The organism is Novosphingobium sp. BL-S-32 (genome assembly GCF_056857055.1).
This window is the reverse complement of record NZ_CM166477.1, coordinates 1,650,439-1,707,496: the sequence shown is the minus strand read 5'-3', so window position 1 is coordinate 1,707,496 and position 57,058 is coordinate 1,650,439. Positions and strand designations below refer to the sequence as shown.

At 64.7% G+C, this 57,058-nt stretch carries 53 protein-coding genes and 1 riboswitch (1 of these 54 cut by a window edge); of the genes, 18 read left to right on the top strand and 35 right to left on the bottom strand.

Going from position 1 to position 57,058, the window contains the following annotated elements; translation table 11 throughout:
• From AC1VVK_RS23925 to AC1VVK_RS23905, 5 genes are all read left to right on the top strand, one after another.
• Positions 1-586 carry the 3' portion of a LysR family transcriptional regulator gene (locus AC1VVK_RS23925; RefSeq protein WP_482905661.1) on the top strand. The gene continues 359 nt to the left of window position 1, outside the view, so 586 of the gene's 945 nt are visible here — the last part of the coding sequence; the start codon falls outside the window, past its left edge; the stop codon is at positions 584-586.
• Between the two features lie 213 nt (positions 587-799).
• Positions 800-4,219: a response regulator gene (locus AC1VVK_RS23920; protein ID WP_482905660.1), complete on the top strand. Its 3,420-nt coding sequence runs from the start codon at positions 800-802 to the stop codon at positions 4,217-4,219.
• Positions 4,220-5,044: a CheR family methyltransferase gene (locus AC1VVK_RS23915; RefSeq protein WP_132391248.1), complete on the top strand. Its 825-nt coding sequence runs from the start codon at positions 4,220-4,222 to the stop codon at positions 5,042-5,044.
• Positions 5,041-5,646, top strand: coding sequence for a chemotaxis protein CheB (locus tag AC1VVK_RS23910; protein WP_482905659.1), 606 nt, complete (start codon positions 5,041-5,043; stop codon positions 5,644-5,646). Before AC1VVK_RS23915 ends, AC1VVK_RS23910 begins: the two co-directional genes overlap by 4 nt.
• A complete protein-coding gene (locus AC1VVK_RS23905) occupies positions 5,643-6,782 on the top strand; it encodes a hybrid sensor histidine kinase/response regulator (protein ID WP_482905658.1) in 1,140 nt (379 codons plus the stop codon). The genes AC1VVK_RS23910 and AC1VVK_RS23905 overlap by 4 nt, the downstream gene beginning before the upstream one ends.
• On the opposite strand, the gene AC1VVK_RS23900 is transcribed toward AC1VVK_RS23905, so the two are convergent.
• Positions 6,779-7,033 carry a hypothetical protein gene (locus AC1VVK_RS23900; RefSeq protein WP_132391242.1) on the bottom strand — a complete coding sequence of 85 codons (255 nt, stop codon included), beginning with the start codon at positions 7,031-7,033 and terminating at the stop codon, positions 6,779-6,781. The two genes, AC1VVK_RS23905 and AC1VVK_RS23900, sit on opposite strands and share 4 nt — an antisense overlap.
• 229 nt (positions 7,034-7,262) lie before the next feature.
• On the opposite strand from AC1VVK_RS23900, the gene AC1VVK_RS23895 reads away from it, so the two are divergent.
• The gene (locus AC1VVK_RS23895) at positions 7,263-7,622 is read left to right on the top strand and encodes a hypothetical protein (RefSeq protein ID WP_482905657.1); all 360 of its coding nucleotides are present in this window, start codon (positions 7,263-7,265) and stop codon (positions 7,620-7,622) included.
• A 185-nt stretch (positions 7,623-7,807) separates the two neighbouring features.
• On the opposite strand, the gene AC1VVK_RS23890 is transcribed toward AC1VVK_RS23895, so the two are convergent.
• Both AC1VVK_RS23890 and AC1VVK_RS23885 read right to left on the bottom strand, forming a co-directional pair.
• Positions 7,808-9,328, bottom strand: a complete 1,521-nt coding sequence (locus AC1VVK_RS23890) for a CehA/McbA family metallohydrolase (protein WP_482905656.1) — start codon at positions 9,326-9,328, stop codon at positions 7,808-7,810.
• On the bottom strand, positions 9,328-11,802 hold the full coding sequence (locus tag AC1VVK_RS23885; protein WP_482905655.1) for a TonB-dependent receptor: 2,475 nt from the start codon (positions 11,800-11,802) through the stop codon (positions 9,328-9,330). Before AC1VVK_RS23885 ends, AC1VVK_RS23890 begins: the two co-directional genes overlap by 1 nt.
• Before the next feature lie 257 nt (positions 11,803-12,059).
• Here AC1VVK_RS23885 and AC1VVK_RS23880 point away from each other — a divergent pair, with 257 nt between their 5' ends.
• The 3 genes from AC1VVK_RS23880 to AC1VVK_RS23870 all read left to right on the top strand — a co-directional run bounded on the left by AC1VVK_RS23880 (position 12,060) and on the right by AC1VVK_RS23870 (position 16,511).
• Positions 12,060-12,659 carry an RNA polymerase sigma factor gene (locus AC1VVK_RS23880; RefSeq protein ID WP_482905654.1) on the top strand — a complete coding sequence of 200 codons (600 nt, stop codon included), beginning with the start codon at positions 12,060-12,062 and terminating at the stop codon, positions 12,657-12,659.
• The gene (locus tag AC1VVK_RS23875; RefSeq protein WP_482905653.1) at positions 12,605-13,615 is read left to right on the top strand and encodes a FecR family protein; all 1,011 of its coding nucleotides are present in this window, start codon (positions 12,605-12,607) and stop codon (positions 13,613-13,615) included. The genes AC1VVK_RS23880 and AC1VVK_RS23875 overlap by 55 nt, the downstream gene beginning before the upstream one ends.
• An 82-nt stretch (positions 13,616-13,697) precedes the next feature.
• On the top strand, positions 13,698-16,511 hold the full coding sequence (locus tag AC1VVK_RS23870; RefSeq protein ID WP_482905652.1) for a TonB-dependent receptor: 2,814 nt from the start codon (positions 13,698-13,700) through the stop codon (positions 16,509-16,511).
• Between the two features lie 34 nt (positions 16,512-16,545).
• On the opposite strand, the gene AC1VVK_RS23865 is transcribed toward AC1VVK_RS23870, so the two are convergent.
• The 4 genes from AC1VVK_RS23865 to AC1VVK_RS23850 form a co-directional block, all read right to left on the bottom strand.
• The gene (locus tag AC1VVK_RS23865) at positions 16,546-17,193 is read right to left on the bottom strand and encodes a glutathione S-transferase family protein (RefSeq protein ID WP_482905651.1); all 648 of its coding nucleotides are present in this window, start codon (positions 17,191-17,193) and stop codon (positions 16,546-16,548) included.
• Between the two features lie 114 nt (positions 17,194-17,307).
• A complete protein-coding gene (locus AC1VVK_RS23860; protein WP_482905650.1) occupies positions 17,308-18,315 on the bottom strand; it encodes an aldo/keto reductase in 1,008 nt (335 codons plus the stop codon).
• 18 nt (positions 18,316-18,333) lie between these two features.
• Positions 18,334-18,630, bottom strand: a complete 297-nt coding sequence (locus AC1VVK_RS23855; protein WP_482905649.1) for a putative quinol monooxygenase — start codon at positions 18,628-18,630, stop codon at positions 18,334-18,336.
• A 71-nt stretch (positions 18,631-18,701) separates the two neighbouring features.
• A complete protein-coding gene (locus AC1VVK_RS23850) occupies positions 18,702-19,493 on the bottom strand; it encodes a type 1 glutamine amidotransferase domain-containing protein (protein ID WP_482905648.1) in 792 nt (263 codons plus the stop codon).
• 120 nt (positions 19,494-19,613) lie between these two features.
• On the opposite strand from AC1VVK_RS23850, the gene AC1VVK_RS23845 reads away from it, so the two are divergent.
• Positions 19,614-20,516 carry a LysR family transcriptional regulator gene (locus AC1VVK_RS23845; protein ID WP_482905647.1) on the top strand — a complete coding sequence of 301 codons (903 nt, stop codon included), beginning with the start codon at positions 19,614-19,616 and terminating at the stop codon, positions 20,514-20,516.
• Positions 20,517-20,535: 19 nt separating this feature from the next.
• On the opposite strand, the gene AC1VVK_RS23840 is transcribed toward AC1VVK_RS23845, so the two are convergent.
• A complete protein-coding gene (locus AC1VVK_RS23840; protein ID WP_482905646.1) occupies positions 20,536-21,021 on the bottom strand; it encodes a GbsR/MarR family transcriptional regulator in 486 nt (161 codons plus the stop codon).
• A 78-nt stretch (positions 21,022-21,099) separates the two neighbouring features.
• Here AC1VVK_RS23840 and AC1VVK_RS23835 point away from each other — a divergent pair, with 78 nt between their 5' ends.
• Positions 21,100-22,278: a sulfotransferase family protein gene (locus AC1VVK_RS23835; protein ID WP_482905645.1), complete on the top strand. Its 1,179-nt coding sequence runs from the start codon at positions 21,100-21,102 to the stop codon at positions 22,276-22,278.
• A complete protein-coding gene (locus AC1VVK_RS23830; RefSeq protein WP_482905644.1) occupies positions 22,275-23,309 on the top strand; it encodes a hypothetical protein in 1,035 nt (344 codons plus the stop codon). The genes AC1VVK_RS23835 and AC1VVK_RS23830 overlap by 4 nt, the downstream gene beginning before the upstream one ends.
• 72 nt (positions 23,310-23,381) lie before the next feature.
• On the opposite strand, the gene AC1VVK_RS23825 is transcribed toward AC1VVK_RS23830, so the two are convergent.
• From AC1VVK_RS23825 to cbiE, 6 genes are all read right to left on the bottom strand, one after another.
• Positions 23,382-24,623: a threonine synthase gene (locus tag AC1VVK_RS23825; RefSeq protein ID WP_482905643.1), complete on the bottom strand. Its 1,242-nt coding sequence runs from the start codon at positions 24,621-24,623 to the stop codon at positions 23,382-23,384.
• A gap of 227 nt (positions 24,624-24,850) precedes the next feature.
• Positions 24,851-26,134, bottom strand: coding sequence for a hypothetical protein (locus AC1VVK_RS23820; protein ID WP_482905642.1), 1,284 nt, complete (start codon positions 26,132-26,134; stop codon positions 24,851-24,853).
• Between the two features lie 53 nt (positions 26,135-26,187).
• Positions 26,188-26,943 carry a precorrin-6A synthase (deacetylating) gene (cobF, locus tag AC1VVK_RS23815; RefSeq protein ID WP_482905641.1) on the bottom strand — a complete coding sequence of 252 codons (756 nt, stop codon included), beginning with the start codon at positions 26,941-26,943 and terminating at the stop codon, positions 26,188-26,190.
• Between the two features lie 13 nt (positions 26,944-26,956).
• The gene (gene cobM, locus AC1VVK_RS23810) at positions 26,957-27,742 is read right to left on the bottom strand and encodes a precorrin-4 C(11)-methyltransferase (protein ID WP_482905640.1); all 786 of its coding nucleotides are present in this window, start codon (positions 27,740-27,742) and stop codon (positions 26,957-26,959) included.
• Positions 27,739-28,107, bottom strand: coding sequence for a cobalamin biosynthesis protein (locus AC1VVK_RS23805; RefSeq protein ID WP_482905639.1), 369 nt, complete (start codon positions 28,105-28,107; stop codon positions 27,739-27,741). The genes cobM and AC1VVK_RS23805 overlap by 4 nt, the downstream gene beginning before the upstream one ends.
• Complete coding sequence (gene cbiE, locus AC1VVK_RS23800; RefSeq protein ID WP_482906766.1) at positions 28,104-29,303, bottom strand: precorrin-6y C5,15-methyltransferase (decarboxylating) subunit CbiE; 1,200 nt, start codon at positions 29,301-29,303, stop codon at positions 28,104-28,106. Before cbiE ends, AC1VVK_RS23805 begins: the two co-directional genes overlap by 4 nt.
• Between cbiE and AC1VVK_RS23795 the strand changes: the two genes are divergently transcribed.
• The gene (locus AC1VVK_RS23795) at positions 29,302-30,072 is read left to right on the top strand and encodes a cobalt-precorrin-6A reductase (protein WP_482905638.1); all 771 of its coding nucleotides are present in this window, start codon (positions 29,302-29,304) and stop codon (positions 30,070-30,072) included. The two genes, cbiE and AC1VVK_RS23795, sit on opposite strands and share 2 nt — an antisense overlap.
• Here the strand turns inward: AC1VVK_RS23795 and cobJ are convergent.
• The 18 genes from cobJ to AC1VVK_RS23705 form a co-directional block, all read right to left on the bottom strand.
• Entirely contained in the window at positions 30,036-30,797 is a 762-nt protein-coding gene (cobJ, locus tag AC1VVK_RS23790) for a precorrin-3B C(17)-methyltransferase (protein WP_482905637.1), read from the bottom strand. The two genes, AC1VVK_RS23795 and cobJ, sit on opposite strands and share 37 nt — an antisense overlap.
• Positions 30,794-31,522 (bottom strand): precorrin-2 C(20)-methyltransferase, encoded by a 729-nt coding sequence (cobI, locus tag AC1VVK_RS23785; protein ID WP_482905636.1) that lies wholly within the window; start codon positions 31,520-31,522, stop codon positions 30,794-30,796. Before cobI ends, cobJ begins: the two co-directional genes overlap by 4 nt.
• Positions 31,519-32,148 (bottom strand): precorrin-8X methylmutase, encoded by a 630-nt coding sequence (locus AC1VVK_RS23780; RefSeq protein WP_482905635.1) that lies wholly within the window; start codon positions 32,146-32,148, stop codon positions 31,519-31,521. Before AC1VVK_RS23780 ends, cobI begins: the two co-directional genes overlap by 4 nt.
• A complete protein-coding gene (locus AC1VVK_RS23775) occupies positions 32,148-33,299 on the bottom strand; it encodes a cobalamin biosynthesis protein CobG (protein ID WP_482905634.1) in 1,152 nt (383 codons plus the stop codon). The genes AC1VVK_RS23780 and AC1VVK_RS23775 overlap by 1 nt, the downstream gene beginning before the upstream one ends.
• Before the next feature lie 178 nt (positions 33,300-33,477).
• Positions 33,478-33,699: riboswitch (cobalamin riboswitch) on the bottom strand.
• 92 nt (positions 33,700-33,791) lie between these two features.
• A complete protein-coding gene (locus tag AC1VVK_RS23770; protein WP_482905633.1) occupies positions 33,792-35,189 on the bottom strand; it encodes an efflux transporter outer membrane subunit in 1,398 nt (465 codons plus the stop codon).
• Positions 35,189-36,322, bottom strand: coding sequence for an HlyD family secretion protein (locus AC1VVK_RS23765; protein WP_482905632.1), 1,134 nt, complete (start codon positions 36,320-36,322; stop codon positions 35,189-35,191). Before AC1VVK_RS23765 ends, AC1VVK_RS23770 begins: the two co-directional genes overlap by 1 nt.
• A gap of 17 nt (positions 36,323-36,339) precedes the next feature.
• Positions 36,340-38,031 (bottom strand): efflux MFS transporter permease, encoded by a 1,692-nt coding sequence (locus AC1VVK_RS23760; RefSeq protein WP_482905631.1) that lies wholly within the window; start codon positions 38,029-38,031, stop codon positions 36,340-36,342.
• Positions 38,032-38,141: 110 nt separating this feature from the next.
• The gene (locus AC1VVK_RS23755) at positions 38,142-38,354 is read right to left on the bottom strand and encodes a hypothetical protein (RefSeq protein WP_482905630.1); all 213 of its coding nucleotides are present in this window, start codon (positions 38,352-38,354) and stop codon (positions 38,142-38,144) included.
• Positions 38,355-38,356: 2 nt separating this feature from the next.
• On the bottom strand, positions 38,357-39,097 hold the full coding sequence (locus AC1VVK_RS23750; protein ID WP_482905629.1) for a DUF899 domain-containing protein: 741 nt from the start codon (positions 39,095-39,097) through the stop codon (positions 38,357-38,359).
• Positions 39,087-39,572 carry an SRPBCC family protein gene (locus AC1VVK_RS23745; RefSeq protein ID WP_482905628.1) on the bottom strand — a complete coding sequence of 162 codons (486 nt, stop codon included), beginning with the start codon at positions 39,570-39,572 and terminating at the stop codon, positions 39,087-39,089. The genes AC1VVK_RS23750 and AC1VVK_RS23745 overlap by 11 nt, the downstream gene beginning before the upstream one ends.
• On the bottom strand, positions 39,569-39,931 hold the full coding sequence (locus AC1VVK_RS23740) for an ArsR/SmtB family transcription factor (RefSeq protein ID WP_482905627.1): 363 nt from the start codon (positions 39,929-39,931) through the stop codon (positions 39,569-39,571). The genes AC1VVK_RS23745 and AC1VVK_RS23740 overlap by 4 nt, the downstream gene beginning before the upstream one ends.
• Positions 39,932-40,039: 108 nt before the next feature.
• Entirely contained in the window at positions 40,040-41,422 is a 1,383-nt protein-coding gene (locus tag AC1VVK_RS23735) for a transporter (protein WP_482905626.1), read from the bottom strand.
• 25 nt (positions 41,423-41,447) lie between these two features.
• Positions 41,448-42,200, bottom strand: a complete 753-nt coding sequence (locus AC1VVK_RS23730; protein WP_482905625.1) for a hypothetical protein — start codon at positions 42,198-42,200, stop codon at positions 41,448-41,450.
• Between the two features lie 9 nt (positions 42,201-42,209).
• Positions 42,210-42,890: a C39 family peptidase gene (locus AC1VVK_RS23725; RefSeq protein WP_482906765.1), complete on the bottom strand. Its 681-nt coding sequence runs from the start codon at positions 42,888-42,890 to the stop codon at positions 42,210-42,212.
• 55 nt (positions 42,891-42,945) lie between these two features.
• Entirely contained in the window at positions 42,946-43,392 is a 447-nt protein-coding gene (locus AC1VVK_RS23720) for a hypothetical protein (protein ID WP_482905624.1), read from the bottom strand.
• A 76-nt stretch (positions 43,393-43,468) separates the two neighbouring features.
• Complete coding sequence (locus AC1VVK_RS23715; RefSeq protein WP_482905623.1) at positions 43,469-44,461, bottom strand: hypothetical protein; 993 nt, start codon at positions 44,459-44,461, stop codon at positions 43,469-43,471.
• Positions 44,462-44,563: 102 nt separating this feature from the next.
• Positions 44,564-45,697: a helix-turn-helix transcriptional regulator gene (locus AC1VVK_RS23710; protein WP_482905622.1), complete on the bottom strand. Its 1,134-nt coding sequence runs from the start codon at positions 45,695-45,697 to the stop codon at positions 44,564-44,566.
• A gap of 581 nt (positions 45,698-46,278) precedes the next feature.
• A complete protein-coding gene (locus AC1VVK_RS23705; protein ID WP_482905621.1) occupies positions 46,279-46,923 on the bottom strand; it encodes a 2'-5' RNA ligase family protein in 645 nt (214 codons plus the stop codon).
• Between the two features lie 334 nt (positions 46,924-47,257).
• Between AC1VVK_RS23705 and AC1VVK_RS23700 the strand changes: the two genes are divergently transcribed.
• On the top strand, positions 47,258-47,503 hold the full coding sequence (locus tag AC1VVK_RS23700; RefSeq protein WP_482905620.1) for a hypothetical protein: 246 nt from the start codon (positions 47,258-47,260) through the stop codon (positions 47,501-47,503).
• A 16-nt stretch (positions 47,504-47,519) separates the two neighbouring features.
• Here the strand turns inward: AC1VVK_RS23700 and AC1VVK_RS23695 are convergent, their stop codons facing one another.
• Positions 47,520-48,728, bottom strand: a complete 1,209-nt coding sequence (locus AC1VVK_RS23695) for an MFS transporter (RefSeq protein WP_132391171.1) — start codon at positions 48,726-48,728, stop codon at positions 47,520-47,522.
• 99 nt (positions 48,729-48,827) lie between these two features.
• Between AC1VVK_RS23695 and AC1VVK_RS23690 the strand changes: the two genes are divergently transcribed.
• Together AC1VVK_RS23690 and AC1VVK_RS23685 are read left to right on the top strand one after the other, a co-directional pair.
• Positions 48,828-49,622 (top strand): AraC family transcriptional regulator, encoded by a 795-nt coding sequence (locus AC1VVK_RS23690; protein WP_482905619.1) that lies wholly within the window; start codon positions 48,828-48,830, stop codon positions 49,620-49,622.
• A 175-nt stretch (positions 49,623-49,797) separates the two neighbouring features.
• The gene (locus tag AC1VVK_RS23685) at positions 49,798-51,102 is read left to right on the top strand and encodes a dicarboxylate/amino acid:cation symporter (protein WP_482905618.1); all 1,305 of its coding nucleotides are present in this window, start codon (positions 49,798-49,800) and stop codon (positions 51,100-51,102) included.
• Between the two features lie 4 nt (positions 51,103-51,106).
• On the opposite strand, the gene AC1VVK_RS23680 is transcribed toward AC1VVK_RS23685, so the two are convergent.
• Both AC1VVK_RS23680 and uxaC read right to left on the bottom strand, forming a co-directional pair.
• Positions 51,107-52,162 carry a LacI family DNA-binding transcriptional regulator gene (locus tag AC1VVK_RS23680; protein WP_482905617.1) on the bottom strand — a complete coding sequence of 352 codons (1,056 nt, stop codon included), beginning with the start codon at positions 52,160-52,162 and terminating at the stop codon, positions 51,107-51,109.
• A 7-nt stretch (positions 52,163-52,169) separates the two neighbouring features.
• Complete coding sequence (uxaC, locus tag AC1VVK_RS23675) at positions 52,170-53,651, bottom strand: glucuronate isomerase (protein ID WP_482905616.1); 1,482 nt, start codon at positions 53,649-53,651, stop codon at positions 52,170-52,172.
• Positions 53,652-53,749: 98 nt separating this feature from the next.
• Here uxaC and AC1VVK_RS23670 point away from each other — a divergent pair, with 98 nt between their 5' ends.
• Positions 53,750-55,234: a UxaA family hydrolase gene (locus AC1VVK_RS23670; protein ID WP_482906764.1), complete on the top strand. Its 1,485-nt coding sequence runs from the start codon at positions 53,750-53,752 to the stop codon at positions 55,232-55,234.
• A 198-nt stretch (positions 55,235-55,432) separates the two neighbouring features.
• The gene (locus tag AC1VVK_RS23665; RefSeq protein ID WP_482905615.1) at positions 55,433-57,049 is read left to right on the top strand and encodes a glycoside hydrolase family 43 protein; all 1,617 of its coding nucleotides are present in this window, start codon (positions 55,433-55,435) and stop codon (positions 57,047-57,049) included.
• Positions 57,050-57,058: the final 9 nt, after the last annotated feature.

Genomic DNA, 57,058 nt, shown 5'->3' with positions numbered 1-57,058 from the left:
TCCGGGGGTCACGTTCCGCGCCATGCCCATTCGCACGGACTTGCTTGGCCTGCTGGAGGACAGCACGGTCGACCTTGCGCTGGGGGCCTTCACGCGCCTGCCCGCGCGCATCGCGTCCCGGACCCTGCTTCGGGAGGAACTGGTCTGGATCGCCGCGCAGTCAAATCCGCTGGTTGCCGCCGGGCTCACCCATGCGGAACTCCTCGCCTTGCCGCACATCGGCTTTGACCCGGTCCGCACTTTCGCACCTGCCCGTTCGGCCGGGGACGACAGTCTGGAGACGCCCTACCTTCCCGAGCAGACAATTCCTGCCGAAATCCACGGCTCGGACCTGACGCCTGCGATTGTCTACGATGTTTTCACGGCGGTTGCCGTGGTGGCGCGATCCGATCTCATCGCGCTCGTCCCGCGCCAGCTTGCTCTATCCGAACAGAAGCGCGCGGGGATCGCCATTCTGGAATCGGCCGAACCGGGCATCGCCATCGAGATGAGCATGATCGCACGTTCGCAATCCACATCGGATGCGGGTCTGGAGTGGCTGAAAACCCTTGTCGAGCAACTGGCCTGCGAACTGCGAGGCGGCTGACGAAACTGTAGCCCGCCGCCCGATGCCGCCGGGGAGGGTTGCAGTTTCGCGGCGCCCGGGAAACAATGTCGGACTTCATGCGTTTGGTGTCGCATGGTCCGCGCTCAGGCGGACGATTTTGATTTGTCGGACGAATGGCCGCTGCTCGCGGCCAATTTTCTGTGATTTCGGGGGTTGGGGAAAATGTCGCCTTCACAGGCGCCCGAGAGGGTGATGCCAAAATCCGGGCCAAAATCCGGTCTTGATGGCCGGGTGTGGCTGGGCCTTGTGGCCGTGGTGCTGTTTTTTCTCATCAGCGGCACGGTGGCCTTCCGTAATATCGAAATGCTGCGCGACGATACCGGCAAGATCGCGCATTCGCACGATGTCATCGCCTCGCTCGACGAACTCCTTTCCGTCATTCAGGATGCCGAAACCGGCCAGCGCGGCTATCTGCTGACGGGTAACGAGGAGTATCTCGCGCCCTATACGGCGGCGGTTACCCGGCTCGGTTCCAAGTTCGATGCCATCGGTGCGCTCACCCGGGACAACCCTTCGCAGCAGGCAAGACTGGCGACGCTTCGCCGTCACATGGACGCGAAGCTGGCGGAGCTGGGGCAGACCATCGACTTGCGCCGCAAGCAGGGCCGCGACGCGGCGCTCGCCGTGGTCTCCACCGATCGCGGCAAGATCGAGATGGATGCGATCCGTGCCCAGCTGGGTGAGATGCAGCAGGAAGAACTGCGGCTGCGCCAGCTCAGGCTCGACGAAATGGACGGCGCCTACAAGAGCGCCTGGACCAGCGGCGTTCTCTCGACCGTGCTGGGCATTGCCCTGACACTGGTGATCGCGTTCCTGCTTCGCCGCGCGACGATTGCGCGGGACCGGCAGCAATGGCTTCAGGCGGGGCAGGCCCAGCTTGCCGCGGCCATGCTGGGGGACCCTTCGACCGGGCAACTGGGCGAGAACATTCTCTCGTTCCTCAGCAAGTTCCTCGATGCACAGGGCGGCGCCATTTATGCGGGAGACGGCGCGCGCTACCAGCGGGTGGCGACGCTGGGCGTGCCTGCCGAGGCGGGCGTGCTGGAGAGTTTCACGATCAAGGACGGACTACTCGGCCGTGCCGTAGCCGAGCGCGAACATACGGTGCTGAGTGATATCCCCGACGGCTATTTGACCATCGGATCGGGGCTGGGCCACGACAAGCCGCGCCATCTGGTGATCTCGCCGGTCTGTGCGGACGAGGCGGTGCATGGGGTGATCGAACTTGGCTTCCTGGGCCCTGTCGATGACCTGGCCGTGGCGTTTCTGTCGGAGGCTTCGGCGCCGATCGGCGTCGCCTTGCGCTCCGCAAGGTTCCGCACCGAACTGCGCAACTTGCTGGAGGAAACGCAGCGCCAGTCGGAAACGCTGCAGGTCCAGAGCGAGGAACTGCGCGTCTCCAACGAGGAACTGGAAGAGCAGGGCCGCGCGCTCAAGGAATCGCAGGTCCGGCTCGAACAGCAGCAAGTGGAGCTGGAACAGACCAATGCCCAGCTGGAAGAGCAGGCGCAGCAGTTGGAAAGCCAGCGCGACGACCTTGCCCGGTCCAACACGGCGGTCGAACAGAAGGCCAGCGAACTGGAGCGGGCCAGCCGCTACAAGTCCGATTTCCTCGCGAACATGTCGCACGAGCTGCGGACGCCGCTGAATTCGCTGCTGATCCTGTCCAAGCTGCTGGGCGACAATCCGGCGGGCAATCTCACCGAAGAACAGGTGAAATACGCCGTTACCATCCAGTCCTCGGGCAATGACCTGCTGGCGCTGATCAACGATATCCTCGACCTTTCGAAGATCGAGGCCGGTCACGTCCAGGTCCGGCCCGAGACTGTCGCGCTCGATCGGCTGGTGACCGACATGCGGCAGCTGTTCGAGCCGGTGGCGAGTGAGCGCGGGCTGGAATTTGGCATTGCCGTTTCCCCCGATTGTCCCGACACGATCGATACCGATCGCCAGCGGCTGGACCAGATCCTCAAGAATCTGCTGTCCAACGCGTTCAAGTTCACCGAAGCGGGACGGGTCGATCTTTCGATCGCACGCGGCGGCGCGGATCGGCTCGCCATTTCGGTGCGTGACACCGGCATCGGCATCGCCGAGGACCAGCAGCGCGAAGTCTTCGAAGCCTTCCGTCAGGCGGATGGCACGATCAGTCGCCAATATGGCGGGACGGGGCTGGGCCTGTCGATTTCACGGGAATTGGCGCGGCTGCTCGGCGGGGCAATCGAACTGGAGAGCAAGCCCGGCGAAGGCAGCCGTTTCACGCTGTCCATCCCGCTGTCGCTCGACCCGACGGCCGCGCCGCGCAGCGAGGGGCTGGCAATCGCCGCGGGCACGCCTGCGGTTCGCCGCGTGGAACCGCAAGTCCCCAAGGCCCCGGCGCGACTGCCGCGCCGGGTGGAGGACGACCGCGAGCGGCTTGGCGCCGCCGATCGGATCCTGCTGGTGGTCGAGGACGACGGAAGCTTCGCCGGTATCGTGCGCGACCTGTCGCGCGAACTGGGTTTCCAGTGTCTGGTCGCGGGGACCGCAGGCGAAGCGCTCGAACTGGCGCGCCAGTTCAAGCCCAATGCCGTGGTGCTCGATCTGGGCTTGCCCGATCAATCGGGGCTGGTCCTGCTGGATCACCTCAAGAGCGACGGGGCCACGCGGCACATCCCGGTCCACGTCGTATCCGCGAGCGACCATGCCCAGACCGCGCTGTCGCTTGGGGCGATCGGCTATCTGGTCAAGCCGGTGAAGCGCGACGAGCTGGTCGAAGTGCTCAAGGCGCTGGCGGCCAAGATGGCGCAGAGCGTGCGCCGGGTCCTCATCGTTGAGGACGATCAGGTGCAGCGCGACGCCGTCGCCAGCCTGCTCGCCACGGCGGGCGTGGAGACGGTGGGCGTGGGCACGGCGGCGGAATGTCTGGAGCGGCTTGAACGCGAGACTTTCGATTGCATGGTGCTCGACCTGAACTTGCCCGATGCCTCGGGCTTCGCGCTGCTGGAGACGCTGAAAAAGGAAGGCCGCCACGGCGTCCTGCCGGTGATCGTCTATACCGGGCACGACCTGTCGCCCGACGACGAACAGCGGCTGCGGCGCTATTCGGATTCGATCATCATCAAGGGCGCGCGTTCGCCGGAACGGCTGCTCGACGAGGTGACGCTGTTCCTCCACCAGGTGGTGACCGAACTGCCGCCCGAACAGCAGCGCATGATCCAGCAGGCGCGCAGCCGCGACGCCATTCTCGAAGGACGGCGGATCCTGCTGGTCGAGGACGATGTGCGCAACGTCTACTCGCTGACCAACATCCTCGAACCGCGCGGCGCGATCATTGAGGTTGCCAGGAACGGACGGGACGCGATCGACAAGCTGGAGAAATCGGCCGCTGACGGCGGCACGGCCATCGACCTCGTGCTCATGGACGTGATGATGCCGGTGATGGACGGGCTGACGGCGACGCGGGAGATCCGGACCGATCCGCGCTGGAAGAAGCTGCCGATCATCACGCTGACGGCCAAGGCCATGCCGGACGACCAGCAGCGCTGCATCGAGGCGGGCGCGAACGACTACATGGCCAAGCCGCTCGATGTCGACAAACTGCTGTCACTCGTCCGCGTCTGGATGCCGCGCTAAATGTCGGACGCGGTCGAGGATATCGAGATCCGGTTGCTGCTGGAAGCGCTGTTCCAGCGCTACCACTACGACTTCCGCAAATACTCGCAGGCATCGCTGCGCCGCCGCCTGCGTCAGGCGCGCGGGCAGCTTGGGTTCGAGACGTTTTCGGGTCTTCAGGAAGCCCTGCTGCACGATCCGGCCATGCTGCCCCGGCTGCTGAGCTTTCTGACGGTCCAGGTCAGCGAGATGTTTCGCGACCCGTCGTACTTCAAGGCGATCCGCGAGAAAGTGGTGCCGCATTTGCGCACCTACCCCTCGCTCAAAGTCTGGATCGCCGGGTGCAGCGCGGGGGAGGAACTGCACTCGTTCGCGATCCTGTTCCGTGAGGAAGGGCTGGAGGAACGGACGCTATTCTACGCGACCGATATCAGTCAGGACGCGCTCGACATGGCTTCGCGCGGGATCTACTCGCTCGACCGGATCAGGACCTTCACCGAAAACCATCGTGCCTCGGGCGGCCGGTCGTCGCTCTCGGACTATTACAGCACGGCCTATGGCAACGCCGTTTTCGACAAGAGCCTGCGGGACCGTGTGGTATTCTCGGACCACAGTCTGGTCACCGATGCCGTATTCTCGGAGATGCACCTGATTTCCTGTCGCAATGTCCTGATCTATTTCGACCGCGAGTTGCAGGACCGGGCCATTGGCCTTTTCCGGGATTCGTTGATCCGCGGCGGCTTCATGGGTCTGGGCGCCAAGGAAAGCATGCGCTTTTCGGCCCATGCCGACGCCTTCAGCGACTTCGTGCGCGAGGAAAAAATCTACAGAAAGCGCGAGGTATGACGGCCGATATTCCCATCCCTTGTCCCCCCATTCCCCGCGCAGTTGTGATCGGCGCCTCGGCCGGCGCCATTCAGGCGCTTTCGGAGGTCCTGCCCGCGCTGCCGTCGACGTTCCCGCTGCCGATCCTGATCGTGGTCCATATCCCGGCGGACGGCGGCAACATGCTGGCGCCGCTGTTCGCCGGCAAATGCCGGATCGCCGTGCGCGAGGCTGAGGACAAGGAGCCAGTGCTGGGCGGCACCGCCTATTTCGCGCCGCCGGATTACCACTTGCTGGTGGAGGCCGGGGGCACGCTGTCGCTGTCTAGCGACGAGGCGGTCCTCCATTCGCGTCCGGCGATTGACGTGCTGTTCGAAAGCGCGGCGGACGCTTATGGCGGTGCGCTTGTCGGGATCGTCCTTACCGGCGCGAACCAGGACGGAGCCGCCGGACTTCGCGCCATTGCCCAAGCGGGAGGCATCCTGCTCGTGGAAGACCCCTCGATTGCCTATGCGGATGCGATGCCGCTGGCGGCGCTGTCCGAATGTCCCGAGGCGCGCGTGCTGTCGCTGGCCGGGATCGCGGACTTTCTCCTGGAAGTCGGGAAGGGTGAGGGCGCATGACTCCCCCGGTTAAATTTCTGCTGGTCGACGATCTCGATGAGAACCTCATCGCGCTTGCGGCCTTGCTGAAGCGCGACGGACTGGTCCTGCTGACCGCCCGTTCGGCGGACGAGGCGCTTGAATTGCTGCTCGAACACGAAGTGGCGCTGGCGTTTCTCGATGTGCAGATGCCCGAAGTCGACGGTTTCGAACTTGCCGAATTCATGCGCGGCAGCGAGCGTACGCGGCATATTCCGATCATCTTCGTCACGGCCGGAAGCGCCGACAAACAGCGCCGTTTCCGTGGCTATGAGGCAGGCGCGGTCGATTTCATCCAGAAGCCGATCGAGGCGGACATCCTGCGCAGCAAGGCCAATGTCTTCTTCGAACTCCACCGCCAGCGCCAGCTGGTGGCGGCGCAGCGCGACGAATTGAAAGCCGCCTCGCAGGCGCTTCAGGAAGTGGATCGGCGCAAGGACGAGTTCCTGGCGGTGCTGGGGCACGAATTGCGCAACCCGCTGGCGGCGCTCAGTTCCGGCTTGCAACTCCTGCAGCGCCGCTCGGCGGACGAGAGCGTGACGATCCGCGAGAGCATGGAGCTTCAGATATTCCACCTCTCGCGCCTTATCGAGGATCTCCTCGACACCGCGCGTATCAGCGAGGGCAAGATCTCGCTGCAAAAGGAGCGCATCGAACTCCAGACCATCCTGCGTTCTGCCATCCAGGGGTGCCGGAACAATCTGGAAAGTGCCGGGCACAAGTTCACGACCGACATTCCGGCCGAGCCGGTCTGGCTTGAGGCCGACCACACCCGTTTGGCGCAAGTCGTTGCGAACCTGCTCAACAATGCCGCGAAATATACGCCGAACGGCGGCGAGATTTCGCTACGCGCCCGCTCGGCGGCAGATCACGTGGAGATCGAGGTCGCCGATAACGGCGTGGGCATTCCGGCCGACATGCAGTCGCGGATTTTCCAGATCTTCGTGCAGGTTCCCGATCACCGGCAACACGCGGCGGGCGGGCTTGGGGTCGGCCTCGCCCTGGTGCATCAGCTGCTTGCCCTGCACGGAGGAACGATCACCGTGGCCAGCGGCGGCGTGGGCAAGGGCAGCGTGTTCACCGTCCGGATACCGAGGCGGGCGGACCTTCTCCCCTAGCAATAGCGGGGATCGTCCAGCCCCATCATCCACGCGGGGCACTTGTTTTCGATGTCGCCGCGGAAGGCCTCGCTGTTGAAGGACATGAAGTCGAAAGCGGCATCCCGCGCGGTCATGGATGCCGGAATGCGATAGCTGGCCGCGACGGCATCGCCGCAGGTTGCCGTCCAGCCGGTGATGTCTCTTTCGCGCTGGATCCAGAGTTGCACGAGCCAGAGAAAGTCCTGTCGCTTGTCCTGCATCGTGGGCATCGCTCGATTCCTTCAAGGTAGTCGCTACCCTTCGCCGCGCGACAATTTCTTCGCGCCGCTTCCGGTATTTACACCTCATAGAATCGAAAAATCGTCACTTGGCGGAGAGCGCTGAAATATTGGCTCCTTTTCGGTTCAATCTGATTCCGGGCCGGCTGCGCATTGCGGACTTCGTTTCTGTCCTTTTCCTGTGGGTTTGGGCTATGGCCGCCAAAGTTTGGAGAATGTGATGAGCGATCCGGCAAAGGCATGGGATGGGGAACAGGTGCGCAAATGGCTGGCGCGCCGGTTCGAGGCTGCGAAACTGGATCAAGCCGCAGCGGACAGGCGCGGGTATGAGGCGCAGGACGATTACGACAAGGCAGCGGCAGAGGAATGGGTCTGTCGGAGCCTGAAGGATGCGGACTGCACAAACGATCAGGCCGCATTCGCCAAGCGTCTGAAGGAACTGATCGGTCAGGACGAGTACCGGGTGACGGGCATCTATGACGACGCCCGGTTCGAGCGGCATGTGCGCGGTCAGCTCAGGAAGCTGGCGAAGATGACCAAGGCCAACGAGGGGTTCGAGAAGACGCTGCGCTATCAGTGAGCCCGGCGGTGTGAACGGCGTCCCGACTTCGTCGCCCCCGCGAAGGCGGGGGCCCCGCTTCTTTGCAACCTCTCGTTTCGCGACAAAAAAGCGGGATCCCCGCCTTCGCGGGGATGACGGGATTTGGGTTGGATGGCGAGCGGGGGGACATTTTGCCGTGACGGCTGATTTGTCCCCCATCCCTCCTAGCGGACAGGAGTGATATAGACCGGATTGCCGAGCAGGATCAGTCTGCCCGAGCCATCGCGGACTTCCGTGCGGATCCAGTGTCGTTTGCCGTCGCTGCGCCACGTCATTGCGCCGTCCGTGCTATCGATCCCGCGCGTGAGATCGGGGGCCGCCACGCCGTCGACCAGCAGCGCCAGTGTCCCTTGCGTGACGCCTGCCACTTGCGGCGTGAGGCTGACGTCGGCGCCTGCCGCCACTTCAAGCGTTCCGCCCATGTGGATTGTCTTGCCTTGCGCACTGGCGGCAAGATCGAGCATGCGCCTGCCCGTGCCCTCGATGTCGATGAAGACGCGGCCGGAACGGATGCCCGCCAGGAAAGCGGGGACGGAAAGCTCGCTCATGTAAACGACTGTCGTCGGCGTGCCGACCGGGTTGGGCAGCTTGTCCGCTGGCGGTGCGTCATGGTTGTCGCTGCCGCCGATGCCGGTGATATGCGCGCCGGTGGCAAGGAGGCGGTCCCACAGGCCGATGCCCTGATTGGGACTGTCCGGCCGACCCGTTTCCGCCATCGTCCCCCCGTTGACCACTTCCACCGCGCCGATTGCGCTGGGCGGGACGTCGGGAACCCGCCAGCCGCAGCCCATGCAGTTCTCTCCGCTTGGCGATCCGGCGTGATTGAGCGAGACGATGCCGCCCGCCCGGTTCGCCGCCTCTATCCACTTGCGCGCCTCGGCCCAGCTCGGTGCGGTCATCCGCCAGTCCAGCAGGCCGGTGATGCCGAAGACATTGGCATGGCCGTAGAACGTCGTGATCTCGCGGCCGGGGACGAGCAGTAACTGGTCGAAGGCGGGCTGGAGTTCGCGCAGGGCGTCATATTGCGCGGTGGTGTTGTGGTCGGTCACCGCAATGAAATCGAGGCCTCGCGCGGAAGCGGCTTCCAGCGTGCGGTAGACCGGGCAAGGCACCCGCTTGCCGCTCTGGGCGCTGCATTTGCCGTCGCTGTTGCCGGTGTGCATGTGCAAGTCGCCGCGATACCAGCCGGGCCTGTTGCTCAGCGGCGCGTCGGCGAACGAGGTCACGGCAGGGCCGCGTTCGACGAAGATCTCGGCTTTCCACGGCGCCTGCGCGCCGACGCGCAAGTTCGGCACGCCCAGCAGGAGATGCCAATTGCCTGCAGGAAGCGGGCCGGGGAGGTAACCCGGCGTCGCGTCGGCCTCGGCCAGCGTCATGCCGCTGCGCGCACCGCCGCTCCAGCCGCGCAGGCGCTGGGGGTCGATCAGCCCCATGTCGATGGCGGCCTTCTGATCCCTGCCTTCGTAGCTGAAGCGGATTGTCAGCCGCGTCACTCCGGCGGGCAGGGTGAAAGGTATCTCGCGGTAATGCTCGTGGTCGGCGCGCGTCATCGTGCCGGTCAGCGTTGCGAAAGGCCGGACGGCCGCGTCTGCGCTGGCCTCATCGGGAGCCGCCATGGCCGGAACCGCTGCTCCCATGACGAGGAGCAGCGGCAGGACGGAGCGAGCAAGGGCTCTCAAGGCCATCAGAACTTGTAGAGGACCGAGGCGCGGAAGTTGCGGCCCAGCAGCGGACGGGCGATGAACACGCTCGCCCCGGCCTCGCCGTTCTGGACTTCGCCCGCGCGCGGATTGCCCTCGGTCAGGCCCAGCGAATTGTTCACGTTGTCGACATAGCCGTAGACAGTCAGGCGGTCGTTCACGGCGAAGCTCGCGCTGAGGTTGATGGTGGTATAGGCGGGCAGCTTCACCGAATTGGCGGTATCGACATAGCGCGCGCCTTCGTATTCCACCGACCCCTGAAGGCGCAGGCGGTTATCCAGCAAGTTGAAGCCCGGCACGACCCGAAGGCTGGTGATGGGCACGCGGATCAGGCGCTTGCCGTCGAAGTCGTTCAGTGCGCCGGTGTTGTCGGTATACGTCAGGCCCTTGTAGCGCGGATCCTGAAGCGTCGCCGTGCCGGAGATGTCGAACCACGAGGTGGGGCGCAGCGTGCCTTCGAGTTCGAGGCCGAAGGTCTGGGTATCGGCATAGAGCGTCTGGCTCGTCGTCGAGCCGTTGAGGTCGAAGATGTAGTTGGTGAAGCTGACGTTGTTGTACCGCGTCCAGAAGCCGGTCGCGTAGAATTCGACCAGCGGGCTGGCATACTTGAAGCCGGCTTCGCCAAGGCTCATCGTCTGGATATAGGGGGTGGCGGTGGCGTTGGTGACGTAGTTGCCAAGGCTAGGCAGGCGGTTGGCGTAAGTATAGCGCGCGAAGACGCCGGAACGGTCGTTGAACTGGTAGTTCACGCCCGCCGTCCACGTGGCATGGCTGAAAGTGTCGTCGTAATTGGCATAGACGCCGCTGCCGGTCAGGATGTTCGATGTGGCGAACGTGCCGAGGTTCACGGTGCTCTTCAGCCCGACGGTCCCCCGGGTATTCATCGTTTCCCACCGCACGCCGGCGTCGATGCGCAGGGCAGGCGTGATCTGCCACTCGTCGGTGAGGTAAAGCGCGTTGGTGGTCTGCTGGCCATGCGCGTCTTCCCACTCGTATCCGTAGCGATAGATGCCGTTGTCGGTGATCGGCGAGATCACCTTGCCGCTGCTGTCGAGCCCGACGAGGTCGAGCAGGCGGGCGTTGTCCTGCACGTCGAGCAGCGCGGTCGAGGAATAGCGGCTGAAGCTCTCGTCAAGGTGCGCGTAATAGTAGCCGAAGGTCACGTTGTGGGTCGTTCCGCCCATGTCGAACTTGTGGGCGATGCGCGTGTCGCTCATGAATTCCTTCACCGGCATGGTGATCCCGCGCAGGCCGCCGACGATGACGAGGCCGTTGCCGTTCTGGTTCGCGGTGTCGAACATCTCGCCGCTGGTGGTGTAGCGCAGCCCCAGCGCGCTTGCGCCCGGCACCAGCGACAGCAGCGACGACGAGGAGTCGAGCAGGCTCTGCGCGGTCTGGATGGAATTGGGATAGACGCCGTTGCGCTGGGTCCAGGTGTCGTTGTAGCGCATCGCCTCGCTGACGCGCCAGCCGTCGGCCGGTTCGAAATCGAACTTGCCCGAGATCTGCGTGCGCTTGACGTGGGTGCCTTCGGTATTGTCGAAAGTATAAGTGCTGCCGTCGCCCTGGATCATCTTGATCAGCTGCGTTTCGGGACCGGCAACAGTACCGGTGTGGCCGCTGAAACCGTTCACCGCGACAATATTGCCGTCGTTGTCGTAAGTCATCGGAATGCCGGTGTAGAAGATGACCTTGTCATCCATCCGCTTGACGTCGAGGCTGAAGTGGCCGTTGCTCCAGTCGCGCGAGAGCGTGGCGCGGATCTGGCCGCCCTGATTGCCGGTAAAGCCCGGATCGCGCACGCCGTCCTCGGCCCGGTAGAAGCCGCCGGCGGCCAGTTTCCAGCCGTCGCCGATCGGCGTGCCGACCCAGAAATCCGCGCGGTAGAGGCTGTCCGCTCCCACCGACAGTTTCACCAGACCTTCGGGCGTATCGCCCACCTGGCGCGGAATGTAGTTCACGGCACCGGCCGGAGCGTTTGAATAGAACAGCGCCGAGGGACCGCCGCGCACCACTTCGACGCGGTCGATCGTTTCATCGAGGCGGAACGCTTGGTCGGCATTGAGATAGCCCAGCGCCGGATCGTGCTGGACCGGCATGCCGTCTTCCAGCAGCTGGATAGAGCCGAAGCCATCCACCGGCACGCCGCGTGCGCGCACGTTGCCGCTGGCCTCGCCGCCCGAAGCCTCGACCCAGAAACCGGGGACGGACTTGAGCGATTCCGTGACGCTGGTGGGCGCCTGGAGGCGAAGCTTTTCCTCGTCGATATTGGTGACCGAATAGCTGGTCTGCGCCTTGGTCAGTTCGCCGGTACCGGCGCGGCCGGTGACAATGATTTCGTTGTAGCCGCTCTTGTCTGCATCGGCAGCAGGGGCGGGCGCGGGAGCGGCGTCCTGCGCGCGGGCAGGGGCGGCAATCGCCAGGGCAACGAGAGAAGATGTCAGCAGCAACGATCGCATGGAATTACCCCTTAACTCACTGAAACGGCGCCATTCGAAAGAAGCAGAATGGGCCCTTGCACGCGTTTGCCCCGCCGCTTCGCAGGTTCGGGCGAAGTGGTTCGCGGCATTCGAGGGGAGGACGTGGAAGGACTGGCTTTCCGCTAGCGGCGGCAAAAAAATATTTCGTCCGGGCGGGGAGCCGAGTGTCAGCCAGATGTCATATCGCCCAGCTACCCGGACCCCCACGGAGCGCATGAGGGAGTGAACGGGAAGCTATGGCGTGGCTGCGCGACATCGACGTGTGGTTCGCCGATCACGTCTTCTTCCATCGAGATCGTCACCGTCGCTACGCGGCCAGCATCGTGCGCAATGCCGACGATGCGGAAGAACTGGTGCAGGAGGCCTATGCCCGCCTGTTCGCGCTGGATAACTGGCGTTCCATCGCCAATCCCCACGCCTTCACCATCCGCATCATCCGCAATCTGGCAATCGAGAAGGCACGCCGGGCCGACGTGGTGCGGATCGGCGATGCGGCCTTGCTGCACCGGGCAGAGATCGCGGATGAGCAACCGACGCCCGATGTCGTGGCCGCAGATCGCTCCGAGCTTGACCGCGTTGTCTCCGCCATGCAGGAACTGCCGCCGCGCATGCGTGAGGCGCTCTATCTGCGCAGGGTCGAAGGTTTGCCCCCGCCTCAGGTAGCGGAAAAGATGAACATATCCGTCTCCACAGTGGAGACGCACTTGGTCAAGGGCCTGCGGTTGCTGATTCGTCGCCTCGCGGGGCGAGACGGGCAAAACGGGGCGGAGAATTCGATTCAATGCGAGGCGACGGACAAGACGAATACTATAAGGAATCGTCGCGAGACGACCTGATCGATCAGGCTGCCGCCTGGCTTGTCGCGCTTGACTGCGGCACGGCTGACGAGACGGCCTTCGAAGTCTGGCGCAATGCCGATCCCCGTCATGCCTCCGCCTTCGCACAAGCAGCCGCAACCTGGCGCCGCACGGCCGATCCCCGCGTTCCGGGGCTTCTGGAAACCTCCGGGCAGCCGGAGTTGGCGGCGGAACATGCTTACTATGAGGCGGGATCGCGCGGCGCCGCATCCTCGGCGATGTCGCGCCGCACGGCGCTGAGCGCGGGATTGGCTGCGATGCTTGCGGCGGGCGGGGTCACGGCCTGGCTCGCGGTTCCCCAGCGCGCCTACGCCGAAACCATGGTGGGCGAGCGCCGCCAAATCATGCTGCCCGACGGCAGCACGGCCACCCTCAACACCAATTCGCGGATCGGCTGGCACTTTGGGAACGAACGGTCGATCTGGCTTGAGCGCGGGGAAGCGCTGTTCGATGTCCGGGCAGGCGATAGCGCGCTGCGCCTTCACAGCGATGCGATCGGAGCCGAACTGACGCCCGGCCGGTTCGGCCTGCGACTTGAGCCCGATACGGCGCGCCTGATGGTGCTGGCGGGCAGTGCGAAAGTGCAGTCCTACACCATCGGCAGCGGCCACGTGGCCGTGGCACGCGGAAGCGGACTGTCGATCGAGCCGCTGGATCCGCAGGTCGCCGCCGATGCCACGGCATGGGAGGGCGGCCGGATCGTGTTCAACGGCATGACGCTGGGTCAGGCCGTTGCCGAATACAATCGCTACCTGCCCTATTCGATCGTGGTGGCTGAGCCCGCCATTGCATCGACGCGGCTGGGCGGCGAATTCCGGATCAGCCAGCCTGACGATTTCCTGCGTTCACTGGAAGACGGCTTCGGCATCCAGCACCGTTGGCACGACGGCAAGATCCAGCTCATCTCCGCTCCCACGCCGACTGGCGGTGGATGACATGAAGCTGTCGCAAGGCCGTTGCACCAGCATGCCCGAATAACACGCGAATCGGGGCGCCAAACAGGCGAACGTGCAGGTCATGTACAAGCGAGCAATGCGCCTGCTGGCGGCGGCCCCTTGCGCCGTGACGGCGCTTGCGTGCACGGCCCAGCCGCTTGCGGCGCGGGAGCAGGAGGCCGTGCAGGGGCCGACGCAAGTACGGACTTTCGACATCCCCGCCGGAAATCTTGCCAGCGCGCTGGATGAATTCGGCCATCAGGCCGGGGTGCAGATTCTTTATCCCTATGCTCAGGCGGCGCGTCTGCACAGTCCGGGCCTTCACGGGCGCATGCGGGCACGCGCCGCGCTGGATGCGCTGCTGCGCGGACAGCCACTGGCCGTGGCGCGGTTCGAGGCGAGTCTTGTCGTGTTGCGCCCCGCTCCGGTCAGCAAGACGGCACCTCCTCCCGCGCCGCCCCGGATCACGCCTCCAGCCCCTCGTCCTGCGGCGCCGCCGCCGCCAGTCACGCCGCCGGAGGATATCGTGGTCACTGGCCGCGCCGTGAATGCGCCGCTGCTGCGGTCCGAGCTGAGCTATGCGCTGACAGATATCGACCACGGCACTGTCATGCGCGAAGGCGCGATCTCCACGGCGGCCTTGTTCCAGCAGATCCCCGGTTTCTGGGTAGAGGCCAGCGGCGGCGAGGCCAGCAACAATGTGCGTGCACGGGGCATACCGACCGACGGCTATTCTTCCGTCGCCATTTTCGAAGACGGGCTGCCGGTCCAGTACGATGGCGGGCTGGGCTATCTCAATACCGATCAGGTCTTCCGCACCGATGCCAGCGTGGAGCGGGCCGAGGCCGTGCGAGGCGGTCCATCGGCTGTCTTCGTGCCCAATGCGCCGGGTGGAAGCGTCAATTTCCTCACCCGCAATCCTCTTAAGCATCCCGGTGTGGACCTATCCCTGACCGGCGGAAGCTTTGGCTATGCCCGTATCGATGGCTATGCGGGCGTGCGACTGGGATCCAACCTCGGCCTCGGGCTCGGCGGTTTCTATCGAACCGACGCGGGCCCGCGCGATCCGGGCTACAACGCGGACCGGGGCGGGCAATTGCGGGCATCGCTCGCCTACGACGACGGTCGCCTGAAAATCGATGCCAACGTCAAGCATCTGGACGACAGGGTTATCCTTTACCTCCCGGTGCCGCTGCAATTCGGCGCCAACGGGCGGGTGGAGGCGATCCACGGTTTCGATCCGCTGCGTGATACGCTGGCAGGGCCGGACAATGTCCACGTCGCATTCCTGACCCCGCAGGGTCCGCAGGATTTCGACCTGTCACAGGGCACGACCAGCCGGATCACCTTCTATTCGCTCAGTGCGCGCATCGCCCTTGGCCGTAGTAGTGCGATCGAACTGCGGACGCGGCAGCGGACCGGTACGACGCGGCGCAGCGGCCTCTTTCCCATCGGTCGCCCCACCACGGCAGAGGATTACATCGCCAGCGCCATGGACAGACTGCGCGCGGCGTGGCCCGGCACGACCGCAGCCAGGATCCAATATACCGACGACGGCGCCGCTTTCACCAGTTCGAGCAACGGCAATGGACTGGTCGTGGGCGCGAACCTGATGGCGGTGCAGATGCCGCTGCGCGAAGGCGTGGCGGATGCGCGCTTCACGACCGCCTTCGAACTGGCCGGACACCACGATCTGGCGGTCGGCGCGACATTCGATGCCATGGACATGAAGTTCGACCGGCAGACGGGTACGGTTCTGCTGGACGTGCGCGGGCAGGCGCGGAGGCTTGACGTGCTGGCGCTGGATTCTGCCGGACAAGTTCTTGGCGCGCTGACCGACAACGGCTTCGTGCGCTATGGCTCGCTCTACAATTCCGCGACGCTGAATTCGCAGAACGTGGCGATTTACGGGGCGGACGAGTGGAAGCTCGCGCCGGACTGGCGGCTCGATTTCGGAGCACGGTGGGAACATGTGCGGATCGGCGGCGGGACGGAGGAAACGACCGCCGTGGACCTCGGCGATCCGGCAACGCTGGCAGACGACGCCGTGCTGACCGGAACCGGGGTGATTGACCCGGTGGGCAAATCCTATTCGGGTCTGAGCTGGACACTCGCGGCGAACTATCGGCCCGCACCCGGCGTCGGCACGTTCGCACGCTTTACCCGCACCCTGCGCCTGCCCGCGCCGACCGATTTCACGGACAATCCCCAAGGCACCGATCTCGCACCGGTGCCGATCACGATGGCCGAAGCCGGTTTGACGCTGGAGCGCCGGAGCTGGAACCTTACGGCAGTGGCATTCCGTTCCCACTTCGCGAGATTGCCGTTCACGGATTATCGCTTCGATACGGCGAGCAATGCCTACATCGAGCAGACCTCGATAGCCGATACGACCACCTGGGGGCTGGAACTGAGCGGTCAGGCCCGCATTGCCGGGCCGCTGCGCCTCGATTGGCAGGCAACGTTGCAGGATCCGCGCTATCACAACTTTCGCTACACGCAGCTGGACGAAAACGGCGATGGCTCGCCGGAAGATGCGGATGGCCATCAACTGATCCGCGTGCCGCGCCTGTCGCTTCGTGCCAGCCCGAGCCTGGACCTTTTTGGCGGCAAGCTGACTCTTGCGATGGATTTCCTGCGGTTTTCGCAGCGTTTTTCGGACGTGGTCAACACCCAGCGGCTGCCGGCCTACTCCATGATAAACGCCCGGATCCGCGCGGCGCTGTCCAATCGTTTCGAACTGAGCGTGCAGCTCAGCAACCTCACGAATTCACTCGGCCTGACAGAAGGAAACCCGCGAGTTGGCTCGTTCGATGCGGGCGGAAGCACGGGATATTTCCTTGCCCGGCCCGAATTCGCCCGCGCGGCGCGCATGACGCTGGCATGGCGCTATTAGGCCGTAAACTCCTAAGCGGCGCCATTGGGGCGCCTCAGCCGTCGTTCGCACGCATCTGGTCGGCGGCGGCAAAATGCGCGATCTGATCGGCTTTCGCTTTCAGGAAAGCGGGACGGCTGACGATGCGGTCGACATAGGCCTTCGTCGCGGGACGATCGCCATGCGCGCGGACATCGGGCACGCGCAATACGTCCGCCATGATAAGGTCGGCGACGGTGAAGCGACCTGCCGCCAACCAGTCCCGTTCGCTCAATTCCCGCTCGATATGGGCAAGTCTGCGCTCCAGCCACGGCGTCAGGCGGTTTTCGGTTTCGCCCGATATCTTCAGGAACCACCACGGCACGCTGACCATCTCGATCGAATTGAGCGCGGCGATGACCCACTGAAGCGTCTCGCCTTCACCGACGGGATCGCGCGGCATCAATGTGTCGCTTTGACGTGCCAGATGCAGCAGGCAGGCACCACTCTCGAACAGCCGGACATCGCCATCGGTCAGGAACGGCACTTGTCCGAAGGGCTGTCGGTCCAGATGATTGATTTCGCGATTTTCGAAAGGGACGGTGCAAACTTCGTAAGGCAGGCCCGCTTCCTCGGCCGCCCATCGGAGACGCAGATCGCGCACGAAGCCGCGCGGACCGTTGGGTACCCAGTCGAATGTCCAGATTACAAGCTTGTCGGGCACAGCGCGGACCCCTTGATGACGGTTGCACCGGTGTAACGCCGCTGCCTTTCCAAAGTTCGGCCAGATTCCTGAGGAAGCCCGGTGACGGCACGTCACCGGGCTTCGATATAAGAATTAGGCTGGGAGCGGCGCGGCCGGATCTACCAGCGCGGCGGCGCGCAGTTCCTGCCAGAAGTCGGCCGGGACGACCTCTTCCAGCGCGGCGCGATCCTCGGCAATGCGGCCGGGCCGGCTCGCGCCGGGGATCACGGCCGCGACCGCCGGATTGGCGAGCGAGAACTGGAGCCCCGCCGCCTTCATGCTGATGCCGTAGCGGTCGGCAATCGCCTTGATCCGGGCGACTTTGTCGAGGATAGCGGGCGTCGCCGGCGCATATTCGAAATTGGGACCGCCCACGAGCGCGCCCGAGCTGTAAGGGCCGCCCACCACGATCCCCAAACCGCGCTCCGCCACCATCGGCATCACCCGCTGCAGCGCCTGACCGTGATCGAGCAGCGTATAGCGGCCTGCGAGCAGGAAAGCGTCGGGGCGAGGTTCGTTCAGACCGAGCAGCAGCTCGATCGGTTCGACTTTGTTGACGCCCAGACCCCAGGCCTTGATCGTGCCTTCGTCACGCAGCCGGTCGAGCGCCTTGAATGCACCGTTTCGCGCTTCCTCGAACTTCTCCAGCCAGGCATCGCCCCAGAAATCCTGGGCAAGGTCGTGGACGAAGGCGATCTCGATATGGTCGGTGCGCAGGCGCTTGAGGCTGCCCTCGATCGAGCGGAGGGTGGCGTCATAGGAATAGTCGTTGACGACGCGGTTGGCGCGGCCATGCGCGAATACCCCGGCCTTTTCGCCCTGTTCGCGCGCGCTGATATCTTCCAGCTCGTCAAGAATGATGCGGCCGACCTTGGTGCTGATCACGTACTGGTCGCGCGGCTTGCCTGCGAGCGCTTCACCCAAGCGCAATTCGGCGAGCCCGGCGCCATAGAGCGGCGCGTTGTCGTAATAGCGAATGCCGTCGTTCCAGGCGGCTTCGACCGTGGCGAGCGCTTCGTCCTCGGGAATGTCGCGGAACATGTTGCCCAGCGGGGCGGCGCCGAAGCCGAGCTTGCCGGGAAGAATGTCTTTCAGGGCCATCGTCGGGATTCCTTTGTGTCAGGAGACTGTCAGGGGATCGAGCGTCCATGCCGCGCGCTCGGCGAGATCGTTGATTTGCGAGAGATAGTTCTGGAAATGCGGGCTGGCGCGGTGCGATTCAACCGCCGCCTGATTGGCATAGAGTTCGTCGAGCAGAAGCCGGTTGGGCTGGGCCTGATCGACCCAGAGATCGTAGCGAAGATTGCCGGGTTCGGCGCGGCTCGGCGCGATCATGCCATCCAGCAGCGCGCGCAGTGCTTCCGCTTTGCCGGGTCTGGCGACAAGGGTCGCCACGATCTTGACGGTATCGGTCATCGGTCTTGTTCCTGTGCTTTCCAGCCATCCGGCAGGGCGCGTGCGAAGCGCCCCGCCGGTCATGCGCGTCCTCATGCATTCGCCCGATCAAGCGCTGCGATCAAGGCCTCCGCAATGGGGTGATCCGAGCTGGGGTTCTGCCCGGTAATCAACTCGCGGTCGACGACGACGTGGGGCGCAAAGTCGATGTCGGTCACGATGACCTCGCCGCCGGCATCGTGCAGCGCCTGCGGCATGTCGAAGTACATCTTGGCGTGGAGGATCTGCTCCTCGACATATTTCTCCTCCGATGCGGAGAAGATCGTCATCCGATAGCCGGCATAGGGCCAGTCGGCCGCGATGTCCTTGGCCTTGGCGTCATCACCGGCAATCAGCGCGGCGCGGAAGGCCGGGGCATTCTGCATCGCCGAGACGAGGGTGATCGGGCCGTGGCAGAGCAGCGCGGTCGGCTTGGCGGCGGCATGAAAATGGCGCAGGATCGCGCCGGCATCGGCATCCTGCATCAGATCGACGACGGGCGCCTGACCGCCGGGCACGAACACGCCGGCAAACTGGTCAAGGCCATCGTCGATGACCGCGCGCAGGGTGCTGACCTGGTTCATCGACGGATCGTTCGCATAGAATGCCTTCGCGCGTTCGTAGGCGGCAACATCGTTCCCGAAATGCGCCGGTGCATCGGACGCGGGATCGATGGTTGGCTTGGCGCCGGTCGGCGTCGCCAGCACGACCTCGTAACCGGCCGCAATCAGCGCCATCGCGGGCACGACGGTTTCATTGAGATATTGTCCGGTCGGACCAAAACCGCCCTGAACTTCGATCTGCGTGGCATTGGAGCCGAGCACGAGCACTTTACCCTTGGTCATCTGAACCTCCTTCGGATCGCAGTCGGGCGGTGATCCGCCGACAACCGGAAAATGGCCTATGAGCACTCATTCCAGAACTTTATTTCTTGGATTTAAGATATATCGATGAGATAATATCTGATGCGGTACGATCTCAACCTGTTGCCCATATTCGTCGCACTGATGGAGGAGCGCAGCGTCACCCGTGCCGCCGAGCGACTGGGCATGACCCAGCCCGCACTCTCCAACGCGCTCGGGCGGCTGCGCCTGATGTTACAGGACCAGCTCTTCGTGCGCGAGCGCTACGGCATCCAGCCAACCCCGATTGCGCTCGAACTGGCGCCGGGGATCGCGGATGCGCTCGCGCGGCTTGACGACGCGGTACTTGGCCAGCAGGATTTCGATCCTGCGAGTGCCGAGCGGCTCTTCACCATCGCCCCGAACGGCTATGTGGAGTTCGCGCTGATGCCCGCCATCGTCGCGAAGCTGGCCGCGGAAGCGCCGGGCATCAGGCTGCGTCTCACGCCCTACGGCAACGACCTGACCGAGACCGGCGTGGTTTCCGGAACGACGGCGATGGTGGTGGGGCGCATTGTCGATCCGCCGGACAATCTGGTGGTGCAGCACCTCATGGACGAGCACCTGGAATGCGTGCTGCGCGCCGACCATCCCGAGATCGGCGACACCATCTCGCGCGAGCAGTTCGAACGCCTGCGCCACGTCAATGTCATGCCGCCGGGCCGCATCCGTGCCGGCGTGTTTCAGGCGCTGGCGCAGCAGCAGCTGAAGCGCGATGTGGCCATCTCCGTCACCAATTTCTTCGCGGTGGCCGAGATGGTTGCCGTTACCGACTATTGCACCACATTGCCTCGGCTGATCTGCCGCCGGCTTGAACATGATCCCCGGCTGAAGGTGCTTCCGGCCCCGACCGATCTCGGCACTTTCCCGGTCGAGATGGCGTGGCATGTGCGCTACCGCCACGATCCCGCGCATCGCTGGCTGCGTGCGCTGGTTGCGGATGTCGTGCGGCAGGTGGGCGCCTGAACCGGACCAGTTCAGGCGATCATTGCAATTCTGCGTCCGGACCGTGCGCGATAAATTCGTCGGACAACTCGCTTATGCGACCGAGGATCGTCGCTTCCATCTTGCGGTTGAACGAGCCCAGATAGCGCAATCGGCGCAGCGTTTCGCCTTCCGATATCCCGCGCGCGCGTTCTTCGATCAGTCGCCCCAGATCGCCCATCAACGCGGCCTGCGCGGCGATAAAACCCGAATAGGAAGTGGAGGCGCCGTAGCGGATGCGCTTGCTGCCGGGCTCGCTGTGACGACGGGCGAGGCCGAACTGCTCAAGCGCGCGGGCCGCGACACTGGCGCTGCTCTTGGCCATGCCGAGCGTCGCCGTGACCGCGTCCAGCGACGCCGGCTCGTCGCAGAGCAGCAGGTAGGCATAGAGGTGGGCCACGCTCGGCTGCATCCCCCATGGCACCAGCAAGGCCGCGAGGTCCTCGACGAAGCGGCGCTGATCCCGCGAGAGTTCGGTCTTTGACATATTCGGCATTTACCGAATATAGATGCCAGACAGACTCGTGGCAAGGCGAAGCGAGCGATCATCGAATGGGAGCAGGATATGCTTGAAGCCATATCTATCATTGCCAAAGCCGAGGCCTCGGTGGGCATTGCCGACAGCGACCGAGGCGTCCGGGAAAATCTCCAGCGTCTTGTCGCATCGCTCCAAGCCAATTTCCCCATGTCGGCCGAAGGCGAGGCCAAAGTCCGTGCCATGCTGCTGCGCGATTCCGTCAACCGGCTGGAGAGCCTGAAATGGGTGCGCGACTATCCGGAAATCGCCGAGGAAGTGATCGAGGCGCCGGTGTTCCTCATGGGCCTGCCGCGATCGGGCACGACCTATTTCCAATATCTGTTCGACCGCGATCCTCGTTTTCGCCTGATCCGCACGTGGGAATCGAGCATGCCTTCGCCGCCGCCGGGGTTCAATCCGGCCTCGGTGGAGAAACGACGCGCGGCATGGCGGGAACTGCAAAAGGCCCATGGCCGGCCGGAGGCCTTTGCCGCGCTGCATCTCTACGATGATGGCGGTTCCGACGAATGTCATGCCTTCCTGGAACAAAGCTATGGCGCGGCGGGATTGCACAATCTCTATCGCGTGCCCGACTATTTCGACTGGCTGATGGACGGGCTCGATCTGGTCGAGACCTATCGCGTTCACAAACGCCAGCTTCAGTGCCTGCAATGGCGCTCCGAAGCCCGGCCATGGGCGCTGAAGTACCCGAACCATGTCATCGCCATGGACGCGATACTGGCAGTCTATCCGGATGCGCGCTTCGTGATGACGCATCGCGACCCGGCGCAAGTGGTCGCCTCCATCGCCAAGATGAGCTGGAACTTGCGCTCCAGTCGCGCGGCGGCGCCTGTCGACAGGCAGGAGGTCGGCCGCGACATGCTGCACTTTATCGAGCGGCATATCGACCGGATCATGAAGTTCGACCGGGGACCGCATGGCGACCGGGTCGTGCATGTCGATTACTATGCGCTGATTGCGGACCCGGTGGCGGAAATGCGCCGCATCCATGCCGGTCTTGGCATCGACACGCCCGACGATGTCGCCAAGGCGGTAAGGGACTGGCACGCCGCCAATCCCAAGAACGCGCGCGGCGCCAACGACTATAGCCTCGCGCAATATGGCCTGGACGCCGACGACGTCCGGTCGCGTTTCGATGGCTATGTCGGCCGCTTCGCCATTCCGGGCGAGAGCGAGGGCCTGGCCCGCATCGGCGCGGCGGCATGAGCATGGGCTGGGAAACGCTGAACGCGGCGGTCGAGGATGCTCGAGCCCTGATCGCGGCAGAGGCGCCCGACGCCGAAGTCGCCGCCGAGGGTGAGGCCTATGTCACGCGGATGGTGGCGGCCGGACTGGGCGGCGCGTTGCTCGGACATCTGTTCAGGGAAGGGGGACTGACGCGCGCGCTGCCGGTCCATGGCGGGCCCAATCCCGACTATATCATGCTCCACAGCGGGATCGATGCGGCCGGTCGTTACCGCATCGAAGGGCGACTGAACGGGTCGGAACGCGTCGGCATCGGCGTCTATACGATCGGGCCGAACGGAGCGCCTTTGATCGCCGGCTATACTGCCTTCGATAGCGGGAACTGCACCGCAGATGGAGCTTTCGCCCTGACTTTGGCAGCCGATGCCGGTGGTTCAGGCGGTCTCGCCATTCCGCTCGGCGCGCGGATCCTGATGGTGCGCATCCTGCACCGCGGCACCAGCGATCCCGCCCATATCACTCTGACCGGCGGTCACGCCGCCGCCGGGCTGACGCTTATGGGGGGCAGCAATGACGGCGCGCTGGTCCATGTCGCGAAGTTGCTCCGCGCGAATGTGCGCGAATATCTGAAATGGATGGCCGCGGCGCGCGATCTGCCCAACCGCCTCGACAGCGCGCCGCCCGCGCTTGCGGAAACGGTGCAAGGCGATGCCGATACCCGGTATCTCCTGGGCGGATTCGATCTGGCCGAAGGTGAATGGCTGGAGGTCGTGATGCCGCCCGGCATCTCCGGCTATTGGTCGCTCCATGGTTACAATTTCTGGTACGAGCATCTCCAGACGCCGGGTGTTCATGACGGCAATGCCGTTCCCGACGACGACGGCCATGTTCGCATCGCGGTCGGTCCCGCCGTACCCGCAGGGGCAAGCAATCGCATCGATACGGTGGGCCGCCGCAAGGGGGCATTCGTGTGCAGGATTGTCGGAAATCTCGGCTCAATTGGCCTGCCGGAAACGCGGCTGCATCGCTCGGACGGCACCGTCTTGCCGTGAAAAGGGGCCGCCGATTGTTGTTCGAAGGCTCCCCATTGAAACCCGCAGGTCCGCGTTCTGTAAGAGCTCCGCTTACAGTTGCGTCAGGTCGATTGTCCCGTTGCGATCGAGCCAGTTGTCCGCCGGCGGCAGGGGATACTTCAAGCCGGACGCGCAATTGAATAGGATGGTGCGTTCCTCGGCGTCCACGATCCCGTCGCGGACGGCCTGATTGTATGCAGCCAGCACCGCGCCGCCTTCCGGACAGAGCAGCAATCCGTCCTTCCGCGCCGCATCGTCAACCGCTGCGAGGATGGCCGGATCGCCGACGGCCAATGCCCGGCCGCCCGACTCCCGCACCGCACGCAGGATCAGGAAATCGCCGACTGCCTTGGGCACGCGGATACCTGCCGCAACGGTTGCCGCGTCTTCCCAGCGTTCGGCAAATTCCACGCCGGCATCGAATGCGCGAACGATCGGTGCGCAACCTGCCGCCTGCACCGCATACATGCGCGGCCGCTTGGAGCCGATCCATCCAAGGCGCTCCAGCTCGTCGAAGGCTTTCCACATACCGATCAGCCCGGTGCCGCCGCCGGTGGGGTAGAAGATCGCATCCGGCAGTTCCCATTCGAGCTGGGCGGCGAGTTCGAGGCCCATCGTCTTCTTGCCCTCGATGCGATAGGGCTCCTTCAGCGTCGAGAAATCGAACCAGAGCCCTTCGGCGGCACCCTTGCCGACGATCGCGCCGCACTCATCGATCTGGCCGTTCACGCGCCATACCCGCGCGCCCTGCTGGGCGATTTCGCGGACGTTCACTTCGGGCGTTTCCTCGGGGCAGAGCACGACCGTTTCGATGCCGCAGCGAGAGGCGTAGGCGGCCAGCGCCGCGCCGGCATTGCCGTTCGTGGGCATCGCGATGCGCGTCACGCCCAGTTCGCGCGCCATCGTCACGGCCATGACCAGACCGCGTGCCTTGAACGAGCCGGTCGGCAGTCGCCCCTCATCCTTGACGAGGACATTGCGCCCGCCCGAGTGCGGGATCGGTATGAGCGGCGTCTCGATCTCGCCCAGAGAAACGATGCTTTGCGTCTTGCGTACGGGAAGCAGCTCGCGCCAGCGCCACAAGTCGGTTTCGCGTGCCTCGATCGTCTGGCGCTGGATCGACTGCTTCAGCCCGTCCAGATCGTAGCGCACGAGCAGCGGCCGCCCGGCCCGCGACAGGCCGTGAAGCTGGTCTGCCTCATAGCGCTCGCCCGTGAGCGAGCATTCCAGATGGGTGACGAAAGTCTGGCGGTCTTCGTTCAGATTGTGGTTCACAAAGCGATTGGGGTTCATAAGGCCTCGATGTGGAACGCTGGCACGCGCGGCCGCCGAAGTCGGTAACGCGACGGCAGTGAGCGGCGGTGAAAGCGGGAGAATAAAGGGAGTTCGTCAGGCGGCAACTAGGGATTGACCGCCTGGTTCTTGACACTGATGCCATCGAGCACGCCGTTGAACAGGAACTTGAAAGTGGCGAACGGCTGGCCATTTCCTGCCTGGTCGGGGCGGCTTCCGCGTGAGCCTCAACCCGCCCGCAGATGCCGACCGAGATCGCGGCGCGCCCACATATTCAAAAGCGATATGGTGATCTTCAACTGCACGCGCGCGGTTTCATTCGTCGTGAAGATCGGGTCGTAGCGGTCGGCGGCGGCTCCGGGATCGGGGACTTCGCGCAGGATGGCCGGCGGGGCGGTCGTCATATGCAGTGCCGACATCATCACGTGCATTTCCAGATGCCGCGTCAGCTCGCTTTGATCGAGAATGGGGCCTCCGGCGCGCGCATATTCGGCGATGAACAGCGCCAGCAATTCGTCAAGATACCGATCGTGCGTTTCGGGTTCGGCGGCGCCGATGCAGCCCCAGATCGATGACGCCACGGACATCTGCCCGACGCTGCCCCAATCGATCAGGCCGGAGCGGAGCGCGCCACCCGGCTCCCGCCAGAACCACGCGTTGTCGATGTTCGCGTTCATGTGGCAGAGCGCGATCATATCGGGCTGCGAATAGAGGAACCGCCAGATGTCCTCCTGCTGCTCGGCCGCCAGCAGCGCGTCGGCGCAGAAGCCGTTGAGGAACGCGCGATCGGCGATGTGTGGCGGCACAAGATGCGGATATTGTAGCATGAACTCCGCCAGCCGGTTGATCCGCTTGGCAAGCAGCGGCGCCTCGAAGCGGGGCCTGCGCGCGATCAGCATGTCCAGATCGAGCGGGAAATGGCGCGCCACGGCGTCGCCAAGCCGGCCCGATTTGTGCGAGCCTGACAGCCGCGCCAGATTGGCGACCAGCGCGCTGTAATGCGCGAGCGGCTCGAGCAGGATCTGGTCCATGCATTTGGGATAATGCGGCTCGACGGCACCCTGGCCGTAAGGAATGCGCTCGGTGATGATGATCCCGGTGAGCGTCTCCTGCTGGATGTCCGCATAGAAGCATTTCGGGACGGTGACCGGGAAATCCGGATCTCGGGACAAGTTCGCGAGCCGCACTTCCGGCGGCATGTGGTGGCGGCCGCTGTCGCGTACCTTGTCCTGAAAATTGCGTGAGAACTTCACGAACAGATCGCGCGGCAGGTCCGCGGCGTCATGTTCATAAACCACCGACAGAAGCGCCTTGATACCGGTCCCGCCCAGCATCCACTCGTCGAGGCGCGTGATATCCGTAACGCTGTTATCCTTGCCGAGCACACCGCTTGCGCGGAAGGCTCGCGTCAGAAATGCGGGCCCACCGGATTTCAGCGCTTCAGGGTGTGCGGGAAAGTCCAGGCCGAAGATATCGCCCCGCGTCCAGTCCATGATGGTCATCTCGGTCATGGAACAGGGCTAGCGCGGGATGCGACGTGCGCGCAAGCGAGGCCGCTCCGAAATCATGCTGTCTGGCGCCGCATCAGATAGACATCCATGATCCAGCCGTTCCGCTGCCGCAAGCGAGGTTTGGCGTCGGCGATTGCGGGCCCGGCCTCGCTTAGCGGACCGGATATCAGCGCCTCGTTCGCCATGCCCAGATAGGCCCCCCACCAGATCTGGATGTCCCGATCCGCCAGAGCCTCGAACGCGCAGCCCTGGTCCAGCATGACCACCAGCGTCTCGGCGCCCTCCGGCCAGCCATGCGCGCGCAGAAACCGCCCCGTGGTGATGGTTACCGGCCGGGCGAGTCCATTCAGTGGGATCCGGTGTGCGGCGGTCAGCGCCTGAATGCTGGTGATGCCCGGTACCACCTGGACGGCGATCTCCAGTCCGCCCAGCCGCAGCCGCTCCGCGATGCGCAGCGTGCTGTCGTAGAGCGACGGATCCCCCCAGACGAGCAGCGCCAGCTTGCCGCCATGGGGGAGGTGCACGGCGATCTGCTGCATCCACGCATCGGCAATCGCGTCGTGCCATGCGTTGACCGCATCCACATAGTCGCCGCCACTATCGCGTGTGGGCAGATCGAATTCGGCCATGCGCGTCTGTCCGGTCAGGACGGCGTCGCAGATGCTCTTGCGCAAGTCGAGCAGGTCGGACTTGTCGCTGCCCTTGCGCGGTAGCAGGATCAGGTCGGCCTCGTTCATCGCCCGTGCCGCCTGCCGGGTCAGGTGGTCGGGATTGCCGGTGCCGATGCCGATAAGGCTCAATTCGATCATGGGCGGCGCGGCCTTATTCGCTCGAATTCGCGTATTGCGAGTCCGCGTTTTGCGGCCGGAAGCGGCGATCGTAACCTTTCGCGTACAGGCTGCTTTCGCCGAAACCCTCGGCATCGAGGACGCGGCCCACGAGGATGATCGCGGTGCGTTCCATGCTCCCGGCCACCGCCGCGCCGATCGTACCGAGCGTGGCCTGTACGATCCGCTGGTCCGGCCAGCTTGCCCGCCAGACCACGGCAACTGGGCAGTCGGCGCCGTAAAACGGGGTGAGGTCTCTCGTCACCTGGTCGAGGTTGTGGATCGAGAGGTGGATGGCGAGCGTCGCGCCGGTGGCAGCGAAATTGGCGAGGCTTTCCGCTGGAGGCATCGTGCTCGCCCGGCCCGGCGTGCGGGTCAGCACCAGCGACTGCGCCAGCGCCGGCAGCGTCAGTTCCGTTTCAAGGGCAGCAGCAGCAGCGGCGAAGGCCGGCACACCGGGAGTCACCGTGAAAAGAATATCCAGCGCGCGAAGCCGGCGCAGTTGCTCCCCCATTGCGGACCACACCGACAAGTCGCCCGAATGCAGCCGCGCCACGTCGTGTCCGGCCGCATGGGCGGCGGATATCTCCGCAACGATGGCATCGAGGTCCATGGAGGCGGTGTTGACGATCCGCGCGCCTGGCGGGCAGTGGCCGAGCACGGCCTGCGGGATCAGCGATCCGGCATAGAGGCACACCGGGCTCGCGGCGATCAGGTCTCGGCCGCGCAGGGTGAGAAGATCGGGTGCACCGGGCCCGGCACCGATGAAGTGAACTGTCATAGCAATGCTCCTTGGGCGATGGCGCAGGTCGCCATGCGATCGCGTGAAATCTGGCGCCGGGTGAGGAGGCGGGGCTGACGCGCCCGCAACGCGGCAAGCGCGCAGGCCTCCGCCACACTGCCAAGGCCTCGGGCCACCTGTGAGGCCGCGGAGGCGGTCATCGTGTGCACGCCCGCAAGGTGCTCGGGAGTGATGGCAATCACCGGCAGGGACAACAGGTTCGCCAGTTCGGCCAGCCCGTCGGCTTTGTCGGCAAGGGTGGCCAAGTGCGTAACCGGCGGCGCATGTTCGCGCGCCAACTGGAACGCCGAGCACAGCGCGAGGACATTCGCCCCGGATCGGAAACCGAAACCGGCAACGATCACAGCGTCACGCTCCACTGAACGACCGGATAGCGCGACCGCCAGCCCCGCCGACTGCCAAGCGGCACGGCATCAGCGAGTTCGATGCGCACCAGATCGCCGCCCCGCCGCCCGTGCCATTCTGCCAGCAGGGCTTCGGATTCGAGCGTCACCGCATTGGCCACGAGCCGCGTTCCGGCGAGCAGGCGCGCCGACAGGGTTTCGAGCAGCGGCCCTGACAATCCGCCGCCGATGAACACGGCGGAAGGCGGCGGACCTTGCGGAAGCGTCTCCGGGGCGCGGCCAAGGACGAGTTGCAGCCGGTCGACACCAAGCGCGAGCGCGTTGGCCTTTGCCCGCTCGGCGCGCAGGATGTCTGCTTCCACGGCGATGGCCTGGTTGGCCGGATGGGCCAGCAGCCATTCGATCGACACCGATCCCGATCCCGCGCCGATATCCCAGAGGACTTCGCCCGGTCTTGGGGCCAGCGCGGCCAGTGTCAGCGCGCGCAGGGGGCTCTTGGTGATCTGGCCATCGTGATCGAACAGAGCGTCGGGCAGGCCGCTGGTGGAGGGCATGGCGCTGGCCTCTCCCCGAACCTCGACGCCCACCGCGACCGGGTGGGCGATGTCGGTGAAGTCCCAGTTTTCGGCCTGTCCGGTCCGAACCCGTTCGCGCGGGCCGCCAAGAGCTTCCAGAGCATGAATGGTGGAGGCCCCGAAGCCGAGTTCGCTCAGATAGGCGGCGAGCCGCACCACCGCCGCGCCATCGCGCAGCAAAACCAATACGCGCCCGCCGGACGCCAGATGCGGCCGCAGCCGTTGCAGCGGCGCCGCGTGAAGGCCAAGGCAGGGCGTGCTTTCGATCGCCCACCCAAGCCGCGCGGCGGCTAGCCCGAACGTGGACGGTGCGGGATGCGCTACCCATTCGCCCGGCTGGAGATGACGCGTCACGCTGGTTCCGGCGCCGAACCAGAATGGATCGCCCGAGGCCAGCATCACGACCTTGCGCCCCCGATTGGCGAGCAGTTGCTCCACGCCGTCCGCGAACGGCACTGGCCATTCGATGCAGGCAGCGTTAGGCGTACCGAGCAGGGCAAGATGGCGGGCCGCGCCCATCACGAGGTCGGCTTGGTCCAGCGCGGTCCGGCTCGCCGCGCAAAGCCCGTCGATGCCATCCTCGCCGATGCCGACGATGGTCAACCAGGGGGACGAGTTCATGTCAGCCAAGCCGAACGTCCTCCTGCTGGGCGGCACGACCGAGGCGAACACGCTCGCGCGCGCACTGGCCGAGCATGACATTGACGCCACCTACAGCTACGCGGGTCGCACCGAGAGCCCGCGACCGCAGCCGATTGCCGTACGCGTCGGCGGGTTCGGCGGCGTGGAGGGGCTGGCGGCCTATCTGCGCCGGAATCGCATCACCCATCTTGTCGACGCCACGCATCCTTTCGCGGCGACCATGAGCGCCAACGCAGTGACGGCGGCCGCTCTCACAGGTGTCGCCCATGCCGCCTTCACCCGCCCTGCGTGGCAGCCCGAAATTGCGGACCGCTGGACTCGCGTGGCGGATATCGCAGCGGCCGTCGATGCCCTTGCCGGACCGCCCCGACGGGTGATGCTGGCGCTCGGCCGGATGCACGTCGACGCTTTCGCCGACCGGCCGCAACATCACTACCTGCTGCGCTTCGTCGATGCGCCGGATTCGCCGCCGAAGCTGCCCGACTTCAGCCTCGTGGTGGACCGGGGGCCGTTTGGCGTCGAGGCGGACCTCGAGTTGTTGCGGCACCATGCCATCGACCTCGTCGTCTGCAAGAATGCGGGGGGTACCGGCGCCAGCGCAAAGCTGATCGCGGCGCGGCAATTGGGCTTGCCAGTACTGATGATCGACCGCCCGGTCCTGCAGCACAGGCTCGAATTGCACGGGTCGCAGGATGTCCTTCGGTGGCTCGGTCACGAGGCATCCTCCGGCACTGAGCGCGGGGTGTAGAGGATCGGCGCGCCGGGTCGTTCGATGATCCGGGTGCGGCTGGATCCGACGATGACCATCGTGCGCATATCCGCCATTTCCGCCCGCGCCTCGCGAAGCGGGACGATCCGGAGGACTTCTTCCGGCGTGGACACCGCGCGGGCGAAGAGGACCAGCCGGTCATCTCCGCAGGCTTCGCGCAGAACCGTAAGCGCCTTGGCGAACCCCTCCGGCCGCGCGCGTGAGCGGGGATTGTAGAACGCCATCGCAAAGTCGGCCTCGGCCGCGAGCCGCAGCCTTTTCTCGATCACCGGCCAGGGCTTGAGGTTGTCGGACAGATTGATCGCGCAGAAATCATGACCGAGCGGCGCTCCGGCGCGGGCTGCTGCCGCCAGCATCGCGGTGATGCCGGGCAGCACCCGGATATCGAGTTTGCGCCAGTGCGCCGGGCCGTCCTCCAGCGCCTCGAACACGGCGGCAGCCATCGCGAAGACTCCCGGATCGCCCGAGGACGCGACCAGCACCCGGCGACCCTGCGCGGCAAGGTCCAGCGCCATGGCCGCCCGCTCAAGCTCCACGCGGTTGTCGGATGGGTGAAGCACCAGCCCTTCACGCGGCGCAACCCGCGCCACATAGGGACCGTAGCCCACTACATCGGTCGCCTCGGCCAGCGCCTGCGTGGCTTCGGGCGTGACGAGCGCCTCGTCCCCGGGCCCAAGGCCCGCGACCGCGATCCATCCGCTCACGGTCTGCGTCCCTGACCGTGGATGAGCAGGATCGAGAAATAGGGCGCGACGTTCTCGGCATCGACAAGCCGGGTCACCCGCTGCTCGGGCATGGCCGCATATTCTACCAGCCACGCCGCATCCTCGCGTCCGGCGGCAGCCACCGCGCGGCGCAGCTTCGGCAGATTGCGGCCGATCTTCATCACCACTAGCGCATCGGTATCGTGGATACGGCGCGCCAATTCCGTTTCGGGCAGCGTCGCCATCGCGACGGTCAGCACATCGTCTCCCCAGGTGATCGGCAGCCCGGTCGCGTTCCAGGCGCCAGCCATGCCGGTGATGCCAGGCACGACTTCCACCGGCACCCGCCCGGAGAGCCGGCTGTGCAGGTGCATGAACGAGCCGTAGAAAAACGGATCCCCCTCGCAAAGCACGACGACGTCCTCGCCGCCGCGCGCAGCCTCCGCCAGCCGTTCCGTGCAATCCGCATAGAAAGCCTGAAGGCAGGCATTGTAAGCGGGATCGTCGAGCGGAATTTCTGTCGTGACCGGGTATTCCATCGCGATTTCGACCGCATCGGTCCGCAGCAGGCTGTCGACGGTACTCCGCGCCCGACCCGCGCGTCCCTTTTTGCGGAAATAGGCGATTTGCCGCGTGCCGCGCACGAGCCGGTCGGCGCGCACGCTCAGCAGGTCCGCCGCACCGGGGCCGAGGCCGACGCCGTGGATGGTTCCTGACGCGCTCATTCCGCGCGGCTCGCCAGTGCGTTGACGGCCGCCACGGTAATGGCGCTCCCACCAAGCCGTCCCTCGACGATGCAGCAGGGAACCGGTGCGGTCAGCCACAAGGCATGCTTGGACTCGGCCGCGCCGACGAAGCCCACCGGGCAACCGATGATGGCCGCCGGGCGGGGGCAGTCGGGGTCCTCAAGCATGTTGAGCAAGTGAAACAGCGCGGTCGGCGCGTTGCCGATGGCGACGATCGCGCCGCCGAGATGTGGCCGCCACAGTTCCAGCGCCGCCGCCGAGCGGGTGTTGCCGATCCGGTGCGCAAGGTCCGGCACTTCGGCATCGCCGAGGGTGCAGATGACCCCGTTGTAAGCTGGCAGGCGGGCGCGGGTAATGCCTTCGGACACCATCCGTGCATCGCAGAGCACGGGCGCTCCCGCAGCCAGCGCGGCGCGCGCGGCGACTGCAAAGCCGGCGGAAAAGCGGATGTGCGCGGCCAGTTCGACCATGCCTGCCGCGTGTATCATGCGGACGGCAACGGGCTCCTCCTCGGCGGAGAAGCGGGCAAGGTCGGCTTCCGCGCGTATGGTGGCAAAGGACTGGCGGTAGATCGCCGCGCCGTCCTTTTCATAATCGTAAGGCATCAAGCGACTCCAAAATGGGCGAGGAGGTCTGCGGCATTCAGACCCGAGCGAAGGGGCGGAGAACCGGCGCACGCGCTGAAGGAAAGGTCGTAGGCACCCTCGCGCCCGGTCACGACCACATCGGCGGCACCGGGATGGGCGCAGCCCTTGGCACAACCCGAAACGTGCAGGTGCCCGGCGACATGCGGCGCAAGGCGGGCGGCGAGCGTCCGGGTCTCGACACTGGCTTGCGGGCAGTCGGGCGCGCCGGGGCAGGCATCGGCGCGCAGCAGCGAATGGTGGGGATCGATCGACAGGCCTTCGTGCTCGATCGGCCCGCCCCCCTCAGTCAGAAGGATGCGCCAGGGCGACGTACGAATGCCCGCCACGCCGGAGTCTTGCGCCAATCGCAGGAAGGCTTGCGCGCTCACGCGCCCGAACGGCAGGCCATAGGCGGTGCCCATCGCGTGACGGCCGGGGACGGGCAGGGGCGCGGCGAGCCCGGGGGCGGCGGTTCCTGTCGCCCAGTCCGGCAAGGGCGCGGAATGGCGTGCCATGCGGCCCGCACTTGCTCCGCCGCTTGCCATGAACCAGCGCGTCAGATCGATCAGCGCGGTGACTTCCCGGCCCGGCGCCAGTCCTATGCCGGTAGAGCGTCCATCGGCGCGCAGCAGGAGCATGCCGTCGCGCCCGCGCTCGATCCGGAAATCGCCGGGTTCGGCGGACAGCATCGGCACAGGTCCGGCGTCGATGACGAAACCGGCCTTGCCCGGTAGTACGGGCAATTCGTCGAGGCGCTCGTCCAGTTCGCGAGCGATGCGATGGGTATCCTCGCCGGGGCGCCCTGCGGGCGAGACGAGGATATTGCGCCGGGCTTCGCGTGTTGCGTCCGCATCCACGAGGCCGGTCTCCAGCAACCGGTCGAGCAGGCGCGGCCATTCGGCCTCGCTCACACCGCGAATTTGCAGGTTCGCGCGGCGTGTAAGGTCAAGCGCACCCGACCCATGCGCGAGCGCCGCTTCGCCCAGAGCCACGGCCTGAGCGGGCATCAGGCGGCCGAGACGCGGCTTTACGCGGACCAGCAGCCCGTCTCCCGCCATCATCGGGCGCCAGGCATCGGGGCACCATCCCCTTACCGTGCCGCCGCTTCGATCCCCTTCCAGCGGACCCAAAATCGCTCTCCGCGCGCCGGGCGAACGAAGGCGGGGCATACCGACATGGCCGGCCGACGCGCGGCGATGGGCAGGCGCGAACTACGCCCACCACCACGCGACCGTGCAGCCCCAGCCACACAGCTTCGTCGCCCAGACGGAGAAGAACCGTGCCATGACCATCCCCTGGGTCAGGGCAAGAGCGACCAGTGCGCCGGCAGGTCTCCTGGCTCGCGGGTCACAGCTTGATACACGCCTTCCCAGACCGGCAACGCGCCGGTCCAGTGGCTGCCCTTAAAAGGGCGTGTGCATCGCGCTATCCGCTTACAGTTGCAGGGACAGCCGCGGATTTGGGGGCTACACCCCCGCACCGCATTCCCGATTAAGCCCCTTCGGGGGCACCGGCACGATCATGTCCGGCAACAGGCACGCCTGTCACCTTGCCGCCGCTCTATCGAATTGGCTCTGCCAAGCCAATAGCCGATCCATAGTCGTCGCGAGCGCGATCACGCGCTACGGCGAGGCTTCCAGCCCTGCGACCGCATCGCGGCTCCAGCCGCCGCCCATCGCCAGATAGAGCGATACCCGTGCCTGCAACGCCGCCGTCCGCGCCTGCACGAGGTTGAGTTCCACGTTGAGCAGGCCGCGCTGGGCAACCAGCTGTTCAAGATAGGGCGAATAGCCCTCGCGGCGGCGGTTGGTGGCAAGGCGCAGGCCTTCGGCGTCTGCCGTGCGCTGGGCGGCCAGGATGGTCATGAGTTCGTCCGCTTCCCGGGCCGAGCCAAGCGCGTCCTCCACCTCGCGAAAGGCGGTGAGCGCGGCCTTGCGGTAGGCCAGCGCGGCATTGTCCCGCTGGGCGGCGGCGCTTTCGGCCCCGGCGCGCAGCCGTCCGCCTTCGAAGATCGGCGCAAGGATGCTGCCACCCAGAGACCACACTCCGATCGGATCACCCACCAGCAGCGAGGACCATACCAAGGCGCCGGAGCCGGTGAGTTGAAGCTGCGGCAGGAAACGCTTGCGGGCAGCGGCGAGCGACTTGTCGGCGGCAGCCAGTTGCAGCTCGGCCTGCGCCACGTCCGGTCGGCGCGCCAAGAGCTGGGACGGCAGGCCTTCCGGGATCACCGGCTCTGTCAGCAGGGCGAGCGAAGTGGCGCGCGCGACGCCGCCGGGCACGTTCCCTGCGAGCAGGCGCAAGGCATTTTCCTGCCGCGCCGTGGCTTCGCGCAAGGAGGGGATCAGTTGGGCGGTGGCCTGATACTCGGCCTGTGCCTGCGCAAGGTCCAGACGCGGCGAATAGCCCGCGCCGACCCGGCGCTCTGCCAGTTGCAGTTCCCGGCGCCGCGCGTCCAGCGTCTGTTGGGCAATGGCAAGCTGCGCGTCGAGGCCGAGCAAGGCGATATAGCCGTTTGCCGCCGTCGCCGCGACCGAGAGGCGGATTGAATCCCGCGCTGCCTGGCTGGCCAGCCACCCCGCGCGCGCCGCTGCCTGCTGGTCTGCCAGACGCCCGAAAATGTCTGCTTCCCACGCCGCCTGCACGCCCGGCTGCGCGATCTGCTGCACCTCTGCAACCCCGAAGGCATCGATGCTGCGCGAATCCGATGCCGAGGCTGCCGCGTCGACCGTGGGCAGCAACTGCGCATGGGCCAGCCGTTCCTGCGCGCGCGCGTCGCGGATGCGGGCGGCGGCCTGCGCGATGTCGATGTTGCGCGCCAGAGCCGCTTCGACGAGTGCGGTAAGCTGCGGGTCGCCGAAGGCCTGCCACCATGCGCGGTCGAGCGGCGCAGTCGGCCCTGCGTCGGTTCGCCACTCTGCGGGCGGGACCACGGGCTCCACGGGCGCGAGGGCTACAGGCGGTCCCGCGCAACCGGCAGTCAGCGCCAGCAGGCTTGCGACGATGGCAAGGCGCCGCATCAATCCCTCGTCGACACGGTGATCTCCACCGACATGCCCGGCCGCAGCCGCTGCGTGAGGGCCTGCCCGGGATCGATCTTGATCCGCACCGGAATGCGCTGCGCCACTTTCACGAAGTTGCCGGTGGCGTTGTCCGCCCGGAGCACCGCGAATTCGGAGCCGGTGGCGGGCGCGATATCCTGCACATGGCCCGTCAGCCGCGCGCCGCCCAGCGCGTCCACGCGAAAATGGGCCCGCTGGCCCACGCGCATGTCCCGCGTCTGCGCCTCCTTGAAGTTGGCGATGATCCACATGTCGTCCGGCACCAGGAACATGAGCTGCGTGGCCGCCGAGACATAGGCGCCGTTACGCACGCCGATTTCCGAAAGGCGCCCGTCCACCGGCGCGCGGATCACCGAATTGTCGAGGTCTATCTGTGCCAGATGGAGCTGCGCCTGCGCCGCTTCCACCGCCGCCTGAAGACCGCCCCGGCCGACGATCACCGATCGCACGTCCTGACCGCCGATCGCGCGCGAGGCGCCGGCCTGTCGCACCGCCGCTTCTGCGGCGAGCAGGGTGGCCAATGTCTGGTCGCGCTCCCGCTCCGAGATCGAGCCGTCCGCCACCAGTGCATCGGCCCGCTTCATGTCGGCCCGCGCCCGAACGAGCTGCGCTTTGGCGCTGGCGATCCCGGCTTCCTGCCCCAGCAGCGCCGCCTCGCGCGAGCGCTGGCTCTGTTCGGAATTGGACAGCGCTGCGATCTGCCCGGCAAGGTTGGCCTTCGCCTGCTCGACCCGCGCCTGATAGATGCGCCGGTCGATCGTCGCCAGCACCTCTCCCGCCTTCACATGCTGGAAATCGCGCACCGGAACCGAGGTGACATAGCCGTTCACTTGCGGGCTGATGACCGTCACTTTGCCGCGAACATTGGCATTGTCGGTCCGCTGCGACCATCCCGCGAAGGGCGGCAGGTCCCAGGCATACAGGATGGAAAGCACGCCCAGCACCGCCAGCACGACGATCGCGGCCACGGTCCAGCGGCTCTTGACCGGGGGGCTCCAGCCCGCCGGGGGATTGATCTGGGTATCGACGCCGCTCGCGCCGTTCCCAGCAGTATCGGCCCCAGCCGTATCGCGTTCTCCACTGCCTTCCACGCCAGCCCTCTGCTTTCTCAATCCCGATCCGCCGGAGGTCCACCCGCGGCCGCTGCCGCCTGCGCAGCGCTGCGCGCCTGCATTTCGCGCTGGAGCAGGATGATCGGCGATTCCTCCCTGCGTCGCCGGATGCCCAGACGAATGGTGATGCCCCACACGACCGCCGCCACCGCCAGCCAGCCGGAGAGCAGGAAGACGTCGTTGTAGGCGAGGATATTCGCCTCTCGCGCCACTTGCTGCGACAGCAGCGCCACCCCTTCCGCCGAACGCAGCACCGGATCTCCCACCACGCTGGAAAACGCGCCTCCCCCCGCGCGCAGGCGATCCGCCACTTGCGGGTTGGTCATGACGATGCTCTGCACCAGCTCGTGCGAATGGTACTTCTCGCGCAGGGTCTGGAACGTGCCCAGCAGCGCGGTTCCGACAAGGCCGCCCACGCTCTGGCTCATGCCGAACAGCACGACGAAGCTCACCATGTTCTTGCCGCCGCCCAGCAGCGCCCGCGCAAAACCGATAGCCACCGTCTCGGCCAGGAACAGCATCGCGGCGAAGCCGATCAGCGCCTGGCTGAAATAGAGGTTCGCCGGGCGCGTAAGATTGGTGGAATTGGCGTCCATGAAGGAGCCGATTGCAATCAGCACCACCGCCAGGTTGATCAGGCGCCCGGGATGCGCGGGGTTGAACATGGCCAGAGCGAACAACAGCCCGGCGATGGAGGCCAGCACGATCAGGCCGTTCAGGATCACCATCTGGTCGTTGATCATGCCTACCGTGTTGAGCAGGCCCACCGAACCGAATGTCTGTTCGGACAGCAGGATGCGGACGGTGGCCGCCACCGCGAACAGGCGCAGCATCTCCCGCGTGCCGATCCAGCGCGTGTTGATCAGCGGGTTGCTGCGGAAATGCTCGTGGATGAAACCGGCGGAGATCAGCGCCACGCTGGCCGCCAGCGACCAGCCCATCCACGCCCGCTCTGTCCACCATTCGATGCGCCCTTCGGACAGGACCGCGATCAGCAGCCAGAGGCCGGGCGCGAGCATCGTGAACGCCACGAAATCGAGCCGCTCGAACGCCTTGATCCGCTCACTGGGCGGCAGCGGCAGCGTCATGATCGCCGCCAGCGTGACCAGCGCCAGCCCCAGTTCGAAACGGTAGAGCATGTGCCAGTCGCCCGAAATCAGCAGGCCGGGGGACATCATGCGCGCCAGCGGCGTCGTGAGCTGCGATACCGAAAGGCCGATCATCGCCCCCATGCTGCGCTTGGCCGGAGACATGCCCTGCGTAAGATAGAGCGTGGTCAGGGTGGAGAGCCCGGCACCCGCAAGCCCGCTGACCGCGCGAACCGCCACCGAACTCCAGAACCCGTGGACCAGCAGGTGCAGCATGGTGGTAACGGCGTAGACCACCATGATGTGGCGGATGAAGGTCTGCAATCCGAACTGCTGGCGGAACTTCACCAGCAGCAGGTTCGCGGTGACGTTGGTCATCAGGTAGGCGGCGGTGAGCCAGGCGCTTTCGTTGGTATCCAGCCCCAGCGTGCCTTGCGCGAAGGCAAGGTTGACGGTGACCAGCGCATTGGCCAGCCCGCCGGTGATGCCGACAAGGATGCCGATCAGGAAATAGAGGCGACGGCGGATATCCGGATGATCGGGATTGGCGGGTGAGCCGGCCAGCGTGGGGCGCTCATGTGGTTTGAACTCATAGTCCATCCCGTTCCTTGCCCATTACCCCAGCGGCTGTGACGCGAATCCGCGGCTCCGTGCTGAATCGAAGACTGGCCTGCTTCGCCCGCAAAGACAAGCAGCTAGGCCCAGGTGCGTCATCCACAGATCGATTGCATCGCCTGCATGAGAACGCTTTGCCTGCCTTGCCCATTCTCCCGCGTTTGCGCGGCGGCGGCCAGCACGGCAGCGGGGAGGGCCAAGAGCATCGCGCCGCTGCCGATCAGCATCCATCGGGGATAGCCGCGCAGCCGCCGCCAGAATCCGGCGACGGCTGCCGCGATAAGTGCCACGAGGCCGCAGCACAGCATTGTCAGGCGCCTGCTGGGGCGGTCACTCGGGTACGGCCGTCATCGGGGTAACTGTCATGCCGGCGCACCCAGTCGCCAAGATTGCCGCCGTCGTGCTCGTTGCGTCCCTTGGGCACCATGTCCAGCCAGCCATAGGCGGCCACTACGGTCTCGTTCCCGCGCGCATAGCTGGAATAGGTGTGGTAGATCGCGCCATCCTCGTCGCGGAAAAACACGCTGGCGCCCGGAAGGTCGCTGATTTCAGGATCGGGTTGTTGCTGGAAATTGTAGAACACGCCGTTCCGCCGCTCTTCATCGGCGAACGAGACGTGGAAGTCGTGATTGAAGTCATTGCCGCCCGATGAGACCCAGGTGAACTGCCAGCCCATCCGCTGGCGATAGGCCTCCAGCTTCCCGATCGGTGCGCGGGACACGGCGACCCAGCTGACATCGTTATGCTCGAAATGTTGACGCGCGCCGTCGATCTGGTCAGACAGGAACGAGCAACCGGCGCAGCCTTCTTCCCATCCGGGCGCGAACATGAAGTGGTAGACGATCAACTGGCTGCGCCCGTCGAACAAGTCGGCCAGCGAGACAGGACCGTCCGGCCCTTCGAAGACATAGTCTTTCTCTATTCTCACCCAAGGCAGCGCCCGGCGTTTTGCCGCCAGGCGGTCACGTTCATGCGTCCAGGCTTTCTCTTCGGCGAGCAGAGCGCGCGAGGCTTCGATCCATTCGGCCTGAGAAACGATTTCATGCTTCATCGTCCGTCTCCACGACTGGCGCAAAATGGCGCACCAACTTGTCGAGCGAGCCGCTCCAGCCGTCCGCGTGGCTGGCCCGCGACACCTCGTTCTGCAATCGGGCATGGGTGAAAGTGAGTTCAGTGCCGGCGCCGCTGTTGCTGCCCGCATTGATCTCGATAGGGCGTAGAGCGATCTCGATCCGCGAGACCGCGCCGTTTTCTTCCGGTTCGCCGCCTTCGGTCCAGCGAAAGCTCATGACGAGGCGGTGGGGCGGGTCGACTTCCAGATATTCGCCGTCGCTCTCGTGCTCGGTGCCGTCGAGCATGCGGAAGCGGACCCGGCAATGCCCGCCGACACGCACGTCCGTCTGCGCCATCAGGACCGCCCCGGCATCCGGCCCCCACCACGCAGCGATGCCGTCCGGCGTGGTCAGCGCGTCGAACACGATCGATGGGCGCGCAGCAATTCGACGGACGAGGGTCAGCGAGGTCATAGGTCGTTCTTTCCGATCCCGCCGGTCTCGATTTCGCGGGCCCTGGCCTCCTCGGCCTCGGCATAAGCGGTCAGCCGATCAAGGCGCGCCGACCAGAAGCGCTCGTAGCGACCGAGCCAGTTCATCGCTTCCTCCATGGGCGCAGGCGCGAGCCGGACCGAGACGGTGCGTCCTTGCTTCGTCCGCGTGATGAGCCCGGCGTCGATCAGGACGTCGAGATGCTTCATCACGGCGGGCAGCTTGATGGGGAAAGGATCCGCCAGTTCACTGATCGACAAGCCGTCATGGCCTTCCAGCCGTGTCAGGATCGCCCGGCGGGTGGGATCGACCAGCGCTGCAAAAGTGCGGTCTAGACTCAATTCAAAACACTTCACCATATGGTGAACTATCTGCGCCGCGGGCGGAGTTGTCAAGAACGGGGCAGGGCTTTCAAGAACGGGCAGCGGGTGCCCGTTCGGTTCGTGCCTCTATTGGAAGAAGGTGATCGGAATCCGAAGGCCAGTCTGAAGATCGGGCGCGTCTTCCGTAACGCCCATTTCCACGGTCCAGTTGACCGTCGTACGCTGGCTGACGCGATAGCTGAGGCCGAACAGGAAACGCCCGATCTGAAGATCGCGGGTCTTAGTCGTAAGCGGATCGCCGTAGGTCTGGATCCCGTTCTGGATCTCGATCGGGCGAAGGGTGCTCTTGGTGCCGAAAAGCCAGTTGTGCGCGTAGGCAAAGCTGATCGACGTACGTTCGTTGAGCGCGAGGCCGACGCCAAGGGTCATGCTGGGGCCCGAACCGGGCTTCACGTGATCGATCTGCGCGTCGCTGATCCGCGTGTTCACGTTCTTGCCGAAATTCTGGTTGTAACCCAGCACGCCGAATATCGTGGCCGGATCGGACGGCATGATGACCGTCACGCTGGGCTCCACCCCCCAGAAGCCGAAGCCTGTCGCCGCTTTGGTTGCATTGCCCAGCGCATCGCGGGGAACTCCGTACGGATCGGAGCCGGTGGGTGCCACGACCTGCAAATTGGCCGTCAGGAACGGCCAGCCGTGCGTTCCGTTGTTGATCTGATAGCGGGCCAGCATCTGGATGTCGCCCAGCCCCGATCCGTTTGCGGACGTGTTCACGGTTCCGGTGCCCGATTGCGGCGGGTTCTGTACGAGTGGAACCAGGACTGCCGTGTCGTCCCGATAGACCCACGGGACCTGAACGCCCACTTCGATGCGGTTGGTCAGCCCGTAGCGTACCGTGGCTGCGGCAGTGAGAACGTCCTGCCGGCTTTCATTGATGTCGAAGACGCCCACCAGCACGGATTGCGGGATTTCGATACCGCGAAACACGAAGCGGTTGCGGTCGTCACGCGTATATTCGAACGTGGGCTCGATCGTGAGGCGGCCTGCCTTGGTCAGGACGCTGCCTTGCGCCGCCAACACGGCGACTTCCTGCGGGCGCGGCCGCTCGGTCGGCTTCTCGCCTACGCTGGTCAGGGAGTCGGACGATTGGGCTCCCGGCTGAGTGGCGGGCTGAGCCGCGTCGGATTGCGGGGCCAATGCCAGCGACGATGTCGAGGGGACGGGCGAAGGGCCCTGCCCGAACTGCGGGCCGGGAATGCCCCTTGCGCGCATGGCATCCAGCAAGGAATCCTGAAGCTGGCGAAGCTGCAATTCCTGCGCGTCGAGAGCGTGGCGCTGATCTTCTATCGCGCGGCGCTGAGAGTCTATCTGTGCCTGAAGCTTGGCTAGATCCGGCGCCGTGCGCTTTGCCGCATCGGCTGTGCTGCCATCCGGTTCGGTTTCAGCCAGAGCCGGCCGGGGCAATATTGCGAACAGCACGACGGTGCTTGCCAGAAAGCCTCTCATCAACCCTCCCCACTATCGCGTTCATCTAGCGAATGCCGCGACCCGCTGTATCAAGAGCAATCGAATCCGCCCGCAGCAACGAGTTGCCGACGAGAATTCCGGAGTTGGGCACCGCGACGTTGATCGTGACCACGGTGTCTATGGTTCTGTCGTTGGCTGTATTTGCAACAATACTTCCGGTTAAGCTACCAATCATTTGACGCAATTCAAGCGAATTTCCGTTCAGAATCACTTGCGAACCGCTGTCGTTCTTGACGAGTTGCACCGATCCCGATGGGGTCAATACGGCCGGACCATTGGGAGTCAGCGAGACCTGCTGCTCCCCCGCCACGGGTTGGATCGTCGTCGTTGCATCTCCGACGTGGACGACGACCCCGCCGGCCGTGCCGGTTCCCGTGCCCGAGGAACTGACGGCGCCGGTGCCGTTGCCAACGAATACTACCGGTGTACCCGTATCGCTATTGAGCACGCTGCGCAGCGCCAGCGTTCCGTTCACCAAAGTCTGGATATCCACGCCGACCACCACGTCCATGCCGTTCGGCAGTTCGAAACCGCCGCGCATTGCATCGAGTTCGGTGTCCGTCAGGGTTGCGGCTGCCCCGAACAGGGGGCTCCCCGGATCACGGTCGGCAGACATCGCGCTCGTACCGGGGGCGGAGAGGGGCGAGATCGGACCCGACTGGGGATCCAGATCTGCCGCGGCGTGGCTCGGGCTGGCGATGCCTGCCGCCAGCAGACCTCCTGCAATCCACCAGCTGCCTGCGCGCCACGATGCCACTGCCACCTCCTACATCACGAACGGATAGGGCTGGGCGCGGGTGAGTTCGAGGGCCTGCAGGCTGGCAGGCTCCATCATCTCGGTCACCCGGCTTCGCGGGGCGAGGGCCCATTCCTCCTTGCGGCCAAAGCTGCTCTTGCCGCGCTCCAGCCCATCGGCGAGCGCGAACAGGATGCCGTTCCACATCGAACTGAATTGCTTCGCGTCGATCAGGCGGATGCCCAGCGAAGGATCGCCGATCAGGACTTTGCCGTCCTCCACGCCCTTCACCACGACGAAATGCTTGTAACCCTTCAGATTGATCAGCGCGATGCCGGGCACTTCGGTCCGCTGGATATCGGCCAGCGTCACGACATAGCCGTTTGCCTTAATACCGCGCGCATTAAGGTAGCGCTTCATGTCCAGCAGGGAAAAGCCCAGACGCTTGATCTGTTCGCGGTCCCCCTCGTTCCACATGCCCACGAAGATGCTCTGCTCGTTCTGAAGGTCGCCATAATGGTACCGCAGCAGGGTCGCGAGCGCCGCCGATCCGCAGCTGAAATCGTACCGTTGGCGCACCACTGTCAGAAAGCGGCGTTCGGCCATGCTCTTGACCGGCAACGCATAGTCGCCCGCGGCAAGGCTGAGGGTGGAACCGGTTGGAGGTATCGGATGACTGGCACAGGCCGTCAGCAGCATGCCGGTAGCCATCACTAGGCAGGCCGCGCCGCGACTGATCCCTTTATCGGCCCCGCTTTTGGCCTCGTTACTGAATCGCGACATTAACATTCATCGCGGAGTTGATGGACACGTTGTTGCCCGTGTTCGTGTTGATCAGCGCCAGCCCGTTGAAGGCGCCGAATGCTCCGCCGTCGAATGATATTGTGCCGGTGGTGGGATCACCGTTGATGATATTCCCGGAAATCGTGCTGATGTTGTTCGCGTTTGCCGTCTGCTCCTGGACCTTGACGTCGGCCATGCCCGTGATGTCGGCCAGCTTGGCCTCATCGACGACAGTGGCGGCGCCAAAGGGTGCGTCGGTTCCGATCTTCGGTTCCGGCAGGGTGAGATCGGGGGCCGCGTTCAGCTGGGCGATTGGGGTGTCCGGCGGCGCCGCGTTCGGCTGGCCGGGATCGTCAGAAGCAAATGCGGGTGCAGCGTGAAGCAGGCCGGGTACGAAGACTCCGGCAAGGAGAATGTGAGAGCGGGACAAGAGAGCATCTCCTTCGCGTGGAACTGCACCGAGAGACACCGGCCGCCCAGCGGGCGGCCGGTCCCTCATTCACGGCCTACTGGCCCAAGGAGAGCGTACCGATGGTCGCGCCCACATTGATGCTGGCATTTTGCGATGCGAACACGCCGGTGTTGACGTTCATCGCGTTCAGACCGGCAAAGTTCGAGAACGCGCCGTTATCGAACGTGGCGTTCCAGGTCATGACCGGCGATCCGCCAGCACCACCTGCACCACCAGTGCCGCCGGCACCGCCGGTGCCACCGTCACCGCCGCCACGGCTGCCTGCGTTTGCATTGCCGCCATCGCCGCGGCCGCCGCCCGAGCCGCCTTCGGAAGGCTGCCAGAAGGTGACTTCACCGCCGGTCACGCTGCCTGCAAGCGACGAATAGGTGGTCTGGGTCGTATAGGTGCTCGTCGAAGTACCGCCATTGTTGGCAGAGCCGACGCCGCTGGAGTCACTGCCCGCGCCCGAAGCATTTACCGCCAGATTGGCCGTGCCACCGTTGTTGGCCGAACCAAGCCCACTCGAATCGCTGCTGTTGCTTTCGTCATGGGAATCGACGGCCAGATTGGATGTGCCGCCGTTATTGGCGGAGTTCGCGCCGCTGGAGTCGCTCCTGTTGCTTCCGTCGTGGGCGTCGACTGCAAGATTGGACGTGCCGCCGTTATTGGCGGAGTTCGCGCCACTGGAGTCGCTGCTGTTGCTCGCGTCGTGCGAGTCCGTCGTCACTGCGGAAGTGCCGCCATTGTTGGCGGAACCAGGGCCGCTGGAATCGCTGGCGGCGCCGGTGGCATTGACGTCCGTCGTTACCGCGGAAGTGCCACCGTTGTTGGCTGAACCGAGGCCGGCCGAATTGCTGGAATTCGAATTGTCGGTGGGGGTGGAGGTGTTCGTGGAGGTGTTCGTCGAACTGTCGGTGGACGTTGCGGTCGAATTACGGGTGGCATCGGCAAGGCTGCCGCCGCTACCGGCTGTTTGTGCAAGCGCAGGGCCCGCAACCAAGGCGAATGCGCCGACCGAGGCAGTCAATAACAGAGCATATCTCATGGCTATTCCTCTCGCGTTAAACGGCTGCTCAGAGCCTCCAAGACGACACCTTTTCCGCAAGACGCCGCAGTTCGGCGATATAACTCGAAGCGATTGGGCGGCTTAGCCCCAGACAGGTGTTTGCCCTGCCCTCAAATGAGCGAAATCCGTACCCCCATTTGAGGGGGGAGCGGCAAACGGCCTGATATGAACCACGCCGCGAAGGATCATCCGCACGAGATCGGTCTGGCGGTGGGTATCGGTCTTGGCGAAAATCTGTTTCAGGTAGGCGCGCGCGGTTTGCGGCTGGATATGCATTTCACGCGCGGCAGCATCGATGGTCAGGCCCTTGACGAGGCGCATGACCAGTTCGGTTTCCGAAATCGTCAGGCCATGGGCGCGGCACAGTGCTGTTGCGAGCGGCCGGGCATCGACATCGGGATCAAGGACATAAAGGGCGATGGCCGCACTGCCATGCGCAGGCGACGCATCGGGCAACCGCGCCACGACGGCGACAAGCGGCCGGGCGTTCACACGCTGGATGAGTATCAGCGACGTTCCGTCGATCTCGGTTGCGGCGCTGTGCTGGTCGTGGGCGAGGTGGTGAATCGCTGTCTGCAATCGCACTGCGTTGTCGAAATCGGTGGCCGTGACCGACTGTCCGGCCCGGCGCAGGCCATTGCCCAGTTCCAGGAAATGCAACGCGCGAACATTGGCGAAAATGATGTTTCCGTCCGCGTCCAGAAGAAAGGTCCCGAAATCAAATAGATCGAGCCCCTCCGCCAGCGCCGCCGCGCGGCCGCGATGCAGTTTCGCTTCCCAGAAAAGTCGGAGATAAGCCTCCACCCAGCTGTGAATTCCCTGCGCGGCCAAGGCCCGCATCGCCCACTCGTCGGTGTCGAAGCGGCAGACTGAAAGGGCCAGGAACGAGGCTGAGTCAACCGGACAGGAGAATGTGATTCTGCGGGCATTTCGGACGCGATCCGGCAAATGCACATTCTCGATGTCAAAATGCCCGCATCGCAGTGTCGTGGATTCGGACCGCCAATCGTCATAGGCGGCGGCCTGCTGGATCGAATGGGCGATCCCATGTGCAAGGCTGTCCGCCATGTGGGAAATGGCAATGACTTCAGGAAGTTCGCTATCGGCCTTATGCTGCGTCAATACCGCCATGGGGCAGTCGACATGCCGGATAACCAAGTCGAACAGGCTGTTCAGGGCCAATTGGTCCCACTGCGTCGTCGAGGATCGCGCCACGGCCTATTTCCTTCCGACTCCCTCAGGAAAAGAAGGCTCCCGCGCATGATGAATGCTGCGACTATTGCGTTCACAAAAGCCGAAGTTGCGCAGACAGGACAAATCTTCTCCACCGGACTTTTGCCAATTTCTTGGACTGTTTTCCATATTGTCACTACCGATGTTCATCAATCTAGCACTATTTGAGTCCATGTTAAGGAAAATACCTATTGAGCATTAATCCTCCCTAATCTCAGTCACCCAAATTTGACATGGTGGAAAATGAGTACTCAAAAGTCGGAATGAACGCAGATCGCCAGGTTGCGGGAGAGCCTTGAGGTTCGACGTGGGCAGGGCCGGCGACCCGTAAAAAGCGCGGTAATCCGCCACTTTCCGGCTTGCAGCGATCACGCCCGAGCGAGGAAGGTTTTCGGCAAATCGCGTCCGCGTTGGCTTTTGGTGGGAGCGAAAGGCGTGCCGAACATGCCCGCGCGCGTGAGGCAAACCGCGCGAGAAGGTCTGGTTTACAAGGAGATTTCGGATATCCGGCCGCTGCTTGTCCTGCCCGCTATCTTTGCGCGGACGACGAGCCGTTCGGCGCTTCAGCGGTGGTCGGCGAAGCGGAACTCGGCGAGGGTTTTCACGACCTGACCATTGGCGTCGACAAGGCCGATTCCGACGCCTTCGACTGCTCCCACCGTTTGCGGCTGGGTCTTGTCCGTCTCCGCCATGAATGCCGCCAGGCCGGGATTGGTCTCGTTCGCGAGCAATGTCAGGTGCGGATCAAACTGCATGAACACATTGGGCGAGCCGTAGCGTTCAAAGGCGGGAAGCTTGGCCGGATACTGACTCATCCAGCCGGGCGGAGAGACGTTGTGATCGCGATAAGGCTCGGCCGCCAAAGTCACCAGATCCGCCAGCCTTTGCAGGGCAGGGCTCCATTTGACGCGCAGGAACAGCCAGTTGGAAGCGGTGCGTTCCTTGCCGTCGAGGATCAGGGGGAAGGATTTGTAATCCTTGACGATATCGGCAATCGCGGCTTCCAGCTGCGGCTCGGCATTGGCCGGATACTGGGTGAGGTACAGCGTGGCATGCACCGCATGACCTTGCGCGTAGAAAGTCGTCATGCCGCGTTTCGCAAGATCCTTGCTGGCCGCTGCCACGGCCTCGACAACCGGTCTGGACGGGATGGCATAGATGTCGATGCTCACGGCATCCTGAGCCCGGGCAGGCAGCGCGACGGCCATGGTCGCGGCAAGGGCCGGGATGAAATAGCGCGGCATCATGGTGATTTCCCGGCAAACGAGTCGATGAATCAGGGCAATAGGTGGCGCGTGAGCCTAATGGCAATCGCAATCTGACAGCGGCTGCGGCCGGTTCGGCAATAAAGCTGCGTGCCGGCCTGCGGTGCCAGCTCGGGACGCGGGCACCTGTCGACAAGTTGGGGAAAGGCAGTGGATAGCAAGGTATTCGCATCTGGAATTCCCGCGATAAAATGGCTTAAACGCGCCATTCTCTGGCACGGCTTCAGGTTTTTCGACCGGTCGCTGCCGCATTGCGAGATATCCACGGAGTTTCCTCATGACCGGGGCCGAACTGGCAGCAGCCCGCAAGAATCGCGGTCTGTCCGAGATAGAGTTGGGCAAGGCGATCGGCTACCGCGACCCGGCGCGGGCGGTGCGGCGCCTTGAGGCATCGAGCAAGGTCAACGCGCGGGCGCTGAACATGATCAAGGTCATCTTCGGCACGGTCGATCAGGATAACGTCCGCGAGCGGGGATCGCGGCGGCGCTCGGCGCATCCCGATCAACTCTCCTTCGCTTTCTGAGCCTTACCGGCCGCGCTCAGTTACCCTTTTTCGGATCGGGAAGCAGGACTGCGAGCAGGCCGATCGCCGGCAGATAGGCGCAGATCGCGTAGACCGTCTCGATACCCGCCCGATCGGCAACGGCGCCGAGCACTGCGGCGCCAAGGCCGCCCATGCCAAACGAAAAGCCGAAGAACAGCCCGGAGATCATGCCGATCTTGCCGGGCACCAGCTCCTGCGCGAACACCACGATTGCGGGGAACGCCGAGGCGAGGATGAGCCCGATCGCCACCGTCAGCGGGCCGGTCCAGAACAGGTTTGCATGCGGCAGCAGCAGCGTGAACGGCAACGCGCCCAGGATCGAGAACCAGATCACGTATTTGCGGCCGAACTTGTCCCCCAGCGGACCGCCCACGACGGTGCCCACAGCGACGGCCGCGAGGAAGGCAAAGAGGTGGAACTGCGCCGTTTCCACCGAGACGCCAAAGCGATGGATCAGATAGAAAGTGAAGTAGCTGGTGAGGCTTGCCAGATAGACGTACTTTGAGAAAATCATGGCCAAGAGCACGGCGATGCCGCCGAGGGCCTTCTTGCGCGGCAGCGCGGGCATGGCCATCGACTTCTTCTGGCCCGACACAATAAGCGCCAGGCCGTGGTTCTTGTACCACTGCCCGACATTCCACAGGATGGCACAGGACAGCAGCGCGAGCAGCGCGAAGAACGCAAGGCTCGACTGGCCAAAGCGGACCACGACAAGCGCGGCCGCGAGCGGGCCAAGCGCCTGCCCGGCGTTGCCGCCAACCTGGAACAGCGATTGTGCCAGACCGTGCCGCCCGCCCGCCGCCATGCGCGCCACGCGCGACGATTCCGGATGGAAAACCGAAGATCCCATGCCCAGCATCGAGGCGCCGACCAGCAGCAGCCAGTAAGTGTGCGCGGCCGAGAGGATCATCAGCCCCGCCAGCGAGAACAGGGTTCCGCCGGGCAGCGCATTCGGAGTCGGCCGCTTGTCCGCGTAGAATCCGACGAGAGGCTGAAGAATTGACGCGGTGATCTGATAGGCCAGCGTCACAAGCCCGATCTGCGAGAACGACAGATGAAGTTCCGTCTTCAGATTGGGATAGATGGCCGGCAGCAGAGACTGCATCATGTCGTTGAGCAGGTGGCAGAAACTGATCGCGAGAATGACGCTGAAGACCGTGATCTCAGGTGCATCGGATCGTGGGGCGGCTGCAGACGTGCTCATACGTGTGTCTTCTTGTTGTCGGTGGATGTCCCCTAACCTCTGCACAAGTGGCCCGCATTCCTATATGGGTCTTTCACTTTCGCGAGTGGGACATCAAGATTGCCGATCAAGGATCCAGCTTCGGTAGAACACATCCCGCGGCCGATTGTCGGGATCGGTAACGAATATCCGCCTGCTTTCGAACTGGATTGGCACGAACACCGGCGCGGCCAGTTGATCTATGCGGCGCGGGGCGTGGTCGTTGTCAGCACGCCGCACGGCGCATGGGTGGCACCGCCCGAGCGTGCGGTCTGGACGCCCGCCGGATGCCCGCACTCGGTAAAGATGGTCGGCGCGGTGAGCACGCGCAGCGTGCTGATAGAGCCTGATGCGGAAGGTTCGCTGGGCGATCGCAACAAGGTCATCCAGGTATCGCCGCTGCTGGGCAGTCTTCTCGCCGCGGCGTGCGAGATCGAGCCGGAATATGATGTGGAGAGCCGTGACGGGAAGCTGATGGCGCTGTTGATGGCCGAACTTGCGATCGCGCCCACCGTGCCGCTCGCGGTGCCGTTTCCCAGAACGGCGGCCATTGCGCGCAAGTGTCAGGCCTTCCTCGAACGACCCACGCCGCACGATACGATTGACGAGTGGGCGGACGATCTGGGCATCGGCCGCCGGGCCTTTACGCGCATGTTCCGCAAGGAAACCGGGCTCAGTCTGGGAGCGTGGCGCCAGCAGGCGTGTATACTTGTGGCTTTGCCCCGGCTCGCGGCAGGGGAAGGGGTCACCACCATTGCCTTCGACCTTGGCTATGACAGCGCTTCGGCCTTCACCACCATGTTCAAGCGGCGCGTGGGCGTGGCGCCGAGCCACTACCATCCGAACGGTCTGATCGGCGATATGACCGAGGCCTAGGTCGCCGCATTTTCAAGGGGGCGAACCGGGAGGCAGGTTGCCTTCCCGGCATACCCTGCGCTGTGGGCCGGTATCCGGAGGCGTAGAAAAATTTGCTTGTCCGCCATGACCACATATTGTCTAGTATTTTAGTTGAGATTAGATGGCATGGCACGATCCGTGCCGGGTGGAATGAATGACGATCAATTATCGAAGCTTCGGATTCCAGGTGCTCGTGGGCATGCTTGCCGGCGGTGCGCTAGGCTTTCTGGCACGCGCGCTGGGGACCGGGGCCGGGGGTGAACTCAACGGGCTTGCCGTCGCGCTGAAGACGACCGGATCGACTTTCGTCGGGCTTCTGAGCGCGACCGTGCCGCCGCTGATCTTTGCTGCCATCGTCACGTCGATCGCGAACTTGCGCCGGCTTGAAAACGCCGCCCGGCTGGCGGGGCAGACGCTTCTCTGGTTCGCGATCACGGCGCTTATCGCGGTATCGATCGGCATCGCCGTTGGCATTGTCGTGCAGCCGGGAGTGGGCGTGGATGCCGGGTCACTGGCGAGCCACCGCCCCGCAAACGTCGGGACCTGGCTGGATTTCCTGAAAGGACTGGTCCCGGCGAACAGCCTTGGCCTGAGTGCCAGCACCAAGATCGCTGAAAGCGGCGCCCCAAGCACCGCGATTTCGTTCAACACCCTTCAGATCGTCGTCATTTCGCTGGCAATCGGATTTGCGACGCTCAGTCTCGGAGAAAAGGCGGAGCCGTTTCTGGCCGTCATTCGCTCGTTTCTGGCGGTAATGCGGACGGTCCTGGGCTGGATCATCAAGCTGACGCCGATCGGCTCGGCGGCGCTCATCGGTACGGCCGTTGCGACTTACGGCTGGGACATGCTGCACCAGCTCGGGAGTTTCGCCGCCGCGACCTATCTCGGCCTCGGTATCGTGCTGCTGGTCGTCTACCCCGTCCTGCTTCTGCTCAACGGGCTGTCGCCGCTTACCTTCTTCGCGAAAGCCTGGCCGGCGATCCAGCTTGGCTTCGTATCGCGCTCGTCGGTCGGAACGCTGCCGGTTACCGAACTGGTGGTCGAACGAATGGGCGTCGAAAAGGGCTATGCGGCATTTGCCGTGCCCTTGGCAGCGACGACCAAGATGGACGGATGCGCCTCGATCTACCCCGCGCTGGCGGCGATTTTCGTCGCGAATTTCTACGGCATTCCCCTGCATCTTCTCGATTACGTGCTGATCGTGTTCGTTTCCGTCCTTGGATCGGCGGCTACCGCGGGTCTGACCGGCGCGGTCGTGATGCTCACGCTTACGCTTACAACGCTTGGGCTGCCGCTGGAGGGCGCGGGTCTCTTGCTGGCGATCGATCCCATCATCGACATGGGGCGAACCGCCGTCAACGTGGCGGGACAAGTGCTCGTGGCAACGGTCGTCGCCAAGCGGGAAGGGCTGCTCAATCAGACGGCGGCGGGCGATCCGGAAACGCTGTCGGCGGCGTGAACCGTTACTTTTCCGAATGCCGCTTCGGCGTCACCGGGCCGCTGGATCTTGAAGGAAGAAGTGTCAGGCCGAGCGGCGGACTGTCCGTCTTGAGCGGCTTGCCCTCGATCAGGTTCAGCAAGTGGCTGGTCGCCAGTTCCGCCATTTTTCCGAAGGGACGCGAGACGGTCGAGAGGCTGGGGATCAGCATTTCGGCAAGGACGCTGCCGTCGAAACCGACCACGGACAGGTCGTCCGGAACGCGAATTCCCTTTTCGGCGGCAATCTTCAGAACGCCCGCCGCCATGATATCGTTGGCGGCGAAAACAGCCGTCGGGAGCGATGTGCGGGAGAGAATTTCCTCGGCGGCCGACCGGCCCGAGGCGAGCGTGTAATCGCCTTCGAACTCCGCGGCCGGAGTTATCCCGGATTCATCCAGCGCTTCCAGAAAGCCGGATCTGCGTTCCCGGGCCGAGATCATGTCCTGCGGACCATTGATCAGCGCGATATTATCGTGCCCCAGCTCGATCAGGTATTTCGCCACATCGCCGGCGGCCTTGCGCTCGTGCGAAAGGACTACTGCCGGGTAGCCGTCCAGATGAACGGCCGAAACGGCGACGGCGTGGATGTTCTCGACCTTCAGCGCTTCCGGCAGGCCGATGATCCCGGAAACGGGCGGAAGCACGACGAGGCCATCGATGCGGGTGCGACGTGCGAAAGCCAGAACGTCCGCAATCGCTTCGTCGCCGCCAAGATCGACCGAGTGGGTGATCAGTTCATATCCGCGCCGCGTCGCCTCACCGCCGATACCCCGCTGGACGGTGTCCAGGACGAGGGCATTGCGGTCGTTGTGAAGCATGCCGATTAGCAGCGACCTGCCCATGGCCAAGGCCCGCGCGCGCGGGCTTGGCCGGAAATTGAGCAGGGCAATGGCGCGTTTGACTCGCTCGCGCGTCTCCTCGTTCACTTTGGGCGAATCGTTCAGCACCCGCGAAACCGTTCTGATCGACGTTTTCGCGGCCTCGGCCACATCAGCGATAGTGGGCTCGTTGCCTGACGCGCCCCGTTCCGAAACTTCCATGCCCCGGCTATACCGTGACACGCGATTCCGACGCGACGACTTTTTCAAGCGATTGATCGGTCGGCTTTTTCAGCGGACCGTCCAGCTTGTAGGCCTGCTTGGCAAGATTATACGTCAGGTCGACGGCCAGTTCGGCCGCTTCCCATTGTTTCAGACGGCCCTCGACGACGAGCCTTGCCAGGAAAGCACAGTCCACGCGGCGGGCGACATCGTGCCGGGCCGGGATGGAGAGGAAGGCCCGGGTATCGTCGTTGAAGCCGACCGTGTTGTAGAATCCGGCCGTTTCGGTGGTCATCTGGCGGAACCGCATCATGCCCTCGGGCGAGTCGTGGAACCACCACGCCGGGCCGAGCTTCAGGCACGGGTAATGGCCTGCCAGCGGCGCCAGTTCGCGGGCGTAAGTCGACTCGTCCAGCGTAAACAGGATGATCGAAAGGTCCCGTGAATTGCCGAAGCGGTCCAGCAGTGGTTGCAGGCTTGATACGTAGTCCGTCCGCATCGGGATGTCCGCGCCCTTGTCGCGTCCGAATTCCCGGTGCAGCCACTTGTTGTGGTTGCGGCAGGCGCCCGGATGGATCTGCATCACGAGGCCGTCCTCGATGCTCATCGCCGCCATTTCGGTCAGCATCTGGGCGCGGAACAGTTCGGCTTCCTCGGGCGAGACACTGCCGCGCATCACCTTGTTGAAAAGCGCTTCGCTTTCCTGCGCCGAGAGATTGGCTGTCCGGGCGGTGGGATGGCCGTGGTCGGTCGAGGTCGCGCCCATCGCAATGAAGTCCGCCCGGCGGGCGCGATGGCCTTTCAGGTAGCCCTGCCAGGTCCACACGTCCTCGCCGGAAAGCTCTCCGAACGCGGTGAGCGCTTCCTTGAAATCCTCATGCTCGGGATCGACGACGGCGTCGGGTCGATAGGCAGTGACGACGCGGCCGCTCCAGCCCGATTCCCAGATCGCGCGGTGATGTACGAGGTCTTCGTGCGCGCCCTCGGTCGTCGCGATGAGTTCGATATTGAAGCGCTCGAACAGCGCGCGGGGCCGATAGGCGGGCTGGCCGAGCAGTTCGCCTATCCGGTCGAAATAGAAGTCGGCAGTGTCGGCGGAAAGCTCATCCTCGAAGCCGAACACTTCCGAAAACACGTGATCCAGCCACAGGCGTGAGGGCGTGCCCCGGAAAAGATGCTGGTTGCCGGCAAATATCCGCCATGCCTCGCGCCGGTCCGCCGGGCTGGTCTCGCCATGGGCGGGAACGCAAAGCGACTCCATGCTGATGCCCTGACTGTAGAGCATCCGGTAGAGATAGTGATCCGGCGCCAGCAAGAGTGAAGTCGCGTCTTCCCACGGCTGGTTGGTTGCAAACCAGGCCGGATCGGTGTGGCCGTGCGGGCTGATGATCGGAAGTCCCGCAATGGAATCATACAGCTCGCGGGCCACGGAACGCGTGGCGGTTTCAGCCGGAAACAGGCGGTTCGGGTCAAGTGACAATTTAGGCAAGGGCGGTCCCCAAAAAATGTTGTGCCAGCGATGGCACAAGTGTTAACGCGGGGCAATCGAGAGAGTGTAACGAGTTTTGTCAGGAGAGCATTTTGGACATCCCCGCCGCCATCCAGATCGATCCGCAGGACCAGGTGGCGGTAGCCTTGCGGCAGCTTGACGCAGGCGAGTCCATCGATCTTGCAAATGGCCCGGTCACGCTGATCGAACCGATCGAACGCGGCCACAAGTTCGCCATCGAGCCGATTGCGTCAGGCGCGCTGGTATGCCGTTACGGCTGGCCGATCGGCACCGCCACGCGGGACATTCCGGTCGGCGCGCATGTTCACAGCCACAATATCTCCACGAATCTGGTTGCCGAAGAGCCCTACTCTTACGTCCCGGACGAGGGCGGTCTGTCGGCGCCGTCTGCGGACACGTGGCACTTCGACGGCTATCGCCGCGCGGACGGTTCCGTGGGCACGCGCAATGAAATCTGGGTGATCCCGACCGTCGGCTGCGTGGCCCGAACCGCCGAGCGGATAGCCCGCGAAGCCAATGACCGTCATGCCGGTCGGGTCGACAGCGTCGTCGCCTTTCCCCACCCGCTGGGATGTTCGCAATTGGGCGACGATCTGGGCGCGACGGCCCAGTTGCTGGCCTCGCTGGCCTGCAATCCGAACGCGGGCGGGGTGTTGCTGCTCGGGCTGGGCTGCGAGGAAAACCAGCTTGCCGCCTTGCTGGAGCGTATCCCCGCCGAACGCCGCGAGCGCGTGCGCAGCGTCGGCGCGCAGATGAGCGAGGACGAGTACGAGGATGCCCATGCGGCAATCGCGGACCTCGTCGCGATGGCAGGGCAAGATCGCCGCGAACCGGTCGATATTTCCGAGCTTCGCCTTGGACTGAAGTGCGGCGGATCGGACGGCTTGAGCGGTCTGACCGCTAACCCCCTCATCGGTCGGGCCGCCGACCTTGTGACGCAGGCCGGCGGCTATGCGGTGCTCACCGAGATACCCGAAATTTTCGGGGCGGAACGTCTGCTCATGCGCCGCGCCGTCAACCGCGAGGTGTTCGAGGACATCGTTGAGGTCGTGAACGACTTCAAACGCTACTTCATCGCGCATGGTGAGCCGATTTCCGAAAATCCCAGCCCCGGCAATGTCGCCGGAGGGATCACCACGCTTGAAGAGAAATCGCTCGGTGCGGTGCAGAAGGGTGGCCGCGCCCGCGTCAGCAAGGTTCTGCGCTATGGTGCTCGGATTACCGAGCGTGGTCTCACCTTGCTGGAGGCGCCGGGGAACGATGCCGTCTCGACGACCGCGCTCGCCGCTGCCGGGGTCACGCTGACGCTGTTTTCGACCGGGCGCGGTACGCCGCTGGGCAGCCCGGTGCCTACGCTCAAACTCGCCACCAATCACGATCTCGCCCAGCGGAAATCGAAATGGATCGATTTCGACACGGCCGTCGTGCTGGACGACGGTTTCGAGGCGGGGACGAGGGCGATCATGGAAACGATCTGCGCCATCGCTTCGGGGCGACCGGCCCGGAACGAACTCAATGGCGAGCGTGATATCGCGATCTGGAAGCGGGGCGTCACGCTTTAGTTACCCAAGCGGAAAGAGCGTCGTAAACGTCCCGGGGCAGGGCGAAATCATGCCTGTTTGATTGTGAAATGGTAGCGCTAACGAAAATCATTGCGCGAGGTCTCGCTTCGCACCATGATCGGGAAAAATAGAGAGGGTCGGCGGAGGCGAAACGGGAGCGGTCACATCCGCCCCGTGCGCCCCGCAATGGAAGGGCGGATGGCTTCAATCGCACGAAAAGTGCCTGTTCTCACGCTGTTGAGCGTCTGCGCGCTGGGCGGAGCGTCCGTCACGGCCGAGGCGCCCGGCGCCACGTATCAGAACCCCATCCTCTATGCCGACTATTCGGACCCCGATGTCCTGCGCGTGGGGGACGATTACTATCTGGTGGCGTCGAGCTTCCATTTCTCGCCCGGAATCCCGATCCTGCATTCGCGCGATTTGGTTCACTGGTCGATCCTCGGTCATGTCCTGCCGCGCCTGCCCTTCGCACCGGAATACGACATGCCGGGGCCGCACACGCTGAACGACGGCATATCGAAGCCGGTGGGCGGCACGCGCTATGCGGGCGGCGTCTGGGCGCCTTCGATCCGGCATCACCGCGGCCTGTTCTATGTCTACTGGGCAACGCCGGACGAAGGCATCTTCATGGCCACCGCCGCAAAGCCGGAAGGGCCGTGGAGCGCGCCGATCAAAGTAATCGACCAGCCCCTGCTGGAAGATCCCTGTCCTTTCTGGGACGATGACGGTCAGGCCTGGCTGGTCCACTCGCGCCACGGCGCCGGGCCGCTGATCCTCCACCGCATGAGCCCGGACGGCAAACGCGTGCTGGATACGGGCGAAGTGATCGTCGAGGACAAGCAGAACCTGCCGATCCTCGAAGGGCCCAAGTTCTACAAGCGCAATGGCTGGTACTATATCCTCGCGCCCTTCGGCGGTGTTTCGAAGGGCGCGCAAGTGGCGCTGCGCTCGCGGTCCATCCGCGGGCCTTACGAGGCGAAAGTCGTGCTGGCGCAGGGCCGGAGCGCGCTCGAAGGCCCGCATCAGGGCGGCTGGGTGGAGACGCCTTCGGGGCAGGGCTGGTTCGTCCACTTCAACAGCACCGGCGCCTTTGGCCGCATCACCTACCTGGAACCGTTGAAATGGGTGGATGACTGGCCGGTGATCGGCGATGTCCTGCCCGGCGCGGAGACCGGACAGCCCGTTTCCGAGCATGCCGCGCCCGATACCGGATCGTGGACGCCCAATGTGCGTTTGCAGGATTCGGACGCGTTCTCCGCGCCCCGTCTCGGCCCGCAATGGGAATGGAACCACAACCCGGACGGCAGCGCGTGGAGCCTGACGGCCCGGCGCGGTTTCCTGCGACTGAATGCGCTGTCCGCCGAGCATCTGGTAACGGCCCGCAACACGCTGACGCAGATCCTGCAAGGGCCCTCCAGCCGGATCACCACCCGGATCGAGATCGGTCGCATGACCGACGGCCAGCGCGCGGGCCTGACCCTGTTCGGCGTGAAGCCAAGCTGGATCGGTATTGTGCAAGAGGGCGGAAAGGCCCGCCTGACACTGGCATCGGCAGGAGTGGAAACCGCCGGTGACGTCCTGTCCGCACCCGCCGTGGACCTGCGCGCAGAGGTCGGTGCGGACCAGACGGTTCGCTATAGCTACAGCCTTGATGGGCGCGCTTTCCGGCCGATGGGCGATCCGATCGCTCTGGCGCCGTTCTCATGGTGGAAGGGCTCGCGGCCCGGACTGTTCACCTTCACGCATGGCGCGCCCGGCGGATCGATCGACGTGGACTGGTTCCGCGTAGAGCATCCCGCGCCCGCCGCACCCTGATCAAGCCGG

Coding starts and splice junctions, on each gene's coding strand:
- AC1VVK_RS23885 (WP_482905655.1), bottom strand. CDS start 11,802: ATGCGATCGTTGCTGCTGACATCTTCTCTCGTTGCCCTGGCGATTGCC.
- AC1VVK_RS23795 (WP_482905638.1), top strand. CDS start 29,302: ATGTCAGCCAAGCCGAACGTCCTCCTGCTGGGCGGCACGACCGAGGCG.
- cobI (WP_482905636.1), bottom strand. CDS start 31,522: ATGAGCGCGTCAGGAACCATCCACGGCGTCGGCCTCGGCCCCGGTGCG.
- AC1VVK_RS23890 (WP_482905656.1), bottom strand. CDS start 9,328: ATGGCCTTGAGAGCCCTTGCTCGCTCCGTCCTGCCGCTGCTCCTCGTC.
- AC1VVK_RS23850 (WP_482905648.1), bottom strand. CDS start 19,493: ATGACCAAGGGTAAAGTGCTCGTGCTCGGCTCCAATGCCACGCAGATC.
- cobF (WP_482905641.1), bottom strand. CDS start 26,943: ATGATCGAATTGAGCCTTATCGGCATCGGCACCGGCAATCCCGACCAC.
- AC1VVK_RS23920 (WP_482905660.1), top strand. CDS start 800: ATGCCAAAATCCGGGCCAAAATCCGGTCTTGATGGCCGGGTGTGGCTG.
- AC1VVK_RS23905 (WP_482905658.1), top strand. CDS start 5,643: ATGACTCCCCCGGTTAAATTTCTGCTGGTCGACGATCTCGATGAGAAC.
- AC1VVK_RS23680 (WP_482905617.1), bottom strand. CDS start 52,162: ATGGAAGTTTCGGAACGGGGCGCGTCAGGCAACGAGCCCACTATCGCT.
- AC1VVK_RS23750 (WP_482905629.1), bottom strand. CDS start 39,097: ATGAAGCATGAAATCGTTTCTCAGGCCGAATGGATCGAAGCCTCGCGC.
- AC1VVK_RS23830 (WP_482905644.1), top strand. CDS start 22,275: ATGAGCATGGGCTGGGAAACGCTGAACGCGGCGGTCGAGGATGCTCGA.
- AC1VVK_RS23770 (WP_482905633.1), bottom strand. CDS start 35,189: ATGCGGCGCCTTGCCATCGTCGCAAGCCTGCTGGCGCTGACTGCCGGT.
- AC1VVK_RS23895 (WP_482905657.1), top strand. CDS start 7,263: ATGAGCGATCCGGCAAAGGCATGGGATGGGGAACAGGTGCGCAAATGG.
- AC1VVK_RS23900 (WP_132391242.1), bottom strand. CDS start 7,033: ATGCCCACGATGCAGGACAAGCGACAGGACTTTCTCTGGCTCGTGCAA.
- AC1VVK_RS23870 (WP_482905652.1), top strand. CDS start 13,698: ATGTACAAGCGAGCAATGCGCCTGCTGGCGGCGGCCCCTTGCGCCGTG.
- AC1VVK_RS23835 (WP_482905645.1), top strand. CDS start 21,100: ATGCTTGAAGCCATATCTATCATTGCCAAAGCCGAGGCCTCGGTGGGC.
- AC1VVK_RS23825 (WP_482905643.1), bottom strand. CDS start 24,623: ATGAACCCCAATCGCTTTGTGAACCACAATCTGAACGAAGACCGCCAG.
- cbiE (WP_482906766.1), bottom strand. CDS start 29,303: ATGAACTCGTCCCCCTGGTTGACCATCGTCGGCATCGGCGAGGATGGC.
- AC1VVK_RS23910 (WP_482905659.1), top strand. CDS start 5,041: ATGACGGCCGATATTCCCATCCCTTGTCCCCCCATTCCCCGCGCAGTT.
- AC1VVK_RS23820 (WP_482905642.1), bottom strand. CDS start 26,134: ATGACCGAGATGACCATCATGGACTGGACGCGGGGCGATATCTTCGGC.
- AC1VVK_RS23665 (WP_482905615.1), top strand. CDS start 55,433: ATGGCTTCAATCGCACGAAAAGTGCCTGTTCTCACGCTGTTGAGCGTC.
- AC1VVK_RS23705 (WP_482905621.1), bottom strand. CDS start 46,923: ATGGCCGTCGCGCTGCCTGCCCGGGCTCAGGATGCCGTGAGCATCGAC.
- AC1VVK_RS23685 (WP_482905618.1), top strand. CDS start 49,798: ATGACGATCAATTATCGAAGCTTCGGATTCCAGGTGCTCGTGGGCATG.
- AC1VVK_RS23780 (WP_482905635.1), bottom strand. CDS start 32,148: ATGCCTTACGATTATGAAAAGGACGGCGCGGCGATCTACCGCCAGTCC.
- AC1VVK_RS23715 (WP_482905623.1), bottom strand. CDS start 44,461: ATGAGATATGCTCTGTTATTGACTGCCTCGGTCGGCGCATTCGCCTTG.
- AC1VVK_RS23760 (WP_482905631.1), bottom strand. CDS start 38,031: ATGGACTATGAGTTCAAACCACATGAGCGCCCCACGCTGGCCGGCTCA.
- AC1VVK_RS23735 (WP_482905626.1), bottom strand. CDS start 41,422: ATGAGAGGCTTTCTGGCAAGCACCGTCGTGCTGTTCGCAATATTGCCC.
- AC1VVK_RS23860 (WP_482905650.1), bottom strand. CDS start 18,315: ATGGCCCTGAAAGACATTCTTCCCGGCAAGCTCGGCTTCGGCGCCGCC.
- AC1VVK_RS23875 (WP_482905653.1), top strand. CDS start 12,605: ATGCGAGGCGACGGACAAGACGAATACTATAAGGAATCGTCGCGAGAC.
- cobM (WP_482905640.1), bottom strand. CDS start 27,742: ATGACAGTTCACTTCATCGGTGCCGGGCCCGGTGCACCCGATCTTCTC.
- AC1VVK_RS23845 (WP_482905647.1), top strand. CDS start 19,614: ATGCGGTACGATCTCAACCTGTTGCCCATATTCGTCGCACTGATGGAG.
- AC1VVK_RS23755 (WP_482905630.1), bottom strand. CDS start 38,354: ATGCTGTGCTGCGGCCTCGTGGCACTTATCGCGGCAGCCGTCGCCGGA.
- AC1VVK_RS23840 (WP_482905646.1), bottom strand. CDS start 21,021: ATGTCAAAGACCGAACTCTCGCGGGATCAGCGCCGCTTCGTCGAGGAC.
- AC1VVK_RS23880 (WP_482905654.1), top strand. CDS start 12,060: ATGGCGTGGCTGCGCGACATCGACGTGTGGTTCGCCGATCACGTCTTC.
- AC1VVK_RS23700 (WP_482905620.1), top strand. CDS start 47,258: ATGACCGGGGCCGAACTGGCAGCAGCCCGCAAGAATCGCGGTCTGTCC.
- AC1VVK_RS23745 (WP_482905628.1), bottom strand. CDS start 39,572: ATGACCTCGCTGACCCTCGTCCGTCGAATTGCTGCGCGCCCATCGATC.
- AC1VVK_RS23695 (WP_132391171.1), bottom strand. CDS start 48,728: ATGAGCACGTCTGCAGCCGCCCCACGATCCGATGCACCTGAGATCACG.
- AC1VVK_RS23725 (WP_482906765.1), bottom strand. CDS start 42,890: ATGGCTACCGGCATGCTGCTGACGGCCTGTGCCAGTCATCCGATACCT.
- AC1VVK_RS23915 (WP_132391248.1), top strand. CDS start 4,220: ATGTCGGACGCGGTCGAGGATATCGAGATCCGGTTGCTGCTGGAAGCG.
- AC1VVK_RS23855 (WP_482905649.1), bottom strand. CDS start 18,630: ATGACCGATACCGTCAAGATCGTGGCGACCCTTGTCGCCAGACCCGGC.